The 56,057-nt window shown below is 69.9% G+C and carries 52 protein-coding genes, 2 tRNA genes and 1 other RNA gene (2 of these 55 only partly in view); 38 read left to right on the forward strand and 17 right to left on the reverse strand.

Annotated features, from left to right (window positions below; genetic code table 11):
* Positions 1-192 carry the final stretch of a diaminopimelate epimerase gene (gene dapF, locus BKA02_RS11075; RefSeq protein ID WP_179434026.1) on the forward strand. The gene continues 681 nt to the left of window position 1, outside the view, so only the last 192 of its 873 coding nucleotides appear in the window; its start codon lies off the left edge, out of view; it ends in the stop codon at positions 190-192.
* Positions 193-195: 3 nt separating this feature from the next.
* Positions 196-885 (forward strand): HAD-IA family hydrolase, encoded by a 690-nt coding sequence (locus tag BKA02_RS11080; RefSeq protein ID WP_179434029.1) that lies wholly within the window; start codon positions 196-198, stop codon positions 883-885.
* A 5-nt stretch (positions 886-890) separates the two neighbouring features.
* Here BKA02_RS11080 and BKA02_RS11085 read toward each other — a convergent pair whose 3' ends face one another.
* On the reverse strand, positions 891-1,532 hold the full coding sequence (locus BKA02_RS11085; protein ID WP_179434030.1) for a class I SAM-dependent methyltransferase: 642 nt from the start codon (positions 1,530-1,532) through the stop codon (positions 891-893).
* Positions 1,533-1,603: 71 nt separating this feature from the next.
* Here BKA02_RS11085 and hflX point away from each other — a divergent pair, with 71 nt between their 5' ends.
* Positions 1,604-3,109, forward strand: a complete 1,506-nt coding sequence (hflX, locus tag BKA02_RS11090) for a GTPase HflX (protein ID WP_179434032.1) — start codon at positions 1,604-1,606, stop codon at positions 3,107-3,109.
* 19 nt (positions 3,110-3,128) lie between these two features.
* Here the strand turns inward: hflX and BKA02_RS11095 are convergent, their stop codons facing one another.
* Complete coding sequence (locus BKA02_RS11095; RefSeq protein ID WP_179434034.1) at positions 3,129-3,791, reverse strand: SIMPL domain-containing protein; 663 nt, start codon at positions 3,789-3,791, stop codon at positions 3,129-3,131.
* 148 nt (positions 3,792-3,939) lie between these two features.
* On the opposite strand from BKA02_RS11095, the gene ssrA reads away from it, so the two are divergent.
* Positions 3,940-4,309, forward strand: a transfer-messenger RNA (tmRNA) gene (ssrA, locus tag BKA02_RS11100).
* 171 nt (positions 4,310-4,480) lie between these two features.
* Here the strand turns inward: ssrA and BKA02_RS11105 are convergent.
* Positions 4,481-4,553, reverse strand: a tRNA-Lys gene (locus BKA02_RS11105).
* Positions 4,554-4,647: 94 nt separating this feature from the next.
* On the opposite strand from BKA02_RS11105, the gene BKA02_RS11110 reads away from it, so the two are divergent.
* From BKA02_RS11110 to BKA02_RS11130, 5 genes are all read left to right on the forward strand, one after another.
* Positions 4,648-5,490 carry an inositol monophosphatase family protein gene (locus BKA02_RS11110; RefSeq protein ID WP_179434036.1) on the forward strand — a complete coding sequence of 281 codons (843 nt, stop codon included), beginning with the start codon at positions 4,648-4,650 and terminating at the stop codon, positions 5,488-5,490.
* The gene (locus tag BKA02_RS11115) at positions 5,487-6,065 is read left to right on the forward strand and encodes a hypothetical protein (RefSeq protein ID WP_179434038.1); all 579 of its coding nucleotides are present in this window, start codon (positions 5,487-5,489) and stop codon (positions 6,063-6,065) included. The genes BKA02_RS11110 and BKA02_RS11115 overlap by 4 nt, the downstream gene beginning before the upstream one ends.
* Positions 6,066-6,353: 288 nt before the next feature.
* Entirely contained in the window at positions 6,354-7,127 is a 774-nt protein-coding gene (locus BKA02_RS11120; protein WP_179434040.1) for a hypothetical protein, read from the forward strand.
* A 96-nt stretch (positions 7,128-7,223) separates the two neighbouring features.
* Positions 7,224-8,060, forward strand: a complete 837-nt coding sequence (locus tag BKA02_RS11125; protein ID WP_179434042.1) for a patatin-like phospholipase family protein — start codon at positions 7,224-7,226, stop codon at positions 8,058-8,060.
* Positions 8,061-8,138: 78 nt separating this feature from the next.
* Positions 8,139-8,615, forward strand: coding sequence for a hypothetical protein (locus BKA02_RS11130; RefSeq protein WP_179434044.1), 477 nt, complete (start codon positions 8,139-8,141; stop codon positions 8,613-8,615).
* A gap of 21 nt (positions 8,616-8,636) precedes the next feature.
* Here BKA02_RS11130 and BKA02_RS11135 read toward each other — a convergent pair whose 3' ends face one another.
* The 3 genes from BKA02_RS11135 to BKA02_RS11145 are packed head-to-tail and all read right to left on the reverse strand — an operon-like array spanning position 8,637 to position 11,131.
* Positions 8,637-9,860: an MFS transporter gene (locus BKA02_RS11135; protein ID WP_179430096.1), complete on the reverse strand. Its 1,224-nt coding sequence runs from the start codon at positions 9,858-9,860 to the stop codon at positions 8,637-8,639.
* Positions 9,857-10,288: a MarR family winged helix-turn-helix transcriptional regulator gene (locus BKA02_RS11140; RefSeq protein WP_179434046.1), complete on the reverse strand. Its 432-nt coding sequence runs from the start codon at positions 10,286-10,288 to the stop codon at positions 9,857-9,859. Before BKA02_RS11140 ends, BKA02_RS11135 begins: the two co-directional genes overlap by 4 nt.
* Positions 10,289-10,336: 48 nt before the next feature.
* Positions 10,337-11,131 (reverse strand): IclR family transcriptional regulator, encoded by a 795-nt coding sequence (locus BKA02_RS11145; RefSeq protein ID WP_179434048.1) that lies wholly within the window; start codon positions 11,129-11,131, stop codon positions 10,337-10,339.
* Between the two features lie 102 nt (positions 11,132-11,233).
* Here BKA02_RS11145 and BKA02_RS11150 point away from each other — a divergent pair, with 102 nt between their 5' ends.
* From BKA02_RS11150 to BKA02_RS11160, 3 genes are read left to right on the forward strand one after another with little or no spacing between them, the layout of a single operon-like run.
* Positions 11,234-12,019, forward strand: coding sequence for a 3-oxoacid CoA-transferase subunit A (locus BKA02_RS11150; RefSeq protein WP_179434050.1), 786 nt, complete (start codon positions 11,234-11,236; stop codon positions 12,017-12,019).
* Between the two features lies 1 nt (position 12,020).
* Positions 12,021-12,674: a CoA transferase subunit B gene (locus BKA02_RS11155; protein ID WP_179434052.1), complete on the forward strand. Its 654-nt coding sequence runs from the start codon at positions 12,021-12,023 to the stop codon at positions 12,672-12,674.
* The gene (locus tag BKA02_RS11160; RefSeq protein ID WP_179434054.1) at positions 12,671-13,861 is read left to right on the forward strand and encodes an acetyl-CoA C-acetyltransferase; all 1,191 of its coding nucleotides are present in this window, start codon (positions 12,671-12,673) and stop codon (positions 13,859-13,861) included. The genes BKA02_RS11155 and BKA02_RS11160 overlap by 4 nt, the downstream gene beginning before the upstream one ends.
* A 6-nt stretch (positions 13,862-13,867) precedes the next feature.
* Here BKA02_RS11160 and BKA02_RS11165 read toward each other — a convergent pair whose 3' ends face one another.
* Together BKA02_RS11165 and BKA02_RS11170 are read right to left on the reverse strand one after the other, a co-directional pair.
* Entirely contained in the window at positions 13,868-14,161 is a 294-nt protein-coding gene (locus BKA02_RS11165; RefSeq protein ID WP_179434056.1) for a hypothetical protein, read from the reverse strand.
* Positions 14,162-14,170: 9 nt separating this feature from the next.
* Complete coding sequence (locus BKA02_RS11170; protein WP_179434058.1) at positions 14,171-15,352, reverse strand: aminotransferase-like domain-containing protein; 1,182 nt, start codon at positions 15,350-15,352, stop codon at positions 14,171-14,173.
* 72 nt (positions 15,353-15,424) lie between these two features.
* Between BKA02_RS11170 and BKA02_RS11175 the strand changes: the two genes are divergently transcribed.
* Genes BKA02_RS11175 through ilvC form a run of 7 tightly spaced genes read left to right on the forward strand, consistent with a single transcriptional unit; the run spans position 15,425 to position 24,142 of the window.
* Positions 15,425-16,690 carry an MFS transporter gene (locus BKA02_RS11175; protein ID WP_179434060.1) on the forward strand — a complete coding sequence of 422 codons (1,266 nt, stop codon included), beginning with the start codon at positions 15,425-15,427 and terminating at the stop codon, positions 16,688-16,690.
* Positions 16,691-16,725: 35 nt separating this feature from the next.
* Complete coding sequence (locus BKA02_RS11180) at positions 16,726-18,156, forward strand: alpha,alpha-trehalose-phosphate synthase (UDP-forming) (protein ID WP_179434062.1); 1,431 nt, start codon at positions 16,726-16,728, stop codon at positions 18,154-18,156.
* Between the two features lies 1 nt (position 18,157).
* Entirely contained in the window at positions 18,158-18,949 is a 792-nt protein-coding gene (gene otsB, locus BKA02_RS11185; RefSeq protein ID WP_179434064.1) for a trehalose-phosphatase, read from the forward strand.
* Positions 18,950-18,958: 9 nt separating this feature from the next.
* Positions 18,959-20,683 (forward strand): dihydroxy-acid dehydratase, encoded by a 1,725-nt coding sequence (ilvD, locus tag BKA02_RS11190; protein ID WP_179434066.1) that lies wholly within the window; start codon positions 18,959-18,961, stop codon positions 20,681-20,683.
* A 56-nt stretch (positions 20,684-20,739) separates the two neighbouring features.
* Positions 20,740-22,542, forward strand: coding sequence for an acetolactate synthase large subunit (locus BKA02_RS11195; RefSeq protein WP_179434068.1), 1,803 nt, complete (start codon positions 20,740-20,742; stop codon positions 22,540-22,542).
* A gap of 3 nt (positions 22,543-22,545) precedes the next feature.
* Positions 22,546-23,055 carry an acetolactate synthase small subunit gene (gene ilvN / locus BKA02_RS11200; RefSeq protein WP_179434070.1) on the forward strand — a complete coding sequence of 170 codons (510 nt, stop codon included), beginning with the start codon at positions 22,546-22,548 and terminating at the stop codon, positions 23,053-23,055.
* A 58-nt stretch (positions 23,056-23,113) separates the two neighbouring features.
* Positions 23,114-24,142, forward strand: a complete 1,029-nt coding sequence (ilvC, locus tag BKA02_RS11205; protein WP_179434072.1) for a ketol-acid reductoisomerase — start codon at positions 23,114-23,116, stop codon at positions 24,140-24,142.
* A gap of 66 nt (positions 24,143-24,208) precedes the next feature.
* Here the strand turns inward: ilvC and BKA02_RS11210 are convergent, their stop codons facing one another.
* Complete coding sequence (locus BKA02_RS11210; protein WP_179434074.1) at positions 24,209-25,141, reverse strand: hypothetical protein; 933 nt, start codon at positions 25,139-25,141, stop codon at positions 24,209-24,211.
* A gap of 69 nt (positions 25,142-25,210) precedes the next feature.
* Between BKA02_RS11210 and BKA02_RS11215 the strand changes: the two genes are divergently transcribed.
* The 3 genes from BKA02_RS11215 to serA all read left to right on the forward strand — a co-directional run bounded on the left by BKA02_RS11215 (position 25,211) and on the right by serA (position 27,739).
* The gene (locus BKA02_RS11215; protein ID WP_179434076.1) at positions 25,211-25,660 is read left to right on the forward strand and encodes a hypothetical protein; all 450 of its coding nucleotides are present in this window, start codon (positions 25,211-25,213) and stop codon (positions 25,658-25,660) included.
* Positions 25,657-26,004, forward strand: a complete 348-nt coding sequence (locus tag BKA02_RS11220) for a hypothetical protein (RefSeq protein WP_179434078.1) — start codon at positions 25,657-25,659, stop codon at positions 26,002-26,004. The genes BKA02_RS11215 and BKA02_RS11220 overlap by 4 nt, the downstream gene beginning before the upstream one ends.
* Positions 26,005-26,119: 115 nt before the next feature.
* The gene (gene serA, locus BKA02_RS11225; protein WP_179434080.1) at positions 26,120-27,739 is read left to right on the forward strand and encodes a phosphoglycerate dehydrogenase; all 1,620 of its coding nucleotides are present in this window, start codon (positions 26,120-26,122) and stop codon (positions 27,737-27,739) included.
* A 10-nt stretch (positions 27,740-27,749) separates the two neighbouring features.
* Here the strand turns inward: serA and BKA02_RS11230 are convergent, their stop codons facing one another.
* Positions 27,750-28,307, reverse strand: a complete 558-nt coding sequence (locus tag BKA02_RS11230) for a TetR/AcrR family transcriptional regulator (protein ID WP_179434082.1) — start codon at positions 28,305-28,307, stop codon at positions 27,750-27,752.
* A gap of 111 nt (positions 28,308-28,418) precedes the next feature.
* Here BKA02_RS11230 and BKA02_RS11235 point away from each other — a divergent pair, with 111 nt between their 5' ends.
* The 8 genes from BKA02_RS11235 to BKA02_RS11270 all read left to right on the forward strand — a co-directional run bounded on the left by BKA02_RS11235 (position 28,419) and on the right by BKA02_RS11270 (position 36,913).
* Positions 28,419-29,990 (forward strand): MFS transporter, encoded by a 1,572-nt coding sequence (locus BKA02_RS11235; protein WP_179434084.1) that lies wholly within the window; start codon positions 28,419-28,421, stop codon positions 29,988-29,990.
* Between the two features lie 128 nt (positions 29,991-30,118).
* Complete coding sequence (locus BKA02_RS11240; protein WP_179434086.1) at positions 30,119-31,168, forward strand: 3-isopropylmalate dehydrogenase; 1,050 nt, start codon at positions 30,119-30,121, stop codon at positions 31,166-31,168.
* Positions 31,169-31,216: 48 nt separating this feature from the next.
* On the forward strand, positions 31,217-32,305 hold the full coding sequence (locus BKA02_RS11245; protein WP_179434088.1) for a branched-chain amino acid aminotransferase: 1,089 nt from the start codon (positions 31,217-31,219) through the stop codon (positions 32,303-32,305).
* A gap of 52 nt (positions 32,306-32,357) precedes the next feature.
* Complete coding sequence (locus BKA02_RS11250; protein ID WP_179434090.1) at positions 32,358-33,134, forward strand: fumarylacetoacetate hydrolase family protein; 777 nt, start codon at positions 32,358-32,360, stop codon at positions 33,132-33,134.
* Positions 33,131-34,405 (forward strand): MFS transporter, encoded by a 1,275-nt coding sequence (locus BKA02_RS11255; protein WP_343045397.1) that lies wholly within the window; start codon positions 33,131-33,133, stop codon positions 34,403-34,405. The genes BKA02_RS11250 and BKA02_RS11255 overlap by 4 nt, the downstream gene beginning before the upstream one ends.
* Entirely contained in the window at positions 34,402-35,160 is a 759-nt protein-coding gene (locus BKA02_RS11260; RefSeq protein ID WP_179434092.1) for a class I SAM-dependent methyltransferase, read from the forward strand. Before BKA02_RS11255 ends, BKA02_RS11260 begins: the two co-directional genes overlap by 4 nt.
* Before the next feature lie 47 nt (positions 35,161-35,207).
* Positions 35,208-36,713, forward strand: coding sequence for a glutamate--tRNA ligase (gene gltX / locus BKA02_RS11265; protein ID WP_179434094.1), 1,506 nt, complete (start codon positions 35,208-35,210; stop codon positions 36,711-36,713).
* 128 nt (positions 36,714-36,841) lie between these two features.
* Positions 36,842-36,913, forward strand: a tRNA-Gln gene (locus tag BKA02_RS11270).
* 37 nt (positions 36,914-36,950) lie between these two features.
* Here the strand turns inward: BKA02_RS11270 and BKA02_RS11275 are convergent.
* Complete coding sequence (locus BKA02_RS11275) at positions 36,951-38,117, reverse strand: fatty acid desaturase family protein (RefSeq protein WP_246286022.1); 1,167 nt, start codon at positions 38,115-38,117, stop codon at positions 36,951-36,953.
* Between the two features lie 158 nt (positions 38,118-38,275).
* Between BKA02_RS11275 and BKA02_RS11280 the strand changes: the two genes are divergently transcribed.
* The 5 genes from BKA02_RS11280 to BKA02_RS11300 all read left to right on the forward strand — a co-directional run bounded on the left by BKA02_RS11280 (position 38,276) and on the right by BKA02_RS11300 (position 46,605).
* Positions 38,276-40,639, forward strand: coding sequence for an FtsX-like permease family protein (locus BKA02_RS11280; RefSeq protein WP_179434096.1), 2,364 nt, complete (start codon positions 38,276-38,278; stop codon positions 40,637-40,639).
* Positions 40,636-43,329: an FtsX-like permease family protein gene (locus tag BKA02_RS11285; RefSeq protein WP_179434098.1), complete on the forward strand. Its 2,694-nt coding sequence runs from the start codon at positions 40,636-40,638 to the stop codon at positions 43,327-43,329. The genes BKA02_RS11280 and BKA02_RS11285 overlap by 4 nt, the downstream gene beginning before the upstream one ends.
* 29 nt (positions 43,330-43,358) lie before the next feature.
* Positions 43,359-44,330, forward strand: a complete 972-nt coding sequence (locus BKA02_RS11290) for an ABC transporter ATP-binding protein (RefSeq protein WP_246286023.1) — start codon at positions 43,359-43,361, stop codon at positions 44,328-44,330.
* Positions 44,327-45,007 carry an ABC transporter ATP-binding protein gene (locus tag BKA02_RS11295; RefSeq protein ID WP_179434101.1) on the forward strand — a complete coding sequence of 227 codons (681 nt, stop codon included), beginning with the start codon at positions 44,327-44,329 and terminating at the stop codon, positions 45,005-45,007. The genes BKA02_RS11290 and BKA02_RS11295 overlap by 4 nt, the downstream gene beginning before the upstream one ends.
* Before the next feature lie 68 nt (positions 45,008-45,075).
* Positions 45,076-46,605, forward strand: coding sequence for a glycosyltransferase (locus tag BKA02_RS11300; protein ID WP_179434103.1), 1,530 nt, complete (start codon positions 45,076-45,078; stop codon positions 46,603-46,605).
* Here BKA02_RS11300 and BKA02_RS11305 read toward each other — a convergent pair.
* A complete protein-coding gene (locus BKA02_RS11305; protein WP_179434105.1) occupies positions 46,583-47,752 on the reverse strand; it encodes an acyltransferase family protein in 1,170 nt (389 codons plus the stop codon). The two genes, BKA02_RS11300 and BKA02_RS11305, sit on opposite strands and share 23 nt — an antisense overlap.
* A gap of 117 nt (positions 47,753-47,869) precedes the next feature.
* Between BKA02_RS11305 and BKA02_RS11310 the strand changes: the two genes are divergently transcribed.
* The gene (locus tag BKA02_RS11310; RefSeq protein ID WP_179434107.1) at positions 47,870-49,099 is read left to right on the forward strand and encodes a trans-sulfuration enzyme family protein; all 1,230 of its coding nucleotides are present in this window, start codon (positions 47,870-47,872) and stop codon (positions 49,097-49,099) included.
* 9 nt (positions 49,100-49,108) lie between these two features.
* Here the strand turns inward: BKA02_RS11310 and BKA02_RS11315 are convergent, their stop codons facing one another.
* Positions 49,109-50,245: a PQQ-dependent sugar dehydrogenase gene (locus tag BKA02_RS11315; RefSeq protein ID WP_179434109.1), complete on the reverse strand. Its 1,137-nt coding sequence runs from the start codon at positions 50,243-50,245 to the stop codon at positions 49,109-49,111.
* A 72-nt stretch (positions 50,246-50,317) separates the two neighbouring features.
* On the opposite strand from BKA02_RS11315, the gene pepN reads away from it, so the two are divergent.
* Both pepN and BKA02_RS11325 read left to right on the forward strand, forming a co-directional pair.
* Positions 50,318-52,807, forward strand: a complete 2,490-nt coding sequence (gene pepN, locus BKA02_RS11320; protein WP_179434111.1) for an aminopeptidase N — start codon at positions 50,318-50,320, stop codon at positions 52,805-52,807.
* Positions 52,808-52,855: 48 nt separating this feature from the next.
* Positions 52,856-54,166, forward strand: coding sequence for a hypothetical protein (locus BKA02_RS11325; protein WP_179434113.1), 1,311 nt, complete (start codon positions 52,856-52,858; stop codon positions 54,164-54,166).
* On the opposite strand, the gene BKA02_RS11330 is transcribed toward BKA02_RS11325, so the two are convergent.
* The 4 genes in view from BKA02_RS11330 to BKA02_RS11345 are tightly spaced (at most 53 nt apart) and all read right to left on the reverse strand, a layout consistent with a single transcriptional unit that may run on beyond the window.
* Complete coding sequence (locus tag BKA02_RS11330) at positions 54,047-54,592, reverse strand: hypothetical protein (protein WP_179434115.1); 546 nt, start codon at positions 54,590-54,592, stop codon at positions 54,047-54,049. The two genes, BKA02_RS11325 and BKA02_RS11330, sit on opposite strands and share 120 nt — an antisense overlap.
* Complete coding sequence (locus BKA02_RS11335; RefSeq protein WP_179434117.1) at positions 54,589-55,137, reverse strand: hypothetical protein; 549 nt, start codon at positions 55,135-55,137, stop codon at positions 54,589-54,591. The genes BKA02_RS11330 and BKA02_RS11335 overlap by 4 nt, the downstream gene beginning before the upstream one ends.
* Positions 55,134-55,766: a DUF4352 domain-containing protein gene (locus BKA02_RS11340; protein WP_179434119.1), complete on the reverse strand. Its 633-nt coding sequence runs from the start codon at positions 55,764-55,766 to the stop codon at positions 55,134-55,136. The genes BKA02_RS11335 and BKA02_RS11340 overlap by 4 nt, the downstream gene beginning before the upstream one ends.
* A 53-nt stretch (positions 55,767-55,819) precedes the next feature.
* Positions 55,820-56,057, reverse strand: partial view of an MBL fold metallo-hydrolase gene (locus BKA02_RS11345; protein ID WP_179434121.1) — the final stretch only. Its footprint extends 401 nt past the window's final position; the window shows 238 of its 639 coding nt (coding positions 402-639); the start codon falls outside the window, past its right edge; its stop codon occupies positions 55,820-55,822.

A 56,057-nucleotide genomic window follows, 5' to 3' on the forward strand; every position in this document is an offset into this window, starting at 1 on the left:
TGCGGCACGGGCGTGGTCGCGTCAGCTCTCGCGGTGCGCCACTGGGCGGGCTCGGCCGCTCCCGACACGTGGGAGGTCGAGGTGCCCGGCGGAACGCTGGGAGCACGGATGTTCCCCGGCGATGACGGCGAGCACGTCGCGCTGTCGGGGTCCGCGCAGATCGTCTTCCACGGCGAGATCGAACTCGCCTGAACCGTGGCGGTGCCGATCGAGCTCGTCATCTTCGACTGCGACGGCGTGCTCGTCGACAGCGAGCGACTGGGCGTCCGCATCGACCAGCAGCTGCTGGCGGATCTCGGCTGGTCGCTCACCGAGACCGAGATCGTGCACCGCTTCGTCGGACGCTCCGCGGCGCATTTCCGCGCCGAGATCGAGAGTCATCTCGGCCGGACGCTGCCCGACGACTGGGAAGAGCCGTACCTCCCGCTGTACGCGGAAGCGTTCGAACGCGAACTGGAGGCCGTTCCGGGCGTGATCTCCGCGCTGGATGCGATCTCCGGCCCGACATGCGTCGCCTCCAGCGGCCCGCACTCGAAGATCCGGCACACGCTCGGCCTCACCGGACTCCTGCCGAGGTTCGAAGGACGCATCTTCAGCGCCACGGAGGTCGCCCACGGAAAACCCGCCCCCGATCTGTTCCTGCATGCGGCGGAGCGGATGGGGGTGCCCCCGGAGCGGTGCGCGGTGGTCGAAGACAGCCGGTTCGGGGTCGCCGCGGCGAGGGCCGCGGGAATGCGCGCGTTCGGCTACTCCGGCGGACTCACGCCACCGGACTGGCTCGAAGGCGACGACACCGTCGTCTTCGACGACATGGCGCTGCTGCCCGGACTGCTGGAAGCGGCGGGATCGGGCACGGACGCCCTGGGCAGCTCAGGGTCCTTCTGATCGTCTCAGAGCGTCGCGATGGCGTCGGTGCGCGGTGCACCGTGACGCTGCACCTTGAGCACCCGGAACCCGCGTCCGGTCGTCGCGCGGTACACGCTGTAGCCGATGTCGAAGGTGGCGGCCAGCCAGCGCTGGAGCGAGTCGGCGCCGAGATTGCGGCTGACGACGAACCAGCCGTCGCTGCGTTCGTCGAGCCGGGGAATCCATCGCTCGAGCAGGCCGTGCAACTCGTTCTTGCCCACGCGGATCGGCGGGTTGGAGCGGATCGTGCGGAAGACGACGTCGTCGGGAACAGCGTCGGGCGTGACGGCGTTGATGTTGTCGAGGCCGAGCTCCCGGGCGTTCCGGCGCACGAGGTCGAGCGCGCGCTCGTTCACGTCGACGGCCCAGATCGTCGCGTGCGGCGATTGCAGGGCGAGGGAGATCGAGATGGGCCCCCACCCGCAGCCGAGGTCGAGGAAATGGCCGCCAGGGGGAGCGGGCGGCGTGTTCGCAAGGAGCACGGCTGTTCCGGCATCCACATGGTCGGGACTGAACACGCCGCCGGCGGTGGTGAGCTCGAGCTCGCGGCCCGCGAGCACGACCCGGATCCGACGCAGATTCTCAGGACTCGCGGGGGTCGCGGTGAAGTAGTGGTCGGACCCCATAGCGAGAGCGTAGCGGAGAGCCACGGATAAGGTTAAGGCGCTCTTCGTCGAAGAGCGGCAGAAAGGTGCGGATGACGCAGTCCACGAAGAACGACGAGCACGACGACGCGATCGAGCGCGTGCTGAAGGCCGCTGAGCCACGTACGCAGGCGCGCATCTTCGGCGCAGCTCAGGCGCTGCAGGATGCGACGACGGCGGCCGGATCGCGCACCGACGGCGATCAGTGGGATCTGGAGGAGCGCCACGCGCTGCGCCGGGTGCCCGGTCTGTCGACGGAGCTCGAGGACGTCACCGAGGTCGAGTACCGTCAGCTCCGATTGGAGAACGTGGTGCTCGTCGGCGTGTATCCGCAGGGAGCGCAGGATGAGGCGGAGAACTCGTTGCGAGAACTCGCCGCCCTCGCCGAGACGGCCGGAGCGGTCGTGCTCGACGGCGTGCTGCAGCGACGCCCGCATCCGGATCCGGCCACCTACGTCGGCCGGGGCAAGGCGGCCGAGCTCAAGGACATCGTCGCGGCGGTCGGCGCCGATACGGTCATCGCCGACACGGAACTCGCTCCCAGCCAGCGACGCGCGCTGGAAGACGTGGTGAAGGTGAAGGTGATCGACCGCACCACGGTGATCCTCGACATCTTCAGCCAGCACGCCAAGAGCCGCGAGGGCAAGGCGCAGGTCGAACTCGCCCAGCTCGAATACCTCCTGCCACGGCTGCGCGGATGGGGCGACTCGATGAGCCGTCAGGCCGGTGGCCAGGTGGGCGCGGGCGGCGCCGGCATGGGCTCGCGCGGCCCCGGCGAGACGAAGATCGAGCTGGATCGTCGGCGTATCCGCACGCGGATGGCCATGCTCCGCCGTCAGATCCGCGACTTCGCCCCTGCCCGCGAGGCCAAGCGCGCCGAGCGCAAGCGCAACACGATCCCGTCCGTGGCCATCGCCGGTTACACGAATGCCGGAAAGTCGAGCCTGCTCAATGCGCTCACCAGCGCGGGAGTGCTGGTCGAGAACGCCCTGTTCGCGACGCTGGATGCGACCGTGCGGCGCTCGGAGACCACCGACGGCCGTGTCTATACGCTCACCGACACGGTGGGATTCGTGCGCAACCTGCCGCACCAGCTCGTCGAGGCGTTCCGTTCGACTCTGGAGGAGGTCGGCGACGCTGACGTCGTCGTGCACGTCGTGGACGGTTCGCATCCGGATCCGGCGAGTCAGTTGCAGACCGTGCGCGACGTGATGGGCGATGTGGGCGTGCGCGGTGTTCCCGAGATCGTCGTGTTCAACAAGGCCGATCTCGTGAGCGACGACGAGCGACTCGTCCTGCGCGGCCTCGTCCCCGGCGCGCACTTCGCCTCGTCGCGGACCGGGGAGGGCATCGACGAGCTCCGCGAGGCGATCGCCGAGGCATTGCCCCAGCCGGCCGTGGAGATCACGGCGCTCGTGCCCTACGACCGCGGCGATCTGGTCGCCGCGGTGCACGAGACGGGGATGCTGCTCTCAAGCGAGCACCGCGAGACCGGCACGCTCGTGCATGCGCGCGTCTCGGAGCGCCTCGGCGCCGAACTCGCGCCCTTCGTGGTCTGAGCCGATCGGCGCGGGAGGCTCAGCTCGCGCGAAATCGCGCTTCGACCGTGGCCGACACGGTGATGTCGTCGGGGTGGAACTCCATCTCGGGTGCTGAGGCGACGAAGGCGCCGGTGCGCATCGCGCGCATCCCGCCCGTGGGAGCCGGGGCAGGGGATGAGCTGATCATTCCCACATCGGCGATCTCGACCGGCTGCACCTCGTCCAGTCCCAGCGCCTCGGCGTAGGCGGTGGCCCGTGCGACGGCGGTGTTCACGGTCCGGGCGGCGACGTCGGCTTCGGTGCTGCGGCGGGTCTCGGGCGTCAGTTCCCATGAGGTGTTCCCGATCGTGATGCCGTCCCAGCCCGAGATCTCGGTCGCCCACAGCGACATCGCGGAGAGATCGGAGAACGTGGCGGTGGCGTCGATCGTCGCGTGGAACACGGGCGCCAGTCGCTTGCCCTCGTTGTTCCACGGACGTTCAGCACGCACCGCAAGGCGCTTGCTCGTCCACTCCTCGACCGCGCCCGACTCCTGATGCGCGGTCAGTCCGTCCCGCAACGGTGCCGCGGCGCTCAGTGCTTGAGCCACGACCTGCTCCCGATCGGGGCCGTCGAAGCCGACCGTGAGGTGAACGGTCGCCCTCTCGGGTGCGATCCGAACCTCGTGCTCGCCTCGGACCGTGATGATGACCTCGCTCATGCGGCCGACTCTACGCCACGGCTCAGACGTGCGGTGCGATCCTGGAATGGCGGGCGCAGCGGATGCGTTGTATCCTGTGATGCTCGGGTGCTTCGGCATCCGCTGACAACTCCACAGAGCGACAACGGCTCCTTCGAGAGAAGGGCACGGGGCTGATCGGTTTCGACAGCGCCTGTGAATCCACGAGAAGCGGGCCGAGGATGCAGGGTTATCTCGTGAACGCCCCCTGCAAAACAATAGTTGCCAATGCAAAGCGCAACGACTTCGCCCTCGCTGCATAAGCGAGCCCGATAGTCCGTCAGACCGTATGTGATTCCGGTACGGATCCTGGCGTCATCTAGGAATCTTGCTGCGTGACGGCGTCTGGACGTCACGCGGGACTCTTCCCAGGCTGGGCTTGTCGACTTAGGTGTCTGTGACAAAGGTCGGAGCCGAGCAGAACGTCTGCACAGACTGCGCCCGGAGAAGGCGTGGAGACTCAGCGTTGGACGGGGGTTCGATTCCCCCCAGCTCCACCAAGCCGTTGTCACTGTCGGGTTGAGGCCCCGTGATCCTGCGCGAGCAGGCTCACGGGGCCTTTCTCTTTGCGTAGGCGCGGGACTTCGGAACCGCGTGCGCGAGCCGTCGGCCGTGCGAACGACGAAGCCCGCGATCTCATGTCTCCACAGGATCGCGGGCTTCGCAGGCGGTGCGCCCCCAGGGACTTGAACCCTGAACCCATTGATTAAGAGTCAATTGCTCTGCCGATTGAGCTAGAGGCGCATGGTCGGATCATCTCCGACCGAAGAACAACATTAGCAGGCGATTCATATCAGGCGAAATCGAGGCGGGACCGGTCCGCAAGTACGCTGGAGGCGTGTCCGGAACCCTCCAATCTCCCGATTTCACGGCGGATCTCGAGCTCGCCCTCCGCCTGGCGGATGCGGCCGATGCGCAGACGCTTCCCCGCTTCGAGGCGGGCGACCTGACGGTGTCGCTCAAGCCGGATCGCTCGCACGTCACCGATGCCGATCTCGCTGCGGAGCGCTCAGTTCGCGAGCTGCTCCGCGCCGAGCGCCCCGACGACGGCATCCTCGGTGAGGAGTACGGCACAGAGGGCGACACCCACCGGCAGTGGATCATCGATCCCATCGACGGCACCGCCAACTTCCTCCGCGGAGTGCCGCTGTGGGGCACCATGATCTCGCTCGCGATCGACGGCGTCGCGCGCGTCGGCGTGGTGAGCATGCCCGCACTCGGCCGCCGCTGGTGGGCGGCGCCGGGGCTCGGCGCGTGGACGAGCGACGCCCGCGCGTCCCGCCCCATCCGGGTGTCATCGGTCGACACCCTCGACGAGGCGAGCGTCAGCTTCCAGAGCATCGCCCAATGGGACGACGCCGGACACCTCGACGCTCTCGTGGCGCTGAGCCGACGCGTCTGGCGCGACCGCGCCTACGGCGACGTGTACGCGTACATGCTGCTCGCCGAGGGCCGGATCGACATGGTGGCAGAGTTCGACGTCAAGGAATACGACATCGCCGCCGCCTTCGCGATCGTCGCCGAGGCGGGCGGGCGCACGACGGCGTTCGACGGCGCCGCGACCCTCGACTCCCGCTCGGCGCTCGCGACCAACGGCGTGATCCACGATGCGTTCCTCGCGTTCTTCGACGGCCGCGCCGATGCCTCTGCCGGTGACGCGGCAGCAGGGCGCGACGGGTGAGGAAGCGCACGACGGGGCGCCGCGTCTCCGCGCTCATCCTCGCCGCGGCCGTCGTCGGGATCGCCACCGCGTGCGCATCCGTCTCAGACGATGCGGCCCAGCCCGGCCCCCCGGAGTCCACGCCCTCGAGCACCCCCGCAGACGCGGGCACGCCATCACCGGCCGGCGACGCCTCGGCCATGCCGACCTGCGACACGCTCATCGGTGCGTCCACCGTCGCCGTATTGACGAATCAGGGATGGACCGCCCGGCAAAGCGATTTCGCCTTCGGCCCCGATATCGTGCCCGGCGGACTGCAATGCCTGTGGGCCGATGCCAGCACCGCGTCCGATAACGGCCTGCTGTACGGATGGGCGCCGCTGTCGGCAGAAGACGCGGCGAGCGCTCAGGAGACACTCCTCTCCCAAGGCTGGGTGAAGGAAGACGCCGCGTCGGGTGTGTACATCACAGCCGATCCGCAGTTCGCCATGGGCAAGGACGACGACGGCTACGGGATGACGTATCTGTTCGGCGACGGGTGGGTGACAGTCTCGGACACGAAGCAGGGCTTGCTTCTCATCGACCGCCCCGAGTGAGGTGACGTCGGCGCACCCGCACGCGCTCGGCGGGCGATTGCTACACTCGCGCACATCCCCGGAGTCGTGCTGAGCGGGGATGACCGGAGCAGACGGGGGTCGATGAGGATGGATGACGCGCACTCGGCAGGCGGACACGACTTCGATGCGAACGCTTCGTCTGAACCTCCCGAGGTCGCGCCACCCCAGACGGCTCCCGGGTCCTCACCAGATGGCTCCGCATCGCCGGCCGCGGAGCCCGAGTCGCCGGCGCCTGCGACCCCGTCGTCCCCGCGGGGCGGACTGCTGATGGGCCTGGCGATCGCGTGCGGCGTGCTCCTCGTCACGACGATCGGGCTCGGCGTCACCGCCGTGTCGCTCGCAGTCGGCAACCCCGCGTCGACAGGGGGCACCGCCACACCCACGCCCACCGCATCGGACGGCTCCTCCGGCACGAACGGCAGGGCCGGCATCGTGCACGACATCCCGATCTCCGTGCACTCGGACCTCGAGTTCGGGCCATTCGCCATGACGGAGCCGGACGAGGACGCCTACACGCTGCTGTACGCGGTCATCACCAACCCCGACTCCACCCGCGCGGCAGAGATCTACTTCGACATCACCGCCTACGATGCCGAGGGCCGCATCATCGACCGGACCCCGACGAGCGCCTACCTGCTGCCTGACCAGCAGTCGGTCTTCGAGGGCATCCTTCCCCCGGACCTGTCGGATGTGGTGGAGTTCAGAGTGGAGCAGACGATCGGCGAGTTCGAGCCGCCGATCATGACGGGCGAGATCACGCTCGACGCGCTGAAGGGCTCGAAGGAGGGTCTCGTCGAGGGCACGTTCACCTCGAGCCTCGACGCGGTTCCCGAGTATCCCTCGCTCTACATCGTCGGCCACATCGACGGTGAGATCTTCGCGGTGTGCGACGCGATGCCCGATATCCCCGCGGGTGGATCGTTCACGTCGAGGTGCGGGTTGGTACCGGCCGCCAACGGGGAGCAGCTCGTGGCGCCCGACGACATGCTCCCCGACGACGCCGAGTTCGCCGCCTTCCTCGCCCTCGACATTCCGTACTGAGCTCTTCGCGCACCTGCGATCGTCAGGTCGACGCCGCGTCAGCGGACGCGTCTGAGAAGGAGCACGTCTGCGACCCTGCGCCGTTAGCCTGGCGGGATGACGGATGACAGGACCGCGCTCGTGCTGGGCGGTGGGGGAGTGACCGGGATCGCCTGGGCGACAGGACTGCTGCTCGGACTCGAACGCGGGGGGCTCGCGTTGCGCGATGCCGATCGCATCATCGGGACGTCGGCCGGCGCGGCCGTCGGCGCGCAGCTGACCGGCCCTCTCTCGCTCGACGACCTCTACGACCGCCAACTGTGCGGTGTCGTGCGGGAGCTCCCGGGCGGGCTCAGCGGCGCCGCGCTGCTGCGGATCGGGCTGCCCGTTGCGCTCCGCCACGATGCCGCCGCGGCGCTGCGCAGCATCGGACGGTTCGCCGCTTCCCGAGCGGAGGACCGCCGTGAGGCGCGACGACACGTCATCGAGCAACGGCTCGACGGCGCCGATTGGGCAAGCGACCGCGACCTGGGCCTCACGGCGATCGACATCGACTCGGGCGAACGGGTGGTCTTCACCGCAGGCGGCCCGGCGAGTCTGGCCGACGCCGTCGAGGCCAGCTGCGCGGTACCCGGTGTGTGGCCGGTCGTCACGATCGACGGGCACCGCTACATGGACGGCGGAATGCGCTCGCCCGCCAACGTCGATCTCGCCGACGGCGCGTCACAAGCCGTCGTGATCGCGCCGATGCCCCGCGCGGCGCGCAAAGACACGGCTGCGCAGGTTGAGCTGTCAGCTCTGGGCATCCCGGGTGCGGTATTGTCGCCCGACGAGCAGTCGCGCGCGGCGATCGGCACGAATGCGCTGGATCCGAGTGCGCGCACGGCTGCGGCGCAGGCCGGGCTTGCGCAGGCCGTCCGCGACGCCGACGCTGTCGCCGCTGTCTGGGGCTGAGCGCGCGGCATCCGCTCTTCCCTCATCGGGCCGCCGGTGCGATCATGGCGACGAGGAGGATCCGGATCAGGAGGGACCATGATCGAGCTGGAAGACGTGAGCGCCGATGACGACGGCGCCCTCACCGCGACGGCGGAGCTGGACGGTGTCGGACGCGTCACCGTCGAATACGAGCCCGACGAAGAGCTCGAGATCGATGTGCCCGACGACGAGGACGAGGATGAGGACGACGAGGAGCGCGAGGAGGGTGAGCCCGACGTCGGCCACCTCTGCGAACTGATCGGGCACGCGCTCGGGCGGCTCACTCCGGAGGTGCTCGACGCGCGAGCCATGGATGTCGTCACGCGTCTCACGGAGGAGACCGGCGGTGAGGAGGGCGATGATGCCGCCGACGTCGAGGCGGCGCTCGCGGCGGATCTGTCACTCGACGCCGTCTCCGTCATCGGGGACGGCACGCTCGCCCTGCTCTACCTCGCTCCGGACCAGTACCCCGGCTCGAGCATCCGCGCGCGCCTCGACGACGATCTCGCACTGGGCGACGTCGAAGTGGACTGAGAGCGCCGCCCCGCGGTGCATTCAGGTCGCGTCGCCGACCAGCACCGCCTCGGCGTCTTCCGCAGCATCGTGCGCGCGGGGCGCATCGAGGTGCCGAAGAGTGTTCCTGCCGAGGAAGACCACTCCCGCGGCGATGAGCACCGCCGCGGCGGCGAAGAAGTAGGGCACGGTCGCGTTGAACGCGTGCCAGAGAAGCGCGGCGATCGGCGGAGCAGCGGCACCGCCGAGGAAGCGCACGGCGGAATATGCCGACGATGCCACCGAACGGGGAAGGTCGGTCGCCTCCATGACGGCTTCCGTGAGCGCCGTGTTCATCACGCCGAGCAGGAGCCCGCCGATGACGATGCAGACGACGAGGGCCGCAGCGTTGGCGACGAGCAGGCCGGCGACGATGAGGTCGAGGGCCAGCAGGGGCAGGATGATCCAGATGATGCGGGTCAGCGGCATCCTGCGCATGAGGATCGGGGCCACCCAGACGCTGGTGACGGCCAGCGCGACGCCCCACCCGAAGAAGGTGAACCCGATGCCCATGGCGCCGAATCCGAGCGGGAACGGGGAGAAGGCGAGCAGGATGAAGAACCCGATGTTGTAGAACAGGGCAGCCACGGCCAGTACGGCCAGCGCCGGACGGCGAAGGGCGCGGAACGGCGCCGACAGCGGCATGCGCTCGCGCTTCTCGCCCGGGCCGCGCAGCAGCGTGAGCACGGCGACGAAGGCGATGGCCATGAGCACGGCGACCCCGAAGAACGGCCCGCGCCAGCTCTGTTCGCCGAGGAGTCCGCCCAGAAGCGGACCCACCGCGATGCCCAGGCCGAGGGCGGCCTCGTAGAGGATGATCGCGGCGCTGCTGCCGCCGGACGCCGCGCCGACGATGGTGGCGAGTGCCGTCGAGATGAACAGGGCGTTGCCCAGCCCCCAGCCCGCGCGGAAGCCGATCACGGCGTCGACGCTGCTGCTCATGGCGCACAGCAGGGCGAAGACGACGACGAGTCCGAGCCCGATCATCAGCGTCGCCTTGGCGCCGATCCGGCTGGAGATCCAGCTGGTCACGAGCATCGCCAGGCCGGTGACGAGCAGGTAGCTGGTGAACAGCAGCTCGGTCTCGACGGGGCTGGCCTCGAGTGAGTCGGCGATGGCGGGCAGGATCGGGTCGACCAGGCCGATGCCCATGAAGGCGACGACGCAGGCGAACGCGACGGCCCAGACCTGCGCGGGCTGGCGCCAGACGGAGGGGGTGGTGGTCAACGCGGGGTCCTTTCGGGGGCGGTGCGCGTGCGCAGGATCTCGGCGGCACGACTCAGGTGCGTCCAGTCGTCGGCGTCGAGGTCGGCGAAACGCGGTTCGAGCACGGTCTGAAGCTCGCGACGCCATGACTCCAGCGCCGCGCGACCGTGCTCGGTGATCGATACGAGCGTCGCTCGGGAATCGGCGGGATCGGCCGAGCGCTCGGCGAGGCCGTCTTTCTCCAGCAGCCCGACCATCCGGGTCATCCCCGGCTGGGTCGTGCGGCTGCGGTGCGCGAGGTCTCCGACGCGCAGTGCGCCTTCGGTGTCGAGCACGCTCAACGCCCGCCACTGCGCGGCGGGCGTGTCGTTGCCGGTCTCATGGGCGGCGATGCGGGCCAGGGCATGGGCTGAGAACACGATCGACTGGATGACGTCGTCTCGATGCATACTGAAAGTATATACCTCAGGCATGTAATGCTCCCGCGGAGTGGAGGCTCAGCGGCGTGCGCCCGCGATCCGCGAGGTGAGCTGATGCGCGTGCGCGAGCAGGGTGCGGCCGAGCGCGGGGCGGCGCTCGGGGCTGAACCGGAACTCCACGCCGGTGAGGCTCAGCGCCCATTGCGGATGCCCGTCGCGGTCGAACACGGCCGCCCCCATGCCCCAGCTGCCCTCGACGATGAGGCCGGGGTTCACGGCGTACCCGCGCGCCTTGGTCTCGGCCAGGCGTGAGCGCAGGGGCTGTGCGTCGTGGGCACGGCCCCAGCGCTCCGGAAGCTCCGGATGGCGTTCCAGATACGCATCCACATCGTGGTCGTCCTGGAACGATAGGATCGCCAGGCCAGCACTGGCGACGCCGAGGGGAAAGCGCACGCCCTCGCTGAGCACGAAGGAGCGGATGGGGAATGACCCTTCCTCACGCAGCAGACACACCGTCTCGTCGGCGCGCCGCACGGAGAAGAAGGCGCTCTCCTCGGTCTTCACCGCGAGCGAGCGCACGATGTCGCGTGCGAGCTCGGTGACGTCGTACCGCGCCGCCGCCACCGTTCCCATGAGGTACAGCTCGGGCCCTGGGAGCCAGCGAGCCGATGCGTCGTCCTGATCGACGAGTCCCTCCACCCGAAGCGCGGTGAGCAGGCGGTGCGCTGTGGAGCGGCTCAGACCGCTGTCTCTGGCGAGCTCGTGCAGCGATGCGCCGTCGGCCGAGGCGCTCACGCGACGCAGCAGGTCCGAGGCGCGGGCGATGGCCTGGGCGCCGGGCACCGTCCGGCGGGGGCGCTGCTGCTGTTCCATAATGTGGACGCTATCGATCGGGGCGCCCACATCGCAAGCACGGGCTTGGCCGCGCGCCGTCGGAGTCGGAAGCTGGAGGGAACGACACGAAGGAGTGCAGGCGTGATCGACAAGACCTGGGCGACGGCCGCCGATGCCGTGGCAGACATCCCCGACGGGGCCTCGCTGGCCGTGGGCGGCTTCGGCCTGTCCGGAAACCCGTCGCAGCTGATCGAAGCTCTGCTCGCCCAGGGCACGGGCGACCTCAGCGTCGTGAGCAACAACTGCGGTGTCGACGAGTGGGGACTGGGCATGCTGCTCGGTGCCCGGCGCATCCGGAAGATGACCTCGTCGTACGTCGGCGAGAACAAGGAGTTCGAACGGCAGTTCCTCTCCGGTGAGCTCGAGCTCGAGCTCACCCCTCAAGGCACGCTCGCCGAGAAGCTGCGCGCCGGAGGATCCGGGATCGCCGCATTCTACACGCAGACCGGTGTGGGCACGCAGGTCGCAGAGGGTGGACTGCCCCGCCGCTACAACGCCGACGGCTCGGTCGCCCAGGCCTCGCCCGCCAAGGATGTGCGGGCCTTCGACGTCGACGGCGAGATGAAGGAGTTCGTGCTGGAGGAGGCGATCCGCACCGATTACGCCCTCGTACACGCCGCCGTCGGCGACCGGCACGGCAATCTCGTCTTCAACAAGGCCGCGCGCAATTTCAACCCGCTCGCCGCGATGGCGGGCAGAGTCTGCATCGCCCAGGTCGAGCGGCTCGTCGAGCCCGGCGAGCTGGAACCGGATGCGATCCATCTTCCCGGCGTGTTCGTGCACCGCGTGGTGGAGGTCGGCGTCGACATCGAGAAGCGGATCGAACGGCGCACCGTTCGCGATTCCGTCGGAAGCGAAGGAGTCTGACATGGCGCTCACCCGAACCGAGATGGCGGCGCGCGCCGCCCGAGAGCTCGCCGACGGATCGTACGTGAACCTCGGCATCGGGCTGCCCACGCTCGTGCCCAACTACGTGCCCGACGATGTGACCGTCGTGCTGCAGTCGGAGAACGGCATCCTCGGCGTGGGGCCGTACCCCACGGAGGAGAACATCGATCCCGACCTCATCAACGCGGGCAAGGAGACGGTCACCACTCTTCCCGGCACCGCCTTCTTCGACTCCGCGACGAGCTTCGGAATGATCCGGGGCGGCAAGATCGACGCGGCGATTCTCGGAGCGATGCAGGTGTCGGCCACGGGCGATCTTGCCAACTGGATGATCCCCGGGAAGATGGTGAAGGGGCCCGGAGGTGCGATGGATCTCGTGCACGGCGCGGGACGGCTCATCATCCTCATGGAGCATGTCGCCAAAGACGGGTCGGCCAAGATCGTGAACGAGTGCTCGCTGCCGCTGACGGGGCGGGGCGTGGTCGACCGCATCATCACCGACCTCGCCGTGATCGACGTGACGCCCGAGGGCCTGGTGCTCGTGGAGACCGCACCAGGCGTGAGCGTCGACGACGTCATCGCCGCCACCGAGCCCGACCTGACCGTTCCCGAGACCCTGAAGGCGACCGCATGACCTCCCCCTCCGAAGACATCGTCATCGTCGCGGCGGCCCGCACCCCGCAGGGGCGGCTCAAGGGCCAGCTTGCCCCGTTCACGGCCCCGCAGCTCGGCGCGCTCGCGATCCGCGGCGCGCTGGATATGGGCGGGGTGGATGCCGGCGCGATCGACGCCGTCATCGTCGGCCAGGTGCTCGCCGCCGGCTCCGGTCAGAACGCCGCGCGACAGGCCGCCGTCGGGGCGGGGATCGGCTGGGATGTCCCGGCTCATTCCGTCAACAAGGTGTGTCTGTCGGGCCTGACCGCGATCATCGATGCGGCGCGGATGATCCGCACCGGGGATGCGCTGACCGTCGTCGCGGCGGGAATGGAGTCGATGACCCGCGCTCCGCATCTGCTCATGGGATCGCGCGACGGCTGGGCCTACGGCTCGATCGAGGTGCTCGATCACATGGCCTTCGACGGGCTGACCGACGCGTACGACCAGGAGAGCATGGGGGCTTCGACCGAGCGGCACAACCCGCGCTTCGAGGTGACGCGCGAGCAGCAGGATGCGGTGGCCGCCCGCTCGCACCAGCGCGCGGCCGCCGCGGCCCGAGAAGGCGTGTTCGAGGCCGAGATCGTGCCGGTGACCGTGCCGCAGCGCAAGGGCGATCCGATCGTCGTGACCGCCGACGAGGGCGTGCGCCCTGACACGACGCCCGAGACGCTCGCGAAGCTGCGCCCCGCCTTCGCCGAGGGCGGGACGATCACTGCCGGCAACTCCTCGCAGATCTCCGACGGTGCCTCGGCGGTGATCGTCACCACTCGCGCCAACGCCGAGGCGCAGGGCTGGGAGGTGCTCGCCGCGCTGGGCGCGAGCGGACAGACCGCCGGGCCCGACAACTCGCTGCAGGCGCAGCCGGCTCAGGCGATCCGCGCGGCGCTGGAGAAGCAGGGGATCGGGGCGGAGGAGCTCGATCTCGTCGAGATCAACGAGGCGTTCGGCGCGGTCGTGGAGCGCTCGCAGCGCGAGCTGGGGCTCTCCCACGACGTCGTCAACATCCACGGCGGCGGCATCGCGATGGGGCACCCCATCGGCGTGTCGGGAAACCGTCTCGTCGTGCACGCGGCGCACGAACTGGCCCGCCGCGGCTCCGGCACGGCGGTCGTGTCGCTGTGCGGCGGCGGCGGTCAGGGAGACGCGCTGATCCTCACCCGCTGAGCCGGCTCAACGGCGCTGCGTCTCCCGTGCCTTCTTCTCGGCCTTCTCCACCTGCTTGATCTGCTTCGCTGTGCGCTTCTCCTGCGTGTCGGCGACGGGGGAGTCGGGAGCGACCGGCACGCCTTTCTGGTCGCGACGCATGTCGACGATCGCCCCGATCGAGAGGGCGAGAGTGATGCCCCAGCTGATCCAGGCCAGCACGGCCCGCCAGGTGATCGGCGCGTCGCGCGAGCCCCGCAGCAGGGAGATGCCGCCCGTGACGGCGCTGAACAGTCCGCTGGCGAAGACGTAGTTGCGCATGAGACCACGCTACCCGGCGAGGGCGACGCCGAGGCGACGGATTCCCTCGTGAATGCGACCCGGAGCATATGTCGTGAACGACAGTCGCAGCGTGCGCGGGTCGGCGGCACCCGAGTAGAACGGGGCTCCCGGCACGAACGCGACGTCATGGGCGAGGGCATGAGTGAGCGCGGTCGTCGCATCGGCGCCCTCGGGCAGCCGCACCCAGAGGAACATTCCACCCTCCGGCGCATTCCACGCGCTCCCGGCGGGCAGGTGCGCCGACAGCGCCTCGAGCATGGCGTCGCGCCGCTGCGCATAGGCCGTGCGGATGCGGTCGAGGGCCGCATCGCCCCGCCCGGAGGCGAGGTAGTGCGCGGCGGCGGCCTGATCGATCGTCGAGGTGTGCAGATCGGCTGCCTGCTTGGCGATCGTCGCGGCGCGCCGCACGTCGCCCGTGGAGCGCAGCCAGCCGATGCGCAGGCCCGGAGCGATCACCTTCGAGAAACTGCCCAGGCTCAGCACGTGGTCGGGGGCGAAGGCGGCCAGCGATGGCAGCGCCGTGCCTTCGTACCGCAGCTGGCGGTACGGCTCGTCTTCGACGATGCGGAACCCGCGGTGTTCGGCGATGGCGGCGATACCGCGGCGCGCCTCGACGTCGTGCGAGCGGCCGGTGGGGTTCTGGAAGGTGGGGACGATGTAGAAGAACTTCGGCGCATGCACGGCGGCGGCCCGGTCCAGAGCATCCAGATCGATCCCGTCGTCGCCGTGCGGCACGGCGACGATGCGGGCTCCCGCCAGCGCGAAGGTCTGCAGCGCGGCGAGATAGCAGGGCTCCTCGACGAGGATGACGTCTCCTGGGTCGACGAGCACAGTGGAGAGCAGGCCGAGCCCCTGCTGCGAGCCGGTCGTGATCACGAGGTCGTCGGCCGAGGTCTGCACGCCGTCGGCGGTGTAAGCAGCCGCGACGAGCGTCCGCAACGACGAGTCGCCCTCGGACGTCGAATACTGCAGCACCGAGGGAGAGGAGAGCACGGCGTCGTACGCCGCACGGATGCCGTCGACGTCGAACAGCTCCGGTGCCGGCAGTCCGCCTGCGAACGAGATCACCGCCGGGCGCTCGGTGAGTGCCAGCAGATCGCGCACGGGAGAGGTGCGCGCCGACCCGGCGCGCTGCGAGACGGAGGGGAGGTCGGAAACGAGCGGAGCCATGAGAAGAACCTAGGGCACGTTGCTGCGGCGCCTACGATGGACGAGCGGTCGCCGAAGGCCCCGCCTCCAGCCATGACGACGACCAGCCCTTGCGATTCCGACGCCGACCGCAGCCTGTTCCGACGGGCCGGTGCGGCGTACTTCGTCATCGCCTTCATCGCCCGGCTTCCGTTCGCGATGATCGTGGTCGGAGTGCTCACCCTCGCCGTCGAAGCGCGCGGCTCGGTCTCCCTCGCCGGCCTCACCTCGGCCGCCGTCGGGGTGGGCACGGCCTGTTTCGGGCCCCTCCTGGGTGCGGCCGCCGACCGATTCGGCCAGCGTCCCGTGCTGCTCGTGCTCGCGGCGGGAAACGCCGCCGCGCTCGTGCTGCTCACCGTCGTCGCATACGCCGCGGTTCCCGACGCCGTGCTCCTGCTCAGCGCCTTCGCAGTGGGGGCGACGGCGCCGCAGGTCGCGCCGCTGTCGCGCTCCCGGCTCGTGACGCTCATCATGGAGCGGATGCCCGAGACCGGCCGGGCGCGCACGCTGTCGTCGACCCTGTCGTACGAGTCGGCGGCCGATGAGACCGTCTTCGTCTTCGGCCCCTTCGTGGTGGGGGCTCTGGCGTCGCTGCTCGGCCCCGCGGCGCCCCTCCTCATTGGCGCGGCGCTCAGCCTGCTGTCGGTCGGCGCCTTCGCCCTGCATCCGTCGGCATCGTGGATCTCGGTGCACCGCCGGGCCGACGGTGGGGCGGCGTCATCGGTCTCCGAGCTGTTCCGCTCCCGGCTGCTCGTGGTCGTGTTCGGGATCTTCGGCGTGGGCCTCCTCTTCGGCACCGTGCTCACGGCACTGACGGCGTTCATGGCCGACCGCGGCGAGGCGGATGCCGCCGGATTGCTGTACGGCGTGATGGGGATCGGGTCGGCGATCTTCGCCCTCGGCATCGCGGCGTTGCCGCAGGCGTTCTCTCTGCGGCTGCGCTGGCTCGTGTTCGCGGGCATCCTGCTGGGCGGAACGCTGATCCTGCTCACCGTGAACGACGTGGGCGGCATGATCCTCGCCCTGGGGGTGATGGGGATCGGCATCGGCCCGACGCTCGTGACCCAGTTCGGCTTCGGAACCGCCGCGAGCCCGGCCGGGCGCTCGGCGACGGTGATGACGATGCTCGGCTCGTCGGTCATCGTCGGCCAGGCCGTCGGCTCGGCGCTCACCGGGGTCGTGGCAGAGCAGGCGGGAACCAGCGTCGCGCTGCTGCTGCCCATCGCCGCCGCGGCCAGCATCGTGGCGGCGGGGATCGTCAACGTGAGCCTGAACCCGAGGACGCACAGCCACCGTCACCGGCCGCAGCGGGATCGCTAGCCTAGAAGAGCCGTCCATTCCCGAGAGGAGCGGTCATGTCCACCGCAGAGTTCGTCGTCGTCGCCAACCGCCTGCCCGTGGACCGGATCTTCTCCGCAGACGGCGAAGAGCAGTGGCGCACCTCGCCTGGTGGCCTCGTCGCCGCGCTCGAACCGGTGATGCAGAGCGTCGACGGCGCCTGGGTGGGGTGGGCTGGCCAGCCCGATCTCGAGATCGAGCCGTTCGTGTTCGACGGTATCCGGCTGATGCCCATCGCGCTGTCCGAGCAGGATGTCGAGGAGTACTACGAGGGCTTCGCCAACGACACGATCTGGCCGCTGTACCACGACGTCATCGCCCCGCCCCAGTACCACCGCGAATGGTGGGATGCGTACGTGCGGGTCAATCGGCGCTTCGCCGAGGCCGCGGCCGACACCGTCGAACGCGGCGGCACGGTCTGGGTGCACGACTACCAGCTGCAGCTCGTGCCGCAGATGCTGCGCGAGCTGCGCGGCGATGTGACGATCGGCTACTTCCACCACATCCCGTTCCCCGCGCACGGGCTGTACGCGCAGCTCCCGTGGCGCGATCAGGTGCTGCGCGGCGTGCTCGGCGCCGACGTCATCGGCTTCCAGCGCGCGCAGGATGCCACCTACTTCCTCACGGCGGTGCGCCGACGGCTGGGTTTCGCGGTGAAGGGCTCGAGCGTGGCCGTCGTCGACGATGACGGATCCGAGCGCCACGTGACCGCGCGCGCTTTTCCGATCTCCATCGACACCGCTCCCTACCTCGAGCTTGCCGCCCGCCCCGACGTGCGGCAGCGCGCCGCCGAGATCAGGGCGAGCCTGGGCAACCCGAAGAAGATCCTCCTCGGGGTCGACCGCCTCGACTACACCAAGGGCATCCGGCACCGCATCAAGGCGTTCGGAGAACTGCTCGATCAGGGACACCTGTCCGTGCAGGACGTCTGCTTCGTTCAGGTGGCGAGCCCCAGTCGCGAGCGCGTCGACGCTTACATGCACCTGCGCGATGAGATCGAGGTGGCCGTCGCCCGCATCAACGGCACGCACGACACCATGGATCACACCGCCATCCGATACCTGCATCAGGGCTACCCGCGGGAGGAGATGGTGGCCCTGTACCTCGCCGCCGACGTCATGCTCGTCACCGCGTTGCGCGACGGAATGAACCTGGTCGCCAAGGAGTACGTCGCCACGCGCGCCGACAACCGAGGCGTGCTCGTGCTCAGCGAGTTCACCGGCGCGGCCGACGAGCTGCGCCAGGCCGTGCGGGTCAACCCGCACGACATCGAAGGCGTCAAGGAGGCGATCATGACGGCGGTGCAGATGCCCGAGGCGGAACAGAGCAGACGAATGCGGTCGCTGCGCAAGCGCGTGCTCGAGAACGACGTGACCGCATGGTCGTCGTCGTTCCTCGGCGCCCTGGAACGGGCCCGCTCGGAACACGTGCGGCCAGAGGCGGAGTGACATGGCGATCGACTGGACTCCCGGCACCGCCGACCCCGCGCTGCGTGCACTCGCCGCGACCGCGCGGCTCGTCGTCGCCCTCGACTTCGACGGCACCGTGTCGGTGCACGTCGACGACCCCATGTCGGCGCGTGCCCTGCCCGGCATCGCAGACGCCGTGGCCGCGCTCGCAGCGCTGCCCGACACCCAGGTGGCCTTCGTCTCCGGGCGCTCGATGAACGATCTGCAGGTGATCTCCGAGCACACCGACGACTCGCCCGTGATCCTGGTGGGCTCGCACGGTGCACAGTACTGGTTCCCCGGGGAGGGCGAGGACGACGGCGAGGGCGAGCCGCCTGCCGATGCCGCCGAGATCGCCGCGGAGGTGCGCGCGGTCTTCGCCCCGTACGCGGGGGTGGAGTACGAGCCCAAGACGTACGGGTTCGGCGTGCACGGGCGCATGGCCGCGCCCGCCGACGAGGAGCGCGCGTTCGCCGACGTCGATGCGTGGGCGGCCCGTCGCATTCCTGCCTGGCGTCGGCGCAACGGCAAGCACATCCTCGAGTTCTCCTGGCGGGCCGAGGGCAAGGACGCGGCTATCGCGCGGCTGCGCGAGCGGTTCGCGGCGACGGCGGTCTTCTTCGCGGGCGACGACGTCACCGACGAGGATGCGCTCGCCGCGCTTGCCCCGCAGGACCTCGGCGTGCGAGTGGGCGGGGGGCAGACGGCGGCGACGCTGCGTGTCGACGGCCCGCAGCAGATGCCCGCGCTTCTCGTGGCCCTGGCGCGAGAGCGCCGCGCGGCGCAGGAATAGACTGCGATCATGGCCCCTCACGATTCCGCCGCCGATGCACGTCCCGACACCGACATCAAGCCCCGCAGCCGCGTCGTCACCGACGGCATCGAGGCCACGACCTCCCGAGGCATGCTCCGTGCCGTCGGGATGGGCGATGAGGACTGGGACAAGCCGCAGATCGGCATCGCCTCCAGCTGGAACGAGATCACGCCCTGCAACCTGAGCCTGGACCGGCTCGCTCAGGGCGCGAAGGAGGGTGTGCACTCCGGCGGCGGATATCCGCTGCAGTTCGGCACGATCTCCGTCTCCGACGGCATCTCGATGGGTCACGAGGGCATGCACTTCTCGCTCGTGTCGCGCGAGGTCATCGCTGACTCCGTGGAGACCGTGATGATGGCCGAGCGCCTCGACGGCAGCGTGCTGCTGGCCGGCTGCGACAAGTCGATCCCCGGCATGCTCATGGCCAGTGCGCGCCTCGATCTCTCCAGCGTCTTCCTCTATGCCGGGTCGATCGCGCCAGGCTGGGTGAAGCTCTCGGACGGCACCGAGAAGGACGTCACGATCATCGACTCGTTCGAGGCCGTTGGGGCCTGCCGCGCGGGGCTCATGAGCGAGGAAGACCTCAAGCGCATCGAGTGCGCGATCGCACCCGGCGAGGGCGCCTGCGGCGGCATGTACACGGCCAACACGATGGCGTCGGTCGCCGAGGCGCTGGGCCTCAGCCTGCCCGGGTCGGCTGCGCCGCCGGCTGCCGACCGTCGCCGCGATTACTTCGCGCACCGTTCGGGTGAAGCCGTGGTGAACCTGCTGCGGCAGGGGATCACCACTGGTGACATCCTCACCAAGGAGGCGTTCGAGAACGCGGTCGCGCTCGCCATGGCACTCGGCGGCTCGACCAACGTCGTCCTGCACCTGCTCGCGATCGCCCGCGAGGCAGAGGTCGACCTGAGCCTGCACGACTTCAACCGCATCGGCGACAAAGTTCCGCACGTGGCCGACATGAAGCCCTTCGGCAAGTACGTCATGAACGACGTCGACCGTCACGGCGGCATCCCCGTCATCATGAAGGCGATGCTCGATGAGGGCCTGCTGCACGGCGACGCGCTCACCGTCACGGGCAAGACGCTCGCCGAGAACCTCGCCGACCTCGACCCGGATCCCCTCGACGGCGAGGTCATCCACACGTTCGACAACCCGATCCACGCCACCGGCGGCCTGACCATCCTGCATGGAACGCTCGCTCCCGAGGGTGCCGTCGTCAAGACCGCCGGATTCGACGCCACCGTCTTCGAGGGACCCGCCCGCGTGTTCGAGCGCGAACGCACCGCCATGGACGCCGTCGCCGAGGGAACCATCGATCCGGGCTCCGTGATCGTCATCCGCTACGAGGGCCCCAAGGGCGGTCCGGGGATGCGCGAGATGCTCGCGATCACCGCCGCCATCAAGGGCGCAGGGCTCGGAAAAGATGTATTACTCTTGACGGACGGGCGATTCTCAGGCGGCACAACCGGCCTGTGCATCGGCCACATAGCACCCGAAGCGGTCGACGCAGGTCCGATCGCCTTCGTGCGCGATGGTGATCTGATACGGGTCGATATCGCAGCTCGCTCTCTCGACCTACTCGTCGATGAGGCAGAGCTCGCCTCCCGCCGTTCCGGCTGGGAGCCGCTTCCCCCGCGCTACACCCGAGGCGTTCTTGCCAAATACTCCCGTCTGGTGCGCTCCGCCGCCGAGGGCGCCACGACCGGTTAGCCGCGTGCGGCCTCTGCCCGCTTCGCGCACCGTCGATCACCATCGCAAGGAAACCGATGACCGCTGACACAGCACCCGCCGTTCCCCGTCCACCCGCCAAGCCCGCCGGTCCGCCCGTGCTCACCGGGGCCCAGGCGGTCGTCCGCACGCTCGACCTGCTCGGCGTCACCGACGTCTTCGGCATCCCGGGCGGCGCGATCATGCCCGTCTACGACCCGCTGATGGACGACGAGGCCGTGCGTCACATCCTCGTGCGCCATGAGCAGGGCGCCGGTCACGCGGCCGAGGGCTACGCCTCGGCATCCGGCAAGACGGGCGTCGCGATCGCCACCTCCGGTCCCGGCGCGACGAACCTCGTCACGGCGATCGCCGACGCCTACATGGACTCCGTGCCGATGGTGTGCATCACCGGGCAGGTATTCAGCCACCTCATGGGCACCGATGCGTTCCAGGAGGCGGACATCGTGGGTATCACCATGCCGGTGACCAAGCACTCCTTCCTCGTGAAGACGCCGGAGGAGATCCCCGGGGCGATCGCCGCGGCGTTCGAGATCGCCGGCACCGGTCGCCCCGGCCCGGTGCTCGTGGACATCACGAAGGACGCCCAGCAGGACGAGGCGCCGTTCGTGTGGCCGCCCAAGGTCGACCTCCCCGGCTACCGCCCGGTGACCAAGGCGCACGGCAAGCAGATCCAGGCTGCGGCGACGATGATCGCCGAAGCGCGCAAGCCCGTGCTGTACGTGGGCGGCGGCGTGATCCGCGCCCACGCGGCCCCTGAGCTGCTGAGCCTGGCGGAGCTGACCGGGGCGCCCGTCGTGACCACGCTGATGGCACGAGGCGCCTTCCCCGACTCGCATCCGCAGCACCTGGGCATGCCCGGTATGCACGGCGCCGTCCCCGCTGTGCTCGCGTTGCAGGAGTCCGACCTCATCGTCGCCCTGGGTGCCCGCTTCGACGACCGCGTCACCGGCAAGCTCGACGGCTTCGCCCCGCACGCCAAGATCGTGCACGTCGACATCGACCCGGCCGAGATCTCCAAGATCCGCACCGCCGACGTGCCGATCGTGGGAGACGTGCGCGAGGTGATCGTGGATCTCGAGGCCGCCTTCCGCGGCATCACGGGCCGGGACAAGCCCGACACCGCGGAGTGGTGGTCGTATCTCGACGGGCTGAAGGCCGAGTTCCCGCTCGGGTTCGCCCCGACCGAAGACGGCCTGCTCTCGCCGCAGCACGTCATCCAGCGCATCGGCGAGCTCACCGGGCCCGAGGCCGTGTACGCCGCCGGTGTCGGCCAGCACCAGATGTGGGCCGCGCAGTTCATCAAGTACGAGCGCCCGAACTCGTGGCTCAACTCCGGGGGAGCGGGCACGATGGGATACTCGGTGCCCGCCGCCATGGGCGCCAAGATCGCCGAGCCCGACCGCGTGGTCTGGTCGATCGACGGCGACGGCTGCTTCCAGATGACGAACCAGGAGCTCGCCACCTGCGTGCTCAACAACATCCCCATCAAGGTGGCGATCATCAACAACTCCTCGTTGGGGATGGTGCGCCAGTGGCAGACGCTGTTCTTCGACGGGCGCCACTCCAACACCGATCTCAACACGGGGCACGGCACGGTGCGCATCCCCGACTTCGTCAAGCTCGCCGAGGCATACGGATGCCTGGCGCTGCGCGTGGAGAAGGAGGATGAGGTCGACGCGGCGATCAAGACGGCGCTGGAGACCAATGATCGGCCCGTCGTGATCGACTTCGTCGTCAGCGCCGATGCGATGGTGTGGCCGATGGTGCCGCAGGGCGTGAGCAACAGCTACGTGCAGTACGCGCGCGAACACGCGCCGTCGTTCGAAGAGGAGGTCTGAGCCATGTCGACCCACGTGCTGAGTCTGCTCGTCGAAGACCGTCCCGGTCTTCTCACCCGTGTCGCCGGGCTGTTCGCCCGCCGCAGCTTCAACATCGAATCCCTCGCCGTGGGCGTCACCGAGGTCCCGGGCGTCTCCCGGATCACGGTCGTCGTCGACGTCGACGCATTCCCGCTGGAGCAGGTCACCAAGCAGTTGAACAAGCTGATCAACGTCATCAAGATCGTCGAGCTGGAGCCCGCAGCCTCGGTCCAGCGCGAGCACATGCTGATCAAAGTGCGCACCGACAACGCGAACCGGTCCAACGTCCTCGAAGTCATCAACCTCTTCCGGGCCTCCGTGGTCGACTACGCCCCGGATGCGGTCGTCGTCGAGGTCACGGGAGACAGGGGAAAGGTCGAGGCTCTGCTGAGAGCGCTCGAGCCCTTCGGGATCAAGGAGCTGGCCCAATCCGGCCTGCTCGCGATCGGCCGCGGAGGCAAGAGCATCACCGAGCGCGTACTGCGCGGCTGACCCTGATCCCACGAACAGATCCCACGAACCTCAGAACCACAATCAAGGAGAAACACCAGTGAGCACCGAGATCTTCTACGACGACGACGCCGACCTGTCGATCATCCAGAACAAGAAGGTCGCCATCGTCGGCTACGGGTCGCAGGGGCACGCGCACGCGATGAACCTGCGCGACTCGGGCGTCGAGGTCGCGATCGCCCTCAAGGACGGCTCGAAGTCCGCAGCCAAGGCGGAGGAGGCCGGATTCCCGGTCAAGACGGTCGCCGAGGCGACGCAGTGGGCCGACCTCATCATGATCCTCGCGCCGGACCAGCACCAGCGCGGCATCTACAGCGAGTCGATCGCGCCGAACCTCAGCGCGGGCAAGACCCTCGCCTTCGCGCACGGGTTCAACATCCGCTTCGGCTACATCGACGCGCCCGAGGGCGTGGACGTCATCCTCATCGCCCCGAAGGCTCCCGGCCACACCGTGCGCCGCGAGTTCGTCGCCGGGCGCGGCATCCCCGACATCATCGCCGTCGAGCGCGACGCGTCGGGTGAGGCGTGGAGCGTCGCTCTCTCGTACGCGAAGGCGATCGGCGGCACCCGTGCCGGCGTCATCAAGACGACCTTCACCGAAGAGACCGAGACCGATCTGTTCGGCGAGCAGGCCGTGCTGTGCGGCGGCATGAGCCACCTCGTGCAGGCCGGCTTCGAGACGCTCGTCGAGGCGGGCTACCAGCCGCAGATCGCCTACTTCGAGGTGCTGCACGAGCTCAAGCTCATCGTCGACCTCATGTGGGAGGGCGGCATCGCCAAGCAGCGCTGGTCGATCTCCGACACGGCCGAGTTCGGCGACTACGTCTCGGGCCCGCGCATCGTCGACGAGGGCGTGAAGCAGCGGATGAAGGACGTGCTGGGCGACATCCAGTCCGGTGCCTTCGCCACGCGCTTCATCGGCGATCAGGACAACGGGGCGAAGGAGTTCCTGGAGCTGCGCGAGAAGGAGCAGGGCCACCCGATCGAGGCCACCGGCAAGGAGCTGCGCTCGCTGTTCGCCTGGAAGCAGACCGACGAGGACTACGTCGAGGGTTCCGCCGCGCGCTGACCCCGCTGCAGACGAAGAATGGGCGCTCCCCCCGGGGGAGCGCCCATTCTTCGTCTGTGCCGCAGATCAGGTGGCGGGGACGGCGTCCTCGACCTTGATCGGGGCGTCCGCGGGGTCGGCCCACTCCGGTGCAGGCAGGCGCGTGTCGGTGTTGCCGGCCTGGATGTCACGGAGCGCATCCTCGATCTCGCTGGCGTTCGCCGGAATGGCAAGACCGCAGGCGCGCATCTCGGAGGCGAACTTCAGCGTGAGCCGGGACTTGCCCGCCTCGATCGCCTCGGCCGTGGTGCCCACGCGCTTGTCGCTGCCGGTCTGGATGTCCGACACCTCTTCGCACACGTGGTACACCGAGCCGCCGTCGACCCACACGACCTGATCCTCGCCGAGCAGCTGGATGACGGTGGACTGATCGGCCGTGTACTGCTCGACCGACGCGGGGTTGTAGTCGATTCCCAGGGCGACGGCTGCGGCGGCGAGGACGATGCCGATGATGCCCGCCGTGGTCTTCTGCCCCTTGTCCATGTCCTTGTTCAGGAAGATGAGGATCACGAGCGGGAGGAACGCGATGATCGCGATGATCGCGCCCAGTTGGTTCTGCACGAAGAAGCGCACCGTCTCGGACCTCCTGGCGGGGTCGAGCCGGTTGGCCTTCTTCCACAGCACCGAGCCGGTGATCGCCAGGATCGCGATGACGACCAGGAACACCAGCAGGGTGATGAAGGCCCACTGCGGGAACTGCGCGGTGGCGTTCTCGGTCTCCAGCAGGCCGCTCTCGGGATTGCGGACGAGCTTCCCGTCTTCTCCGACGAACTCGCGCTGGCGCAGAAGCCAGAAGATGGCGACGACCTCCAGCGCGATCGCGATCACCCAGAGCAGGACGGCGATCCAACGGAACGTCGTGGCCTTCTTCTTAGCGGTCGCGGTCGGAACCCAGTCGTTGCCCGTCCCCTCAGCATCCGACGCGCTGTTGGCGACGTCGCCGTTCTTGCTGTCGTTCATGTGATTCCCCTCGGGTCAGCGAATGCCCAGAGCATATCGTGCGGGGTGTCTGTCGCTACTCTGTTGTGCATGAACTCCGATCCCGAAGACGCACTGCGATGGGAGGGCGACGAGAGCGGGGCTTCCGCGCCCTCTCTGCCCACCGGATGGACGGCCGTCGGCAAGGGTGCCGACGAGGTGCCCACCGAGCACGACGGCGCCTCGTCGGACGATCGGGATCGTCCGCTCGGCAATGGGGCGCTCCTGAGCGTCGGGATCATCGGCGGGGTGTTCCTGCTCTACACGGTCGGCTGGGTGATCGGGGCGATGAACCTGCGCCCCAGCGCCCGCTTCCTGGTCTCGGACGAGATGTACCTGCCGTGGTTCTGGATCTCGGTCGCCGCGCCCGCGCTGTGGTTCCTGGCCGCCTGGGTGCTCACGCGAGGGCGTGCACCGTGGCAGCGCATCCTGTGGCTGGTGGCGGGCGTGGTGCTCCTCGTGCCCTGGCCGTTCGTGATGACGGGGGTGATGGGCGCATGAGCGAGAACGCGCAGGAGCCGACTCTCGAGCGCAAGCCGCTCGGCTGGGCGTCGTATCTGGTGATGGGGCTCGCGGGCCTGTTCTATGCATACGCGATCTGGAATGCGATCTTCCATCTCATCCAGATGGCGCATCTGGGGCTGAACCCCACGGGATGGTTCACCCTGGTGTTCGCCGTGGTGTTCCCGGCGCTCGTCTACCTCGGGGCGCTGGCGGTGGGCCGGCGCCGCGGCGTGCTCGGGGTGTCGGTCGCGCTGCTGGCCGGTCTCGGCCTGGTCGCCGTGTTCTGGCTCGACGTGATCGGCTACTCGGTGCTCAACCCGGCGGCACTGCTCACGGCGTGAGCGGCGCGTCACACGGTCGGGGCGCGGCCCGCTGCTCCGGTAGAGTGTGACCGATCGCGCCCCCGACGGTGTGTGCGGCGCGTCGGCCCCTCCCGCGCTGCCCCGAAGGATACCTGTGTCGAATCAGTCCGCCGCAAAGCCCGTCGTCCTCCTCGCCGAGGTGCTCTCGCCAGCCACGATCGAGGCCCTCGGCCCCGACTTCGATGTGCGTTCAGTCGATGGCACGGATCGCCCTGCGCTGTTCGCCGCGCTCGCGGATGCGGATGCCGTGCTCGTGCGATCGGCGACGAAGATCGATGCCGAGGCGCTCTCGCACGCCCCCCGCCTCAAGGTGGTCGCCCGCGCCGGCGTAGGTTTGGACAACGTCGACATCAAGGCCGCCACGACGGCAGGCGTCATGGTCGTCAACGCGCCGACGTCGAACATCGTCTCGGCCGCAGAGCTCACCGTCGGCCACATCCTGAGCCTTGCCCGTCGCATCCCCGCCGCGCACGCCTCGCTGTCGGCGGGCGAGTGGAAGCGCAGTTCGTTCACCGGCGTCGAGCTCTTCGAGAAGACCGTCGGCATCGTGGGTCTCGGTCGTATCGGAGCGCTGGTCGCCGCGCGGCTCGCCGCGTTCGACATGCGCGTGGTCGCGTATGACCCCTACGTCACGAGCGCACGTGCCCAGCAGCTCGGCGTGCAGCTGCTCTCGCTCGACGAGCTGGTGGCCGAGGCCGACTTCCTCACCATCCACATGCCGAAGACGCCCGAGACCACGGGGATGATCGGTGCCGAGCAGTTGAAGGCCATGAAGCCGACCGCCTACGTGGTGAACGTCGCCCGCGGCGGACTCATCGACGAGGAGGCGCTGCTGGAGGGGCTGAAGGCGAACGAGATCGCCGGGGCCGGACTCGACGTCTTCTCGGCTGAGCCGCCCGCCGAGGGTTCTGCGGCGGCGCAGTTGACGGCCCTGCCCAATGTCGTCGTCACGCCTCACCTTGGTGCGAGCACCGACGAGGCGCAGGAGAAGGCGGGCGTCTCGGTGGCGCGCTCGGTGCGCCTCGCACTCGGCGGAGATCTCGTGCCGGATGCCGTCAACGTCGCCGGCGGCGTCATCGACCCGTACGTGCGCCCCGGCATCCCGCTCGTGGAGAAGCTGGGTCAGATCTTCGCGGCCCTCGCCGGCTCGCCGCTGACGAGTCTCGACGTCGAGGTGCACGGCGAGCTGAACGACTACGACGTGAGCGTGCTCAAGCTCGCCGCGCTCAAGGGCGTGTTCACCAACATCGTCAGCGAGACCGTGTCGTACGTGAACGCTCCGCTGCTCGCCGAGCAGCGCGGGGTGGCCGTGCGGCTGGTGCAGGACGAGGTGAGCGAGGAGTACCGCAACGTCATCACGCTGCGCGGTGCGCTCTCTGACGGCACCCAGCTCGCCGTGTCGGGAACGCTGACCGGGCCGAAGCAGATCGAGAAGCTCGTCGCGATCAACGAGCACGCCGTGGAGCTGCCCATCGGCACGCACCACGTGGTCATGCTCTACACCGACCGCCCCGGGATCGTCGCCGTCTACGGCCAGCGCTTCGGTGAGGCGGGCATCAACATCGCGGGGATGCAGATCTCGCGCGAGGCCGAGGGCGGGCAGGCGCTGAGCGTGCTGACCCTCGACTCGCCGGTGTCGGACGAACTGCTCGACGAGGTGCGCGACGCGATCGGCGCCGACGTGCTCCGTCAGATCGAGATCACCGAGATCTGACGAGTCTTCGTCACTCGACGGCGTCGAGCACCAGCGCGATGAGCCGGTTCAGGGCTTCTCCTTCGGGCACGGGGGCGGCGAGGGCTCCGCTGCCGTCTCCCGCCGCATCCAGCGCGTTGTTGTAGTACAGCCCGTCGCTGACCAGCATCACCAGATCGAGCGCGGTGTCATCGCGCACGTGCGGGCGCAGCGCCGTCGACCACGACCGGCGGATGCGGCGCAGCGCGTCGCCCGCCTCGACGACCCCGCTCTGGGCCAGCCGCGAGACCGCGATGAGCGCGCGATCGAGCGGTGAGCCCTCCATGATCGACGTGCGCAGGAAATAGGACACAGGACCGTCGGACGCCGTCGACATGCGTTCGAGGTCGTCGTCGGCGAGTATCGTCGCGCGTTCGATGAGGCCGTCGGCCAGCTCGTCCTTCGACGCGAAGTGGTAGAGCAGGCCGCCCTTCGACACATCGGCGGCCTTCGCCGTCGCCTCCAGGGTCGCGGCGCGCTCGCCCTCGTCGATGAGCAGCGTTTCGAAGGCATCGAGAACGCGTTCGCGGGCGCGTGGGGGGCGGGCCATGGCTTCCTCTCTTCGGGCGAGGTGCTGCGCGTGCACGGAATCTGCTCAGGAACAGCGAGACGTCTTCCATTACTATACCAGCTGGACGGTATAGTAACTCTGGAGGAACTGATGCCCGTGACGACGATCGACACCGCCGCGCCCACCCGCGCCGGTGCGCGTGCCTGGCTGGCGCTGGTGGTGCTCATGCTGCCGGTGCTGCTCGTCTCGGTCGACAACACCGTGCTCGCGTTCGCCCTGCCCGAGATCTCGCTCGCGCTCGCTCCGTCGAGCGCGGAGCAGCTGTGGATCATCGACGTGTACCCGCTGGTGCTCGCGGGCCTTCTGGTGACGATGGGCTCGCTCGGCGACCGCTTCGGCCGCCGCCGGATGCTGCTGATCGGCTCGACCGGGTTCGCCGTCCTCTCCATCCTCGCCGCCTTCGCTCCCACGGCGATCCTGCTCATCGCCGCCCGCGCCCTGCTCGGGGTGTTCGGCGCGATGCTCATGCCATCGACCTTGTCGCTGCTGCGCACGATCTTCCGCGACCGCGACCAGCGTCGCCTGGCCATTGCCGTATGGGCATCGGCGTTCTCCGCCGGTTCGGCGCTCGGCCCGATCGTCGGCGGACTCCTGCTGGAGCACTTCGGCTGGGGTTCGGTCTTCCTGCTCGCCGTGCCCGTGCTCATCCCGCTGCTCATCGGCGCGCCGCTGCTCGTTCCGGAGAGCCGTACGCCCGACGCCGGGCGCGTCGACGTCGTGAGCATCGCGCTGTCGATGGCCACGATGATCCCCATCGTCTACGCGATCAAGGCGCTCGCCGTCGACGGTCCGACCGTCGTCGCGGGGCTGTGGGCTCTGCTCGGTCTGGTCATGGGCATGCTGTTCGTGCGCCGCCAGCTGCGTTCCGACGACCCGATGCTCGACATGGCGCTGTTCCGTCGCGGCTCGTTCAGCGGTGCGATCCTCGTGAACCTGCTGAGCGTCGTGGCGCTGGTGGGCTTCATCTACTTCGTCTCGCAGCATCTGCAGCTCATCCTGGGCCTTTCGCCCATGCAGTCGGGGCTCGCACTGGTGCCCGGGATGGCGGCGACCGTCATCGCCGGCCTCGTCGTGGTGCCGATCGCCCGCCGCGTAGCACCGCACGTGCTGATCCCCGTGGCCCTGCTGTTCTCCGTCGTCGGCTACATCGCCGTCGCTCTGGCGACCGCCGATCACGGCGTGCTTCCCCTGGTCGCCGCGTTCGCGGCCCTGGGGATCGGCATCGGCGCGGCCGAGACGGTGTCGAACGAGCTCATCCTCAGCAACGCGCCGTCGTCGAAGGCGGGCGCGGCCAGCGCCGTGTCGGAGACCGCGTACGAGCTCGGTGCCGTGCTCGGCACCGCGGTGCTGGGCGGGCTCATCACGGCGATCTACCGCTCCTTGCTCGTGCTGCCGGCGGGGCTCGATGCCGCGTCCGCAGCCGACGCGCGCGAAACCCTGGCCGGGGCGCACGTCGTCGCCGACGGACTGCCCTCGAAGCTTGCCGCGCAGGTGCGGGATGCGGCGGCCGCGGCCTTCGAATCCGGCGTCACGGTCGTGTCGTACCTGGGCGCGGCCCTCGTCTTCGTCGCCGTCGTGATCGCCGCGGTCACGCTGCGCCGTTCGGCGGCCGAGGTCGATGCGGCCTCGACGTCGGCGATCCGGGTCGTCGACGAGCACTGAGCACCGCTGCGACCGGGATGACGGCAACCTACCCGTCACACGGTGACGGTGCCGGCGTCGCGGGCCGATACGCTGGAATCCCGCCCGTGCGGGGCACCATCGTGCAACACCGCTGTGCAAGGAGAGCCATGTCGCGTGTCGTGAAGCTCGCCGTCATCCCCGGAGACGGCATCGGTCCCGAGGTCGTCGCCCAAGCCGAGCGCGTGCTCGACGCTGTGACCACCGACAGCGCGGTCGTGTTCGAGAAGACTCCTTTCTCGCTGGGCGCGACGCGCTACCTCGAGACGGGCGACACGCTCACAGACGACGACCTCGAGGCGATCCGCGCGCACGACGCGATCCTGCTCGGCGCCGTGGGCGGCGTGCCCGGCGACCCGCGTCTGAAGGATGCGAACATCGAGCGCGGTCTGCTGCTCAGGCTGCGCTTCGAGCTCGATCACTACGTCAACCTGCGCCCGTCGACGCTGTACGCGGGGGCGCCGGGACCGCTGGCCGATCCGGGCGAGGTCGACTTCGTCGTGGTCCGCGAGGGCACCGAGGGGCCGTACGTCGGCAACGGTGGATCCATCCGCACCGGCACCGCGCACGAGGTCGCCAATGAGACGAGCGTGAACACCGCTTACGGCGTGGAGCGGGTCGTGCGCCACGCGTTCGCGCTCGCCGCCCGGCGTCGCAAGAAGCTCACCCTCGTGCACAAGACCAACGTGCTCGTGCACGCCGGCGGCATGTGGAAGCGGATCGTCGATGCCGTCGCCGCCGAGCACCCCGACATCGAGGTCGACTATCTGCACGTGGACGCGGCGACGATCTTCCTCGTCACCGACCCCTCGCGCTTCGACGTGATCGTCACCGACAACCTGTTCGGCGACATCCTCACCGATCTCGCCGGTGCCGTCACCGGTGGCATCGGGCTCGCTGCGTCGGGAAACATCAACCCCGACCGCGTCAGCCCGTCGATGTTCGAGCCGGTGCACGGCTCGGCTCCTGACATCGCGGGGCAACAGAAGGCCGACCCCACCGCGGCGATCCTCTCGGTGGCGCTGCTGCTCGATCATCTAGAGCTGTTCGACGAGGCCACGCGCGTGCGTCACGCCGTGGAGGCCGACATCGCCGAGCGCGCGGGCACGCGCACGACCACCGAGGTCGGCGACGCTGTGATCGCGCGTCTCCAGGCGTAATCTGAGAGCGGCGCACGCCGCCGTCCGCACCGACCCGCAGGATGTGACATGACCGACACCGCAACCGCCCCGTTCACGTTCGCCGTGACCCGCAACCTCGCCGCCAAGAGCCCTGCTCAGCGCGAGGAGATCCTGCAGAACCCGGGCTTCGGCACCTTCTTCACCGACCACATGGTCGACGTGTGCTGGTCGGAGAAGGGCGGCTGGCACCGTCCGCGCGTGCAGCCGTATGGGCCCATCTCGCTGGATCCGGCCGCGGCAGTATTGCATTATGGGCAGGAGATCTTCGAGGGCATCAAGGCGTACCGTCACGCCGACGGGTCGATCCACACGTTCCGCCCCGATCGCAACGCGGCCCGCCTGCAGCGCAGCGCCCGCCGTCTGGCCCTTCCGGAGCTGCCCACGGAGTACTTCCTGCAGTCGCTGCGCGAGCTGATCGCGCTCGACGGCGCCTGGGTGCCCTCAGGGGACGACCAGAGCCTGTACCTGCGGCCGTTCATTTTCGCCAAGGAGGCGTTCCTCGGCGTGCGCCCGGCGAAGAAGGTCGCGTACTACCTCATCGCCTCGCCCGCCGGCGCCTACTTCAAGGGCGGCGTCTCGCCGGTGAGCATCTGGCTCAGCGAGGACTACATGCGTGCGGCCAAGGGCGGCACGGGGGCCGCCAAGACCGGCGGCAACTACGCCGCGAGCCTTCTGCCGCAAGCCGAGGCGAGCGAGCACGGCTGCGACCAGGTGGTGTTCCTGGATGCCGACGGCAGCGTCGAAGAGCTCGGCGGCATGAACATCGTCTTCGTGCATAAGGAAGGCCGGCTGATCACGCCCGACTCCGACAGCATCCTCGAGGGCATCACGCGCGAGTCGCTGCTGCAGCTGGCCGAGGACCGTGGGCTCACCGTCGAGCGTCGGCCGGTGTCGTTGCAGGAATGGCGCGACGGCGTCGCCTCGGGCGACATCGTGGAGGTGTTCGCCTGCGGCACGGCGGCCGTGGTCACACCCATCGGCACGCTCAAGGGCGCGGGATTCGAGGACGCCCAGCCGATCGGTGAGCTGGCGCTGTCTCTGCGCGAGGAGCTCACCGACATCCAGTACGGTCGCCGTGAGGACCGCCACGGATGGCTCACCCGCCTCGACGCCTGATGCCTCCCCGATCCCTCGCCCGTCGCCGCCGAGGCGCGGATAGGGTGAGAGGGTGAAGATCGCGCGGTTCAGCCACAACGACGGTATCCAGTACGGCATCGTCGACGACCAGGATCTTGTCGTGCTCGCCGGCGACCCCATGTTCGCCGGATTCGAGACGACGGGGGAGCGCATCCCGCTTGCGGATGCGGCACTGCTGGCCCCGGTGATCCCGCGCTCCAAGGTCGTCTGCGTGGGCAAGAACTATCACGACCACGCCGCCGAGATGGGCGGGGAGGCGCCGGAGGAGCCGCTGCTGTTCCTCAAGCCGAACACCGCCGTGATCGGCCCGGGCGACACGATCGTGCGGCCCACCCTGTCGGAGCAGACCGAGTACGAGGGCGAGCTCGTCGTGGTGATCGGCCGCATCGCGAAGAACGTGCGGGCGGAGGATGCTCTCGACTACGTGTTCGGATACACGATCGGCAACGACGTGACGGCGCGCGACCTGCAGCGCAAAGACGGCCAGTGGGCCAGGGGCAAGGGGTTCGACACTTTCTGCCCGCTCGGTCCCGTCATCGAGACCGAATTCGATCCGGCGCAGGCCACGATTCGCACGAGCGTCAACGACGAGGTGCGCCAGCAGGCTCCGCTGACCGACATGATCCATTCGGTTCCGGCGATCATCGAGTATGCATCCGCCGTGTTCACCCTGCTCCCGGGCGATATCATCATGACCGGCACGCCCGCAGGTGTCGGAGCGTTCACGGCGGGTGACGCGCTGTCGGTGGAGATCACCGGCATCGGCACCCTGCGGAACTCGGCGCGAGACGCCTTGCCCGTCGAGTGAGCGCTACGGTCGCGCTCGATCCGCAACGGCGAGTGCGGGTTCAGCGTCGTACGGTTCTCACGCTCGCCGCCGGGCAGGTTCTCGGCGGGATCGCCTTCGGCTCCACGGTGTCGCTGGGGGCCCTGTTGGCTGCCGATCTGTCGGGCAGCGACGCGCTCTCGGGCCTGGCCACTGCGGCGACGACGCTCGGGGCGGCGATCTGTGCCATCCCGCTCGCGCGTATGGCGCAGGCGCTGGGGCGTCGGCGCGCGCTCACGCTCGGCAACCTGTTCGCTCTCGTCGGCGTCGGCATCGTGATCTTCGCCGCGGCGATCCGCTCGTTCCCGCTGCTCATCGTCGGCATCCTGCTCATCGGGGCGGGCAACGCCGGCAACCTGCAGGCGCGCTTCGCCGCGACCGATCTCGCCGCTCCCGCCCACCGCGGGCGCGACCTGTCGATCGTCGTGTGGTCGACCACCGTCGGCGGCGTCACCGGGCCGCTCATGCTCGGGCCGGGCGAGGCGCTCGGGCAGATCATCGGCATGCCGCCCAACACCGGGTCGTACCTGTTCTCGCTCATCGCGCAGGCCGCGGCGTTCGTGCTGTACATCGTGGCACTGCGCCCCGACCCGCTGCTGTCGGCGCGCGGCCTCGTCGACACCGGTGCGACGGCGACGGCACTCGCCGTGCAGGATCGCCCGCGGGTCGCCCGCTACGCGATCCTCGCCGTGGCCGGCTCACACGTCGTCATGGTCGCCGTCATGGCGATGACCCCGGTGCACCTTTCGCACATGGCGCATGCGATGCACGGCGGGCATGCGACCTCGCAGGATGTGACGGCGCTGGTCGGCACGACCATCGCGATCCACGTCGCGGGGATGTATGCGCTTTCGCCCGTGTTCGGCATCCTCGCCGACCGCTGGGGGCGGATGCGTGTGATCCTGCTGGGACAGGCGCTGTTCGCCGGCGCACTGGGTTTCGCGTTCTTCGCGAACGAGGATGCGACGGGCGTCATGGTCGCCCTTGGTCTGCTCGGACTGGGCTGGAGTGCGTCGACGGTGGCCGGGGCGGCCCTGCTCACCGAGGCGAGTGCGCCGCGGCTGCGCACGAAGCGCCAGGGCCTCAGTGATTCGCTCATGAGCTTCGCCGCCGCGGGTGCCGCCGTGCTCGCAGGCGGTGTGCTCGATCTGTTCGCCTACGCGGGGTTGGCCGTGGCCGCCATGGTCGTCGTCATCGGGATCGTCGTGCTGTCGCCCGCGGGGCGCCTCGCACGTATCGCGGCCGAAGGATGACCGAGTGGGGCGGCGTCGGCGCCGCGTACGAGGCGTCGTACGCCTCGTTGTGCGCAGAGACCGGTGACGATCTGAGCGCTGCGTTCGGTCGCGCCGGAGGGCGGTCGCTGCTCGACGTCGGCGCGGGCACCGGCCGGCTCGCCGCGCGACTGGCCACTGACGGCTGGCAGGTGACGGCATGCGAGCCCGAGGCATCGATGCGCGAGATCGTCGCACGCGAGCATCCTCGGCTCCGGGTCGTCGACGGCGGATTGCCCGAGCTGCCGTTCGGTGACGACGCCTTCGACGTCGTCACCGCGAACTTCGTGCTGAATCACGTCGACGATCCGCGCCGCTGCGCGGGGGAGCTCGCCCGCGTGGCCCGCCATGCGGTGGCCGCGACGATCTGGTCGCGCTCGCCGTCGTGGTTCTGGGCGGATGTGCGCGACCGTGCCGTTATCGACGTTCCGGCCCCGGAGCAGCTTCCGCCCGAGAAGGACTTCGTCCGCACCGCCGACGGCTTCGGCGTCATGCTGACCGAGGGCGGATGGGCTTCCGTCGACGTGCACGAGAAGACCTGGACCTGGTGGGTCGATCCCGCCGCGCTCTGGCTGTCGGCCGAGGGCGGCGTCGCCGGTGCCGGGCGTCTGTACCGTGGACTGGACGCGGCGGAGCGGCACCGCTTCCGTGCCGCGTTCGACACGCTCTGCGCCGAACTCGTCGTCGACGGACTCGTGCCGCTCGAACACACCGCCGCCATCGCCGTGGGTCGCTGACGACCCTCATCGTCTGAATCGCGGTGCGGAACTAGGATTGAGGGGCTATGGCTACTCCCGATCCCCGCACGACGACGGCCACCGGCGCCGACGTTCGCGTTCGCTTCTGCCCGTCGCCCACCGGCCTGCCGCACGTCGGCCTCGTGCGCACCGCCCTGTTCAACTGGGCCTATGCGCGCCACCACGGCGGCAAGCTCATCTTCCGCATCGAAGACACCGATGCGTCACGCGACAGCGAGGAGAGCTACGAGCAGCTGCTCGATGCGCTCACCTGGCTCAAGATTGACTGGGATGAGGGCGTCGAGGTGGGCGGCCCGCACGCGCCGTACCGCCAGTCGCAGCGTCACGACATCTACCGCGAGGTGCTTGACAAGCTCATCGCCGCGGGGGCGGTGTACGAGAGCTTCTCGACCGCGGAGGAGATCGACGCGCGCAACGAGGCGAACGGTCGTGCCAAGCAGCAGGGCTACGACAACTTCGACCGTGACCTCACCGACGAGCAGAAGGCCGCCTTTCGCGCCGAGGGCCGCCAGCCGGCGCTGCGTCTGCGCGTGCCCGACGGCGATGTGACCTATGTCGACCTCATCCGCGGCGAGGTCACGTTCCCGGCGGGATCCTTCCCCGACTTCGTGATCGTACGGCCCAACGGCATTCCGCTGTACACGTTCGTCAACCCGGTCGATGACGCGCTCATGGGCGTCACGCACGTGCTGCGCGGCGAGGACCTCATGCCATCCACGGCGCGCCAGCTCGCGCTGTATTCGGCGTTGGTGGATGCCGGGGTGACCGATTTCATCCCGCGTTTCGGGCACATGCCGCTCGTGCTCGGAGACGGCACGAAGAAGCTGTCGAAGCGCGATCCCCGGGCTGATCTGTTCCTGCACCGCGAGCGCGGCATGATTCCCGAGGGGCTGCTGAACTACCTCGCGCTGCTGGGCTGGTCCATCGCGCCCGACCGCGACGTGTTCTCGCAGGAGGAGATGGTCGCGGCGTTCCGCATCGAGGATGTGAACCCCAACCCGGCCCGCTTCGACCAGAAGAAGGCCGAGTCGATCAACGGCGACCACATCCGGATGCTCGATCCTGCCGACTTCGCCGCCCGCATCACGCCGTATCTGCAGAAGGCGGGCGTCGTGGGGGAGCAGCCCACCGACGAGGAGTCGGAACTCATCGCCGCGGCCGCCCCGCTCATCCAGGAGCGCCTGCCCGTGCTGGGCGATGCCCCCGGGCTGCTTGGATTCTTGTTCACCGACGCCGTGTCGTACGACGAAGATGCGCTCAAGGGCCTGCCGGAGAACGCCGCCGAAGGGCTGCGGGCGAGCATCGCCGCGCTCGAGCCGGTGCAGGGCTTCACCGCGGAGCCCGTCCAGGCCGCCCTCTCGGGGTCGCTCGTAGAGAACCTCGGCCTCAAGCCGCGAGTGGCATACGGCCCCGCGCGGGTTGCGATCAGCGGGCGACGCGTCTCGCCGCCGCTGTTCGAGTCGATGGAGCTGCTCGGCAAGGAGGCCACGATCGACCGCCTCAACGCGCTCGCGAGCAAGCTCGAGAACTGACGCAACCCTCGTCACTCAGGATCGCGCGTAGAGATCTGAGGGCGCCACGCGGGGCGGGTGGTGGGTTTGGATCGCGTCGCGGAGTCGGCTAGACTTGACCCTCGGTGCACGGCTTCGGCTGATGCCCTTGGGGTATGGTGTAATTGGCAACACGGCTGATTCTGGTTCAGTTGTTCTTGGTTCGAGTCCAGGTACCCCAGCAAGAAGAGTGGCGAGATTCCGCGGCTATACAGCCGTTCAGACGCGGCGGTATGACGAGACCATCGGGCAGTCGAATGGGTCGCGTGCCGCGAGTCCCACACGACTGAGGTAGTCGATGACGATCGCGTAGGAACGCACCAGCGACGTCTCGGTGTAGGGCACGTCATGCACGGCGCAGAACTCGCGGACGATCTCGCGCGTCTTCGCCAGATGCGGCCGCGCCATGCTCGGGAAGAGGTGGTGCTCGACCTGATAGTTGAGACCGCCCATGAGCCAGGTGGCCCACCAGCCTCCGCGGATGTTTCTGGAGGTGCGCACCTGTTTCGAGAAGAAGTCCAGCTTCGCATCGGGCGCGATGACGGGCATCCCCTTGTGATTGGGAGCGAAAGACGCACCCATGTAGACGCCGAAGACGGCGAGCATGACGCCGACGAAGGCGAACGCCATGCCCAACGGCAGAAGCAGGAACACCGGTGTCAGCACGAGAGCGAAGCGGGCCGTGATCATCGCCAACTCGGGCCAACGGCCCTTCACCGCCGTGCGGCCGGAGAGGTGCTTCAGGCTCAGGTAGTGGAGATTGAGTCCCTCAAGGGTGAGCAGCGGGAAGAACAGCCATCCCTGCCGCCGGGTGATCAGTCGGCGTATGCCTCTCGCGGAGGCGGCGTCCTCCTCGATGAACGAGACCGTGTCGATCTCGATGTCGGGATCTTTACCGACACGGTTGGGATTGGCATGGTGGCGGCTGTGCTTGGCATCCCACCACGAATAGCTCATGCCGACGAATGCGGCCAGCACGCGGGCGAGCCGGTCGTTGTCGGGACCGGAGCTCAGGATCTGCCGGTGCGCGGCCTCGTGCGCGAGGAAGGCGACCTGCGTGAACAGGATGCCGAGAGCCGCTGCGATCAAGAGCTGGAACCAGCTGTGACCGAACAGCACGAAGCCCGCGATCGCGCCACCGAACCCGAATGAGATCAGGGTGGCGACGAACACGTAGAACCAGGGGGTGCGACGCAACAGACCCGTCTCGCGCACGACCTTCGACACCTGTGTGTACGCGCGGGCGATCGGTGGGAAGTCCTCCTTTCGCGCATAGGTCTGGCGGATGGTTCCGAGAGCGCCGGAGACGGCGAGCGTGGGGGAGATGGTGAACGACCGTTCTTCGTGCCATCGCGGCATTGCGACGGCGGGTGAAGCCAAAGGCATCTGCCGATCGCTTCCTGCTACGGTACGTGCACCCGCATGCGTCTTGCTGCATGTAAGGACGTCGGGCATCGTCGTATTTCGTTTCATCGACCGCGAGTCATTGCGCGCATAGACCTCGGGGGAGAGGATGATCGACAGTGCGCGGTGAATGAGGGACGATGACGTTTGCAGTGAGACGGGCGGCGGTGCATGCCGGACGCCTGGCCCTCCTCGCACTCGTCGCCGCTCTCGTTGTGGGCGGAATCGGCGCGATCGACGCCCTGGCCGAGAGGATGCTCGACGACGGCGCGTCGCACATCCTCGCCGATGCCGAACCGGACGCCCGCACGCTCCGCGTCGTCGCCGCGCAGTCCGCCGACGCCGGGCAGCAGGATGCGCAGGTGCGGCAGGCGCTCGCCGACGTCGCCGACCGCGCAGGGCTCGATGAGCCTGCGATCGTCGTCTCCCGGCTGGTCTCGTTGACGGTCGACGGCGTACCCTCTGGCGGCGATGATGCGGCGCTCCGGCTTGTCGACGAGCCCCGCGCCCCTGACCTCGCCACGCTCTCTGCGGGCGCGTGGCCGCGCACACCGCAGGAGTTCGCGCTCCCGACGGCAGCGGCGCAGCGCGGGCAGCTGCAGGTCGGCGACGAGGTCACACTCACCCGCGACGGCACGACGCTCACGCTCGTCGGCACCTGGGAGGCGAACGACCCCGCCGACCCGGCCTGGCACGGCGATCCGTCGGTCTCCTCGGGTGAGAACGACGGCGTGATGGGACCAGCGGTCATCGCCGACGGCGCGCTCGCGCAGCTCCCCGGTACGCCGACGGCGACGTGGGAGATCGCCCCGCGGACCGATGACACCGCGAACCGTGCCGCCCTCCAGCGGGCGATCACGGCGGTGACGCATCTGCCCGACGCGATCGACCCGCAACGGTCGAGCAACATGCGCATCCTCGGCGGCCTCGACCGCACGGTGCAGCGGCAGGCGTCGGCGGTAGCGGCGACCCGGGGCCTTCTTGTCGCACCGCTGCTGATCATCGCTCTGCTCGGAGCGCTCGTGCTGGGCATCGTGCTCGCCACGCTGGCTTCGGCGCGGCGCACCGAGCTCGCCCTGCTGCGGGCCAGGGGTGCGTCCGCACGCCGACTCGGCCTCGATGCCGCGGGCGAGGCCGCCCTCGTCGTCGCCGTCGGGGCCGCGCTCGCTCTCGCTGGTCTCGGGCTGACCGTGGGCGTCACCGCGCTCGCTCTCGTGACCGCCGCAGCGGTACTCGCGCTCGTCGTCGCGGGGGCGGCCGTGTTCGCGGCACGCGCTGCCGTGCGCTCGGATGCCGTGCGCGAGGAGTCGGTGCGCAACGATGCGGGGTCGCGCACTTTTTCCGCGCTGCTCCTCCCTGCCGGTGTCGCCGCGATCCTCGGCGCCTTGTCGGCCTGGCAGCTCTTCGCCACGGGGTCGGTGGTCACCCCCGACGGTGCGCCGGAGCCGTTGGCCGCCGCCGCGCCCGCCCTGCTGCTCGTCGCCGGCTGCGCGCTCGCCCCTGTGATCGCCGGCCCGCTCGCGGCCCTGCTCGAGCGGCTCCTGCGGTCCACCCGAGGGATCGCTCCGCTCCTCCCGCTGCGGCAGGTCGCGCGGAGGATGGGCGTCGTCGCCGTCGCCATCCTGTGCCTCGGGCTGGCCACGGCGTCGGCGGCCGTCGCGGTGGCTGCCCCCGCAGTGACCGGCGCCGCTGAGCAGAAGTCACTCGATGCGCTGCTCGGCGCCGACGTGCGCATGATCGCCGCGGACGGGCTCGATGCGACGGCGGAGACAGTGGCGACCTGGCCCGGCGTGACGGCGGCCGACGAGATACTGCGGAACTCCGTCACGGTCGGATCCGACTCCGCCGTGCTCGTCGCCGGGCCGCCCGGCGCGCTGGGACTGGGAGCGGCACTCAGCACGAGCTCGGGGCAGGGGCTCGCCGTCGCTATCACCCGGAGCCTTGCCGATCGGCTCGGCGCACGCGACGGCACCGTCTTCACGGCGCGTGTGCGCTCGGTCGCCCGACCGGCGACGTTCGAGGTCGTACGCATCGTCGAGTCGCTTCCCAGCATCGGCGACCGCCTCGGAATGGCGGTCGATCCGGCGACGCTCGCGGAGATCGGCGATCTCGCTCCCAACGAGCTATGGGTGCGCAGCTCGACGCCCGAGCAGACGGCGGCAGACCTGCGTGCGCAGGCGACGCATCCGGCCCGCATCCTCACCGCCGCGCAGGTGAGCGCGGCCCCGGTCACCGGCGTCGCACCGGCGCTGCTGATCATCGGGGCACTCGTGGCGGTCGTCCTCGGCGTCATCGGCTTCGTCGCAGCATCGTCGGCCGCCGCCAGCGCACGCCGCGAGGAGCCGACGGTGCTGCGCGCACTCGGACTCTCACCGTCTCAGCACCGTGCGCTCCGGGCGGGTGAGACGGCTCTCGTGGCGGTCTACGCGGCCGTCGCCGGTGCCGTCGTGGGCGCGGTGGTCGCCGCCGTCGTGCTGCCCGTCGTGCTGGGAGCCGCCTCATGAATAGCCGGCTGAGGCTGTTCGTGCGCGGTGCGTCGACGGCTCCCGCGCTGTCGCTGTTCCTCGTCGTCGTCATCGCCGCGCTGTCGTACCTCGGCCTCGCCGCTCCCGCGCTGCTCGCCGAGGGACGCACCGCGACCATCCAGAGTGCCGTCTCGAGCGTTCCCGAGCTGGCGAGGTGGCCCTCTGCGACCACGCCGGGCCTTCCCGCCTTCGATGACGCCGCCACGGGAGACGCCGGCGTCTGGAGCAGAGCCTTGGACGAGGTGGAACAGAAACGTCGCGAACAGCCCGAGCCGCTGCGCAACATGCTGGGTGCGCCCCGGATGGTGATGACCGTGGATCCGTTCCCATCGAAGGACGATTCGCCCGATCGCGTCGAACCGGTGCCGCAGAACAAGGTGGCGCTCGTCGCGGATCCGGGGATGACCGATCGTGCAGAGCTCGTCGACGGGCGCCTTCCCGAGATCACCGCGCCAGGTGACGGTATCGAGATCGCCCTGACCGAGGCCGTCGCGGAGCAGCTCATCTGGCCGCTGGGCACCACCCGCCGGTGGGAGGATCGCACTGTCGTGCTCACGGGAATCGTCGCCCCGAACGACGAGAACGATCAGGACTGGGCGTTCATCAACGGATCTCTCCGGCCCGCCGTCGAGGTCACGGCGAGCGGCGACCGCATCCTCGTCGCGTCCGCCTTCATGCACCCGGATGAGGCCGCCGCGCTCGTCGACCGCGTGAGCGATATCAAGGTCGTCTCGTGGATGCCGTTCGACACCGCGGCGCTGGACGGCGCCACGGCGCAGCAGGCGGCCGCCCAGTTGCGCCTGCTCTCTGCAGACCCGGTCGACATCCCCATGTACGACCGGACCTTCTACAACCGCGGACTGCCGTTCAGCTCGGCCCTCCCGCAGGCGATCGACACGGGGCTGTCCAGGGCGGATGCCATGACGGCCGTCGTCAGCATCGCCGCTGTCGGGCCCGTCACGGTTGCGCTCGTCGTGCTCGCCCTCGTGTCGCGGATGCTCGCCGTGCGCCGCGTGACGCCCACCCGAGTCCTGCGGGCGCGCGGCGCCTCCACCGAACACCTCATCGCACGGCTCGGGGGAGAGGGAGCCGCGCTGGGGCTGCTCGGTGCCGTATTCGGGGCGGCGGCGGCCGCTGCCGTCTCGGGCTGGGCGGGCACGTGGACGCTCGTCGTGCCGCTCGCGCTCGCCGCAGCTCCCGTCATCGCGCTGCCATGGGGTGCCCTGACCGATGCGGGGCGTCACGAACGCCGCGACCTCGGTGACACCGTGCACGCCGGTGTGAGCAGGTGGCGGCTCGCGCTCGAGATTCTTGTGCTGGCCCTCACGGCGGCCCTGCCCGTACTCGTCGTGGCACGCGGCGCCGCGGGAGGCGCCGATCCGCTGCTGCTCGCGCTGCCCGTGCTCCTGGGTGCGACGGGCAGCATCGTCACGCTGCGACTGCTTCCGCTGCTCCTGCGTGCTGCCGAGCGCCGGGCCCGGCGCCGCGCCGGGCTCGCCGCGCTCCTCGGCCCCGCACGCGCGCGTCGCGACCCGGTCGTGCGCACCGCACCCGTGCTCGCCGTGGTCATCGGACTCGGCGTGGCGATCTTCTCGGTCGCGTTCGCCGCGACGGTCACCCAGGGCATCGCACGCTCGGCTGCGGTCGCCGCGGGCGCCGAAGTGCGCGTGGACTCCGCCTACATCGCGCAGGATGCCGCCGACAGGGTGGCTGCGCTCGACGGAGTGGCGGCGATGGCGGCCTTGCGGGGCGATATGACCGTGGACGTCTCGGCGGGAACCGAGAAGACCCGCGCGCACCTGTACACGGTCGATCGCGACGACATGGTCGCCGTGCAGCGCGACACGATGGTGCCACTGCCGCTGCCCGAGTCGCTCACGGCTGATGACGACGAGGGCGTGCCCATCGTGGTCTCGCAGCCGCTGATGGCGCGACTCGGGACGATTGCGGGCGCCGATGGCGACATCGAGGTCGGCGGCACCGCGGTGCGCGTGGTCGGCACCGTGGATCCGCAGGTGCCGTTCGGCAGCGCCGAGCAGTGGATCATCGTCGACGCCGCCCATGCGCGCACGCTCGGCGAGCGCGGCACGGGGCGCTCGCAGCTGTACCTCTCGCTCGCGCCCGGGGCCGATCCGGATGCCGTGGGTGCCGCCGCCGCAGCCGCTCTCGGCGAAGGCGCGAGCTTCCAGACCCCCGCCTCCATCGCCGCGGGCTACACCGACGATCCTGCTTTCAGCCTGGTCCGCAGTGCGCTGCTGGCGGCCAGTGGCGTCGTGGCTGTGCTGCTGGGTGTGGCGGTCGTCGCGATGCTCGTGCTTGGCGCGCCCGCGCGAGCCCGGATGCTGGCCATTCTGCGCACCCTGGGGCATCCGCGTCGCGCCGCGGGACGACTCGTGGCGTGGGAAGTGGTACCTGCGCTGCTGCTGGCGCTGCCGTTCGGCGTGGCAGCGGGGGTGACGATGGCGTGGCTGGTCATCCCCGCACTCGACCTGCGCGGCTTCGTCGGCGGTCCGGCGCAGCCCGCGGTCGCACTCGGCGGGGTCTGGCCGCTGTTCGTCGTGGTGGGCTTCGCCATGGTGGCAGCCGTCGCCGTGGCCGCGGCCACCGTGCTCGCCTCGCGTCTGCACTCGGCACAGGCGATCCGCGGCGACGACGAACGGGAGCTGTGATGCACGAACGGGGCGAGAGGATGGACGTCATGACCGATGGGGCGATCGTCTGCGAGGGCCTGGTGCGGATCTTCACCGCGCAGGGCGTGGAGGTGCAGGCGCTTCAGGGGCTGGAGCTGCGGATGCGGACCGGCGAAATGGTCGCGCTCGTGGGTGCATCCGGATCGGGCAAGAGCACGCTCCTGGGCATCCTGGCCGGGCTCGATCAGCCCACCGCCGGCACAGCACGCGTGGCAGGGCACGACCTGGTGACGATGAAGGGCGCAGAACGGCTGGAGTACCGTCGTCGCAGCGTCGGGTTCGTCTGGCAGCAATCGGCGCGCAACCTCCTGCCGTACCTGTCGGCGAAGGAGAACATCGAGATGGTGCACGAGGTCGCCGGCGTCGTGCCCCGGGCAGAGCGGGCGCAGGCCGGCATCGACCTGCTCGAGCTGCTGGATGCGGGAGAAGTGGCCGACAAGCGCCCCGCCGAGATGTCGGGCGGTCAGCGCCAACGCGTCTCGATCGCCGTCGCCCTGGCCAATCGTCCGCGTGTGCTTCTCGCCGACGAGCCGACCGGCGAGCTCGACGAGCACACGAGCGCGGAGGTGCTCGCGGCGATGGAGACGGTGAATCGCGAGCGCGGCGTCACCACCCTGATCGTCACGCACGATGCCGGGGTCTCCGAGCATGTCGAGCGCACCGTGCGCATCCGTGACGGCCGCACGGCCACCGAGACGCTGCGCAGCACGGCGACCGATGACGACGGTCGCGCCGTGCGCACGGCACAGGAGTACGCCGTGCTGGATCGCGCGGGGCGCATGCAGCTGCCCGCCGAGTTCGTCACCGAGCTCGACCTGCGCGATCGGGTGCGGCTCACGCTCGAGCCCGACCACGTGCGGGTCGCGCCCGGCGGACCCGGGCGCCGCGACACCCCGGATGCCGCGGATGCCTCTGACGCACCCAAGCCGTTGACGAGACGGGCCGCCCGGACTTCTCGTCGGGATGGAGAACGCTCATGACCGTCGTACTCCGCGCAGAAGCGCTCTCGCGGGTCTTCCGCGGCGCGGGCGAAGACGTCGTGGCCGTGCGGGAGGCCACGTTGGAGGTTAACGAGGGAGAGCTCGTCGTGATCACCGGGCGCTCCGGTTCAGGCAAGACGACCCTGCTGACCATGCTCGGCGGGCTCGATGCGCCGACCTCGGGCCGCGTGACGATCGACGACGTCGACCTCGTCACGGCGGGCTCGGCGCTCGACGAGATGCTCGGCACGCGCATCGCCTCGATCTTCCAGACGGCGGGACTCATCCCCGTGCTCTCGGCGGCCGAGAACGTCGAGGTGCCGCTGCGCGTCCGCCGCACGGAGCCCGCCGAGCGCGATCGCCGCGTGGCCGAGGCGCTGCGGGCGGTCGGGCTGGAGGATCACGCGCGCCAGCGCCCGGGCGAACTCTCCGGCGGACAGCAGCAGCGGGTGGGCATCGCCAGGGCGCTCGTCATGAATCCGGGGATCCTGCTCGCCGATGAGCCGACAGCGCAGCTCGACAGCGAGACGGGCGCACAGATCATGGCGCTCATCGCCGCTCTGGTGCACGAGCGGGGCACGGCCGCGGTCGTCGCCACCCACGATGCCGCGATGCTCGCCCGGGCCGACCGCGTGCTCGAACTGCACGACGGGGTGCTGCAGCCGCGTGAGGGGTGAAGGCGGACACGACGTTCTGAGGGCGCTCTCCCAGCGTGTCCACGGATGGGGGGCCTAACGTCGCCGTCATGCGTTCGGCATCTTCCGGCTCGCCCCGGCTCGGCTTCCCCCATGGACGCCATTTCGCCCTCACCTGGGGGATCGCCGACCGCTACGGCGGCATGACGGGTGCCATGCTGCACCGCTCCCGCGCCTTCGTACGATTGGCCGGTGTCGACGTCACGGTGCTGACCCTCGACGATCGCGCCGACTATCCCGAGCTCGAGCAGCGCATGCGGACCTCGGGCGAGCTCGTCGACGGTCTGTCGATCCGCAACCTGTGGGACGACCTCCGACAACGGCCGGTTGCGCCGCAGAACACGCGGCCCGAGGCCGACGCGCTGCTCGTTCCGATGGAGGGCGACACGGTCGCCGAGCACGCGGGCATCGTTCTCCTGCGCGAGCGACGGGATGCGAAGGGATCGCTGATCGGCACTGACCGCTTCCGCCGCGACGGCACCCTGCTCGCCACGGATCGCGTAGTGGACGGCCATCGGCGCATCGTCGCGTACGACGAGCACGGTGCGCCGCTGCGCACCTGGGGTTCAAGCTGGAAGCTGTACGCGTGGTGGCTGGATCGGCTCACCCGCCGCGGCACGAACTTCCTCATCGTCGATTCGAAGACGGCGGCGCGCTTCGCCGCGGGCTACCGGCGCGACAACGTCGTCACCGTGCATCTCGTGCACGGCGCGCACCGCAAGGGCGAGCGCGCCGGCGTCCTGCGCCCCTCGCGGGCCAGGGTGCTCCGGCGCGCGGCCGATTTCGACGCCGTCGTGGTTCTCACCGAGCGTCAGCGCGCAGACATGCGGGCCGACGGTGTCGCCGAGGGTGCGCGCGTGCGCGTGATCCCCAACGGCATCGACCTGGATCCCCCCGCCGAGCGGGAGCACGTCCGCGGCACGGGGGTCGTCATCGCATCGCTGACGGCACGAAAGCGCGTGGAGCACGCCGCGCAGGCCGTCGCCGTGGCCGCCTCCCGGAGCAACGCTGTGCGCCTCGACGTATACGGCGAGGGTGAGCAGGAGTCGGCGTTGCGTGCGCGGATCGCGAAGGACGAGGCGGAGGACAGGATCGCCCTGCACGGGTTCCGCACCGATGCACGCGAGCGCTTCACCGAGGCCGACTTCAGCCTGCTCACCTCCACCTCCGAAGGGCTGCCGCTCGTGCTCGCGGAATCGATGGCGGCCGGATGCATCCCCATTGCCTACGACATCCCCTACGGTCCCAGCGATGTCATCCGCGACGGGATCGACGGATTCGTCGTGCCCGCCGGCGATGTCGCCGCCATCGCCGATCGCATCCTCGCGCTGCAGCAGATGCCGCAGGCCCAGGTGGCGGCGATGCGTCACCGTGCCCGCGTGCGTGCCGCGATGTTCGCCGACCGCACGGTCACGCGCGTGTGGGGCCGGGAGCTCGGTGCGGCGCTGGATGCGAAGCGGCTGCGCGCCGTGGAGTGGAAACCGCTGCGCGTGCGGATGCGTCGGAGACTCGGCATCCTGCGTCGACGCCTGGGCATCGCGCGCCGACGATTAGGGATCATCGGGACGCGCTCCGAGTAGCCACAGCGGCGGCGCCGCCGTCGGCGGTGGGTGCCGGGCGGCGTGCGAGCCTCCGGCACAGGTCGCCCGCCGCGCGCGAGAGCCGGTGCGAGGGCAGCTCCACGCTGCGGTAGAAGACCGCGGCGACGAGCAGGCTCAGCGGCACGGCGATCAGGCACGCCAGCCACCAGTGCTCTACGCCGAGCAGGTACCCCACGGTTCCGATGATCGGGACGTGCACGAGGTAGAGGCTGAACGAGATGCGTCCGAGCCAGAGCATGGGTCGCGTCTCGAGCATGCGCGCGGCCGGCGCCCACACCGCGGCGATCGCGACGAGTACGGCGGCCGCCAGCCCCGCCGATCCCCACAGAGCCCGGTCGCCGATCGAGCCGTCGGGAAGCACCCAGCGCGCCAGCCACGTGCCGATCAGGAGGAGAGCTGCGGCGACCCCGGCGTACGGCACGACGCGGCGCACGGCCGGGCGTGCGGCATACGTCCGCAGCGCGTCGAGGTTCACCGCCATCACCGTGCCGAGCAGGAACACGGGCAGATACACGAGCGCGTCGCTTTCGACGAGGCGCCCGGTGATCGTCGCCGCGACGGCGAGGGCTGCCACGACGAGCGAATGGTGTCTGCTGCGCAGCGCGATCCAGACGAACAGCGGCAGCAGCAGCGAGAAGAAGAGCTCCCAGCGCAGCGACCACAGCACGTTGTCGATGTCGTAGCTGGCGCGCAGCAGCGACGCCTCGGAGAGCAGCGAGCCCGGTGTGATCGTCGTCGCCTGGGCATCGCGCATCCACGAGCCTTCGGGCATCGTCGCGGGATCGCGGGGGATGAGGAGGATGAGCGCCGCCGCGAACAGCAGCGCCCCGAACACCGGCAGGTAAAGCCGCAGCAGCCGCGCCGGGTAGTACCGGATCCACGAGAAGCCCTCGCGCAGCGCGGGCAGAGCCACGACGAGTCCCGAAAGCACGAAGAAGACAAGCACGGACTCGGTACCCGCCAGCAGCAGCTTCATCGGCGTGCGGGTGAGCACGGTCCATGCCTCAGGATCGAGGAAGGGCCTGGCCAACAGCGAGCAGTGGTAGAAGACGACGATCAGCGCCGCGAGACCGCGCAAGCCGTCGAGGCCCGCGATCCTGCCCGTGGCGCCGCTGTCGCCGGTCACCGCTGTCGCGGGCGCGGTATCCGCATCCTGTCGCATCGTCGTGACGACGTTACGGGCACCCCCTGGACGCGACCTGGGCGGCTGGCGGTTCAGGAAGCCTTGCGCGATCGTAGAGGCATGGATTCCACTTCTCGCTCTTCCGCGCACGTTCCGCATCCCGACACTGTCGCGGTGCATGCCGGCCGCGCCGACTTCGCCGCGCTCGGCGTGCACGCCGCCCCCATCGACCTGTCGTCGACGAATCCCCTGCCCGACATCGAGCACGGCGGAGACTCGTACGAGGCGATGGCCACCGGTAGGCATCCGCTTGCCGAGGGCGGCAATGTGTACGCGCGGCTGTGGAATCCCACGGTCGCGCGGTTCGAGGAGGCGCTGGCCGAGCTCGAGCGCGCCGAGGCGTCGGTGGCCTTCGGATCGGGCATGGCGGCGATGACCGCGGCGATCCTCGCTCACACGACGGCGATCGGCAAGCGTCACGTCGTCGCCGTGCGCCCTCTCTACGGCGGCACCGACCACCTGCTCGATTCCCGCCTGCTCGGGGTGGAGACGACCTTCTGCGGTCAGGATGAGGTGCACAAGCACCTGCGCGACGACACCGGGCTCATCGTGCTCGAGACCCCGGCGAATCCGACGCTGGATCTCGTGGACATCGCCGCCGTCGTCGCCCAGGCCGCAGACGTGCCCGTGCTCGTCGACAACACCTTCGCGACCCCGCTGCTGCAGAACCCGATCGATCTTGGTGCACGCATGTCGCTGCACAGCGCGACGAAGTACATCGGCGGGCACGGCGATGTGATCGCCGGTGTCATCGCGTGCGCGGAGCCGACCGCGGAGGCGCTGCGCCGCGTGAGGGCGATCACCGGGGCGGTGCTGCACCCCCTCGGCGCCTATCTGCTCCATCGGGGTCTCGCCACCCTGCCCGTGCGGCTGCGCGCGCAGCAGGAGAACGCCCGGCGGATCGCGGAGTGGCTGGAGCCGCACGACGCCGTCGCCGAGGTGTTCTATCCGGGCTCGCACGACGAGCGAGGACTCGTCGGACGCCAGATGCGCGGGCCCGGGGCGATGCTGGCCGTGCGGTTGCACGGCGGCTATGCCGCGGCATCGGCGTTCATCGACGGCGTCGAGTTGTTCACGCACGCCGTGTCGTTGGGCGGCGTCGACTCGCTCGTGCAGCTGCCTGCGGCGCTCACGCACCGGCCCGTGGCGCCCGAGGCGAGGCCCGCGGCCGACATCGTGCGCCTGTCGATCGGACTCGAGGATGCCGACGATCTCATCGCCGACCTCGCCCGTGCGCTGACAGCGGCCACCGCCGCGGCAGCCCCGGTGCCGGTGAGCGCGGCGGGCTGAGCCCGACCCTCAGCCGCCCTCGACGAACGAGGCCGACAGCAGCAGATCGTCGCCGGGGCGCGGGTCGCCGCGGCCGTCGGTGTTGTTCGTGAGGATGCGCAGCGTGCCGTCGGGCGCGACGGCGACCGCGCGCAGGCGCCCGTACACGCCGCTGAAGAACACCTGCTGCCCCTGCGGGTCGGCGATGGGGACGACGCGCAACGACTGCCCGCGCAGGTTCGCCAGCACCAGTGATCCGCCGATCACCGCCAACCCGCTCGGGCTCGCTTCGGACGTCGGCCACTGCAGCACCGGATCGATGTAGGCCGGATGGCCCGCGGTGCCTTCGACCGCGGGCCAGCCGTAGTTTCCGCCCGGAACGATCTCATTCAGCTCGTCCCAGGTGTCCTGGCCGAACTCGGACGCGAACATCCGCTCGTCGTCGGTCCAGGCGAGCCCCTGCACGTTGCGGTGGCCCAGGCTGAACACGGGGGAGCCGGGGAAGGGATTGTCGTCCGGGATCGTGCCGTCGGGATTGAGGCGCAGGATCTTTCCCGCGAGCGAACCCGCATCCTGCGCGGCCTCGGGCTCGCCGGCATCGCCCACGGTCACGTACAGCCGGCCGTCCGGACCGAACGCGACCTGGCCGCCGTTGTGGTTGCGTGCCGACGGGAGCCCCGCGATCACCGTCTCGGACTCGCGGAGCGACCCGGCGTCGTCCGCGAGGGCGAACCGCTGCACCCGGTTGCCGTCGCTGCCCGTCGATGCGACGTACAGCCGGTTCTCGTCGTCGAGGGCGAGACCGAGCAGGCCCCCTTCGCCGCCGTGGACGACATCGTCGAGCATCGCGATCTGCGTGAGCGCGCCGTCGGGGTCGAGGCGGAGGATGCGGCCCGTGTCGCGCTCACCGATGAGCGTGACGTCATCTGTGACGACGAGGCCCCACGGGGACTGCAGCGCCCCGGCGGCGACGCCGACCTCGCCCGACGGCCACAGAGCAGGGGCTGCGGTCGGCTCGGGCGTCGCCGTGGGCGACGGGGTCGCGGGTGCGGAGCTCGGGGGAGGGGCGGAGGGCGTCGGATCGCCGTCTCCCACGGCGCACGAGGAGAGCGCGAGGATGCCGACCAGCGCCCCGGCGAGCAGCACCGCTCCATGTCGTCTGCGCATGACCCCAGCCTCTCACGCGGCTCCCGGACACGGCCCGGGGCGTCGCCCGCCCGACGTGAAACGATGGGGATCATGACCAGTGCGAACCTCACCAGGCAGGAGACCGGCGCGCGATCCGCGAACGTCTCCGTCCATGACATCCGCGTCGAACTCGACCTCACCGGGGCGCCCGATCCGGGCAGCAGCGGATTCCCGACGACGACAAGGCTTGCGATCGAACTCGCCGAGGCGGGGACGACGTGGCTCGACTTCCTCGGTGAAGAGGTGCGTGGGCTGCGCATCGACGATGCCGCATGCGATGTGCGCTGGGACGGCGCACGCATCGCTCTTCCGGAGCTTGCGGCAGGGTCACACACGGTCGTCGTCGATGCGGTGGGCGCCTACAGCCGTTCGGGGGAGGGGCTGCACCGCTTCCGCGACCCCGTCGACGGCGAGACGTATCTCTACACCCAGTACGAGCCGGCCGACTCGCGGCGAGTGATGGCCTGCTTCGAGCAGCCCGACATGAAGGCCCGGTACACGTTCGTCGTGTCGGCGCCGCGCGGCTGGCAGGTGCTCTCCAACCAGAGCGCCGTCTCCGTCGCCGAGACCGATGACGCTCAGACGGTGGAGTTCGCGCCCACCCTGCCGATCTCGAGCTACATCACCAGCGTCGCGGCAGGGCCGTACCACCGGGTGAATGCCGAGTGGCGCAAGGGCGATCGGCGCGTGCCGTTGGGCGTGCTGTGCCGCGCGTCGCTCGCCGCGCACCTGGATGCCGACGAGATCATCGAGATCACCCGGCAGGGCCTCGACTTCTACGACGACGCCTTCGCCTACCCCTACCCGTGGGGCAAGTACGACCAGGTCTTCGTGCCCGAGTACAACCTCGGCGCGATGGAGAACCCGGGCCTGGTGACCTTCACCGAGCAGTACGTGTTCCGCGGTGCGGCCACACGCGCGCAGCATCAGGGCCGGGCCAACACGATCCTGCACGAGATGGCGCACATGTGGTTCGGCGATCTCGTCACGATGCGGTGGTGGGACGACCTGTGGCTCAAGGAGTCGTTCGCCGACTACATGGGCGCGCACGCCTCGGTCGCCGCCACGCAGTTCACGGATGCGTGGGTGTCGTTCGCGAACCGGCGCAAAGCGTGGGCGTACACGCAGGATCAGCTGCCGACGACGCATCCGATCGTCGCCGACATCCCCGACCTGGAGGCGGCGAAGCTCAACTTCGACGGCATCACGTACGCCAAAGGCGCCGCCGTGCTCAAGCAGCTCGTCGCCTTCGTCGGCGAAGACGCGTTCTTCGAAGGCGCCCGCCGGTACTTTGCACGCCATGCCTTCGGCAACACGACTCTCGACGACCTGCTCGCAGAGCTCGCCGAGGTCTCGGGCCGAGACATGCGTGCCTGGTCCGCGGCCTGGCTGCAGACCACGGGTGTGAGCACGCTGAGTCTGGAGCGCACGGATGCCGCTAGCGCCGTACTCGTGCAGTCGGAGGTGCGCCCGCACCGGCTGCAGGTCGGACTCTACGACCTCGAGGCCACGAGCCTCGCGCTGCGCGAGCGGATCGCCGTCGGCCTCGGCGAGGAGCGGACTGCGCTCGCGCTCGCCGAGGCAGACCTGACCCTCATCAACGACGCCGACCTCACCTACGCCAAGGCGCGCCTCGACGAGCGCTCTCTCGACGCGGTCGAGCAGGCGCTGTCGAGTCTCGGCGATCCTCTCGCCCGGGCGCTGGTGTGGTCATCGCTGTGGAATGCCACGCGCGATGGCGATCTCGCGGCCGAGCGCTACCTGCGCATCGTGCATCGGCACGCCCCGCTCGAGTCCGACAGCGCGCTGTTGAGCGGTGTGCTGCTGAACGCCTCCTTCGCGATCGAGCACTTCGTCGCCGACGGTGCGCGCGCCGCACGGCGCCGGGAATGGCTCGAGACGACCGCGGAGGCGCTGATCGCGGCCGAGGCCGGAAGCGACGGTCAGCTCGCGTGGGCGCGTGCATTCGCGGCCGCGGCCGCATTCGACGATGGCCGGCACCAGGAGGTCCGTGCCCTGCTCGAAGGCGACGCCCCGGTGGGATTGCCGATGGATCCCGAGCTGCGCTGGTCCCTGCTCACCGCACTCGTCGCCACCGGCCACGCCGATGCCGATGACGTGGCCGCCGAGCAGCGGCGCGACGACACGGCCAGCGGACGCACCGCGGCGATCACAGCGCTCGCTGCGCGCCCTGTCGCCGACGTCCGGGCGCAGGCTTGGCAGTCGGCATGGCACGACACCGCGCTCAGCAACGACCACCTCACCGCGACGATCGACGGACTGCGTGCCGGCGGGCGACGCGATCTGATCTCGGGCTTCGACGACGAGTACTTCTCGCGCATCCGGGAGGCATGGGCGCAGCGCAGCATCGAGATCGCCAGGCGGCTCGTGCTGGGGCTGTTCCCCGACGCCGAATCGCTCGACCAGGTCGATGCCTGGCTCGCCGAGAACGCGGATGCGCCCGGCGCGCTGCGCCGGCTCGTCGTCGAACAGCGCGACCACCTCGCGCGCTCGCTGCGGGTGCGCGAGGCGCAGCCCTGAGCGGTGTCGGGAGTCGGGCCCGGCGCGACTCCCGATAGCGTGGGCGTCATGATCCGGATGCTGCGCACCGCGGGCGTGGTGCTCGTGCGTCGCTGGCCCGCGCTGCTCGCCTGGCTGCTGGCGGGCATCCTCGGCCGGTACCTCGCGATCATGCTGGCGAGCTTCGTCGCCCAGTGGTCCACCTATCTCGGCGCCCTCCTCGTTGGCCTCGGCGCGCTGGCCAAGCTGCTCAGCTTCGTGGCCATGTTCCTCGTGATGCGCTCGGAGCTCGAGACGCTGGGCGCCCTGGCGCCGACGCCTGCCGATCCGCGTCGTCGCCGGAGCTTCTTCCTCGACGCCGTGATGACGGCGACCGTGCCGTTCCTGCTGTTCTACGAGATCTGGGGATACCTCGACGAAGACTGGATCGACTACGCGCGACGCGTCACGGAGCTCTGGCTCGGCGGTGCCGGAGGAGAGGATCTGCCCGACATCTCCGTGCTCGGCGCGAGCATCCCCGCGATCGTCACCGCCGTCGTCGCCTTCGGCCTGCGGTGGGCGTGGGCGCGCCGCCGGGATCGCCTGCCCCGCTGGACGCAGTGGCCCGCGGTGCTGTGCGAGGTGCTGTGGACGTACCTCTTCGTGCTGATGCTCGATGATGCGCTCGCCGCCGTGTGGAACTGGATCCAGACCCGGGTCGTATTCGGCTGGATCGGCGATCTGCGCTCCTGGCTGGGCGAGGTCGCCGCCCCCGTGGCACAGGTGTGGACCTCGCTCGAGGAGGTCGGCGGCGATGTCATCGAGCTCGTCGCCCTGCCCTTCGCGTGGATCACCATCGCCGGCGTCGTCTACGGCGTGGCGATCGAGGCGGCGCGTCGCCGACGCAGACGGCTGCGGGCGATCGAGGCCGCGCGCCGCGGCTGGGACCGCATGCCCGTCGTCGTCCGCCGCGGCGCGACAGGGCTGTGGGAGGAGCTGACGGAGCGCGTCGTGCCGATGGGCAAGGCGTTCACCCTCGCCCTGCGTGCCGGGCCGGTTCTCGTAGGTGCGTACGTGCTCTGCTACAGCGTCACCCTGCTGCTGGAGCAGCTGCTGCGCGGCGGCATCATCCGCGTCGTGGGCCCGCACGATCTGCAGACCTTCTGGCAGGTCGCCGACACGATGCTGTTCGTTCTCATCCCGCTGATCGTCGAGCCGGTGCGCCTGGCTATCGTCGCCGGGGCGTACGACACGACGCTGGAGCATGTCGTGATCGAGCGTTCATCCGAGCGGGAAGCGCAGGAAGCCGGGGCGGATAACGGCGACGTCGACGTCGAGAGCGAGCGCCCCGGCATCGGCGGGCACGACATAGGGGATCACGAGTTCGAAGGGCGCGGCTGAGTCGTCGGGGCATTCGGTGACAGCGTCGGCACCGCGGGGCATGAGAGAACCGGACGCCGCGGACCATTCCCGATGCTCGCCGTCGAGTTCGCGCAGCACCGGATTGCGGCACCCGACGGCATCCTGCAGGGGCTCGACATCGAGGCGCACGAGCAGCACACGGGTACCTTCCGGGACGTCGCGGTCCACCCGGGCGGTGATGTCGGTGATCTCCGCGCCCGCCCACTGAGCGCCTGCCGTCACCTCGCCCACCGAGACCTCGGACGGGAACACCGGGCGATCCTCGAAGCGCGTCCACCATTCGCGGGCTCCGATCACCCCGAAGGTGAGGGGCACGAGTAGGGCGAGGGCGATGAGCGCGACCCGGTTGCGCCGCCACCACGAGGGCGGACGGCGGGGCGGGAGGATGTTCCCGGCCGCGCTCATGACCGGCCTTCGTCGTCGAGTCGCAGCTCGGGCATCGCGTCCAGCTCGGCGAGGTCGACCTCCACGGAGAGCAGGCCGTCTGCGCGGGTGTCGGCGAGCATGGCCCCGAGGTCGACGCGCACGTGCTCGCCGCGTGCGGACTCCGGCAACTCGAACACGAGCACGCCTCTCTGCGGGATCCCCGCAGAGAGCGGTTCGTCGAGAAGCGAGTCGATGCGCTCCGTGGCGCGGTACTTCTCGCCGCCGGGGCGTTCGAGCTCGGCCCACCGCAGCGATTCGGGCGCGGTCGTCGCCTCGAGCTCCAGATCGAGCACGAGCCAGGTGCCTTCGGCCGTCCAGCGGCCGAAGAGGAGGCGATCAGTCAGGCGCACGTCGATGAGGGTCCCGGCGAGCGAGCGCGTGGACACCTGCTCGCCGAGCGGCATCGTCGTACGAAACGGCTGCTCGGTCTGCGCATCCGTCGGGGCGATGGCGACGGCCAGCCACGCGAGGACGAGTAGTGCGGCGCCCACTGCCCAGGGGAGGACCCGACGCATCACGGTCATCGGTCGACCTCGCCGCCGGCATCCTCCACGACGACGCGCATGGTCGCGCCGGGGGTAGTGTCCTTCCACGAGACCCCGGTCGCGATGACCGACAGCTCGTAGCGATGCGGATCGAGCACGAGCACCTCGAGCTGTTCGTCATCGACGATGCTCTGCAGCACATCGCGGGGCACGGCCCACGCCATCATGAGGCGGGTGGGGAGGCCCGGTTGCAGCCACGGATTGCGGGTGCCGTCGTCGATGCGCGAGATCCGCGGATCGGCGTCATCGCCGAACGCGGGAATCGTGAGCGTGGGAGCCAGAGCGGATGTCGTGGAGAAGGCCTCGTCGGAGACGTTCTCGACCTCGACGGTGATCGCGAGCACTCGTTCGCCGTCGTCGGGGCGCACCCCGCTCGCCTCGTTCTCGTCGGCCACCACGGCGTGGTCGATGCGCACGGAGAAGCGATCGTTCGTGTGCACGTCACCCTGCTTCAGTGCGGGGATCTCGCTGGCGGTCGCGGGCTTGTCGGCGAAGCCGCCCGAGAGCGCCACCGCGGCCACGAGCGTGAGCACCGCCGCACCGATGACGACGAGCAGAGGCGTCCAGGAACGGCGCGCATGCGCTCCGACCGGTGTGACATCCCCCACGCGCGCCAGTCTATGACGGCGGCGCGCGTCGTTCGCAGTGGGGAGAGCCCGCGTCAGCTCGGCAGCGCGTCGCCGGGCTCGAGCTCGAAGAACTCGCCGCCGTTCTGCTCGGTCGCCCACCGCAGGCGCTGGCGGTGCATCCCGCGGCCGAGGACGGACAGCGTCATGTCGTGCGTGCCGAAGGCGCGGCGAGGGCGCACAGCGAGCACGAAGTCCATCGCGTCGCCCACGCGCAGCCACGGCGCACCGAGGGGCGCGGCGAGCACATCCACCTCGACTCCCTCTGGGACG

The organism is Microbacterium pseudoresistens (assembly GCF_013409745.1).
GTDB lineage: Bacteria > Actinomycetota > Actinomycetes > Actinomycetales > Microbacteriaceae > Microbacterium > Microbacterium pseudoresistens.

What these genes read in the sequence shown, in the direction of transcription:
- hflX (WP_179434032.1), top strand. Translation starts at nt 1,604, where the DNA reads ATGACGCAGTCCACGAAGAACGACGAGCACGACGACGCGATCGAGCGC.
- BKA02_RS11275 (WP_246286022.1), bottom strand. Translation starts at nt 38,117, where the DNA reads ATGCCTTTGGCTTCACCCGCCGTCGCAATGCCGCGATGGCACGAAGAA.
- BKA02_RS11125 (WP_179434042.1), top strand. Translation starts at nt 7,224, where the DNA reads ATGACGGATGACAGGACCGCGCTCGTGCTGGGCGGTGGGGGAGTGACC.
- BKA02_RS11180 (WP_179434062.1), top strand. Translation starts at nt 16,726, where the DNA reads ATGTCCACCGCAGAGTTCGTCGTCGTCGCCAACCGCCTGCCCGTGGAC.
- BKA02_RS11330 (WP_179434115.1), bottom strand. Translation starts at nt 54,592, where the DNA reads ATGAGCGCGGCCGGGAACATCCTCCCGCCCCGCCGTCCGCCCTCGTGG.
- BKA02_RS11315 (WP_179434109.1), bottom strand. Translation starts at nt 50,245, where the DNA reads ATGCGCAGACGACATGGAGCGGTGCTGCTCGCCGGGGCGCTGGTCGGC.
- BKA02_RS11210 (WP_179434074.1), bottom strand. Translation starts at nt 25,141, where the DNA reads ATGAACGACAGCAAGAACGGCGACGTCGCCAACAGCGCGTCGGATGCT.
- BKA02_RS11165 (WP_179434056.1), bottom strand. Translation starts at nt 14,161, where the DNA reads ATGCGCAACTACGTCTTCGCCAGCGGACTGTTCAGCGCCGTCACGGGC.
- BKA02_RS11260 (WP_179434092.1), top strand. Translation starts at nt 34,402, where the DNA reads ATGACCGAGTGGGGCGGCGTCGGCGCCGCGTACGAGGCGTCGTACGCC.
- BKA02_RS11300 (WP_179434103.1), top strand. Translation starts at nt 45,076, where the DNA reads ATGCGTTCGGCATCTTCCGGCTCGCCCCGGCTCGGCTTCCCCCATGGA.
- BKA02_RS11310 (WP_179434107.1), top strand. Translation starts at nt 47,870, where the DNA reads ATGGATTCCACTTCTCGCTCTTCCGCGCACGTTCCGCATCCCGACACT.
- gltX (WP_179434094.1), top strand. Translation starts at nt 35,208, where the DNA reads ATGGCTACTCCCGATCCCCGCACGACGACGGCCACCGGCGCCGACGTT.
- BKA02_RS11155 (WP_179434052.1), top strand. Translation starts at nt 12,021, where the DNA reads ATGGCGCTCACCCGAACCGAGATGGCGGCGCGCGCCGCCCGAGAGCTC.
- BKA02_RS11160 (WP_179434054.1), top strand. Translation starts at nt 12,671, where the DNA reads ATGACCTCCCCCTCCGAAGACATCGTCATCGTCGCGGCGGCCCGCACC.
- BKA02_RS11085 (WP_179434030.1), bottom strand. Translation starts at nt 1,532, where the DNA reads ATGGGGTCCGACCACTACTTCACCGCGACCCCCGCGAGTCCTGAGAAT.
- otsB (WP_179434064.1), top strand. Translation starts at nt 18,158, where the DNA reads ATGGCGATCGACTGGACTCCCGGCACCGCCGACCCCGCGCTGCGTGCA.
- BKA02_RS11175 (WP_179434060.1), top strand. Translation starts at nt 15,425, where the DNA reads ATGACGACGACCAGCCCTTGCGATTCCGACGCCGACCGCAGCCTGTTC.
- BKA02_RS11240 (WP_179434086.1), top strand. Translation starts at nt 30,119, where the DNA reads ATGTCGCGTGTCGTGAAGCTCGCCGTCATCCCCGGAGACGGCATCGGT.
- BKA02_RS11325 (WP_179434113.1), top strand. Translation starts at nt 52,856, where the DNA reads ATGATCCGGATGCTGCGCACCGCGGGCGTGGTGCTCGTGCGTCGCTGG.
- BKA02_RS11215 (WP_179434076.1), top strand. Translation starts at nt 25,211, where the DNA reads ATGAACTCCGATCCCGAAGACGCACTGCGATGGGAGGGCGACGAGAGC.
- BKA02_RS11280 (WP_179434096.1), top strand. Translation starts at nt 38,276, where the DNA reads ATGACGTTTGCAGTGAGACGGGCGGCGGTGCATGCCGGACGCCTGGCC.
- BKA02_RS11170 (WP_179434058.1), bottom strand. Translation starts at nt 15,352, where the DNA reads ATGGCTCCGCTCGTTTCCGACCTCCCCTCCGTCTCGCAGCGCGCCGGG.
- BKA02_RS11195 (WP_179434068.1), top strand. Translation starts at nt 20,740, where the DNA reads ATGACCGCTGACACAGCACCCGCCGTTCCCCGTCCACCCGCCAAGCCC.
- BKA02_RS11220 (WP_179434078.1), top strand. Translation starts at nt 25,657, where the DNA reads ATGAGCGAGAACGCGCAGGAGCCGACTCTCGAGCGCAAGCCGCTCGGC.
- BKA02_RS11245 (WP_179434088.1), top strand. Translation starts at nt 31,217, where the DNA reads ATGACCGACACCGCAACCGCCCCGTTCACGTTCGCCGTGACCCGCAAC.
- BKA02_RS11295 (WP_179434101.1), top strand. Translation starts at nt 44,327, where the DNA reads ATGACCGTCGTACTCCGCGCAGAAGCGCTCTCGCGGGTCTTCCGCGGC.
- BKA02_RS11230 (WP_179434082.1), bottom strand. Translation starts at nt 28,307, where the DNA reads ATGGCCCGCCCCCCACGCGCCCGCGAACGCGTTCTCGATGCCTTCGAA.
- BKA02_RS11290 (WP_246286023.1), top strand. Translation starts at nt 43,359, where the DNA reads ATGACCGATGGGGCGATCGTCTGCGAGGGCCTGGTGCGGATCTTCACC.
- BKA02_RS11335 (WP_179434117.1), bottom strand. Translation starts at nt 55,137, where the DNA reads ATGACCGTGATGCGTCGGGTCCTCCCCTGGGCAGTGGGCGCCGCACTA.
- pepN (WP_179434111.1), top strand. Translation starts at nt 50,318, where the DNA reads ATGACCAGTGCGAACCTCACCAGGCAGGAGACCGGCGCGCGATCCGCG.
- BKA02_RS11235 (WP_179434084.1), top strand. Translation starts at nt 28,419, where the DNA reads ATGCCCGTGACGACGATCGACACCGCCGCGCCCACCCGCGCCGGTGCG.
- BKA02_RS11130 (WP_179434044.1), top strand. Translation starts at nt 8,139, where the DNA reads ATGATCGAGCTGGAAGACGTGAGCGCCGATGACGACGGCGCCCTCACC.
- ilvN (WP_179434070.1), top strand. Translation starts at nt 22,546, where the DNA reads ATGTCGACCCACGTGCTGAGTCTGCTCGTCGAAGACCGTCCCGGTCTT.
- ilvD (WP_179434066.1), top strand. Translation starts at nt 18,959, where the DNA reads ATGGCCCCTCACGATTCCGCCGCCGATGCACGTCCCGACACCGACATC.
- BKA02_RS11095 (WP_179434034.1), bottom strand. Translation starts at nt 3,791, where the DNA reads ATGAGCGAGGTCATCATCACGGTCCGAGGCGAGCACGAGGTTCGGATC.
- BKA02_RS11145 (WP_179434048.1), bottom strand. Translation starts at nt 11,131, where the DNA reads ATGGAACAGCAGCAGCGCCCCCGCCGGACGGTGCCCGGCGCCCAGGCC.
- BKA02_RS11120 (WP_179434040.1), top strand. Translation starts at nt 6,354, where the DNA reads ATGGGCCTGGCGATCGCGTGCGGCGTGCTCCTCGTCACGACGATCGGG.
- BKA02_RS11140 (WP_179434046.1), bottom strand. Translation starts at nt 10,288, where the DNA reads ATGCATCGAGACGACGTCATCCAGTCGATCGTGTTCTCAGCCCATGCC.
- BKA02_RS11285 (WP_179434098.1), top strand. Translation starts at nt 40,636, where the DNA reads ATGAATAGCCGGCTGAGGCTGTTCGTGCGCGGTGCGTCGACGGCTCCC.